We start from the raw sequence: 56,856 nt of genomic DNA, 5'->3' as shown, positions 1-56,856 counted from the left end.
GACGCCAGCCAAACCCAGAGCCAGCGCCGGATCTGGCCCCTGGCCCTGGGTTTCCTGAATGAAGTGCGGGTGATTGTGGCCTGGTGTGAGTTGCGCGGCGCGTATCGCACCTTTCGTACCGACCGCGTGGCGAGCGCGCAAGCCCATGGCGAGCGTTATCCGGGGCGGCGCAGTGACTGGCTGCGCGGCTGGCGCAAGCTGATGGAGCAGAATGAGTCCGGGCCGTTTACTCCTGACAAAAACTGACACAACCCTGGCTTAGCATGGCATGACAAATCATCAAGAAAGGAGCTGTGCCATGTCTATTCCTGAGTTGGCACCGGCCATCGTGGCCTACCTCGAAGCCGCCAATGCCCGTGACACCTCGGCGGTCGCCCGCTGTTTTGCCGATGACGCCAATGTGTTCGACGAGGGGCAGCATCAAGTTGGCACTGCTGCCATCGCGCGCTGGATGGAAGACACCGCGCGCCGTTACCAGCCAAGGGTCGAAGTGCTCAAGGTGCAACACCGTACGGGCAAGGTATTGGTTAGCAACGTGGTATCCGGCAATTTTCCCGGCAGCCCCTTGGAGCTGCGCTACACCTTTCGCTTGAACGAACAGGGCAAGATTTCGCGGCTGGATATTTCCCTGTAGGTCATACTGGCGGGCATGACTTTCGACTCGCCCCTTGCGGCCTACCAACACGCCATCGCTCAACAGGGCTTCGTGGCCGACGACGCCCAGAGCCGTGCGGTGGACGCCCTGCAAACCTGCCATGAAGCCTTGCACCAAGGCCGTACGCCGATCACAGGCGTTTACCTGTGGGGGCCGGTGGGCCGTGGCAAGACCTGGCTGATGGATCAGTTCTACCAAAGCCTGCGGGTGCCGGCGCGTCGTCAGCATTTTCACCACTTCATGGGCTGGGTGCATCAACGCCTGTTTCACCTGACCGGCACGCAGGATCCTTTGCAGGCGCTTGCTCGGGAATTGAGCCGGGAAGTGCGGGTGCTGTGCTTTGACGAACTGTTCGTCAATGACATCGGTGACGCGATTATCCTGGGGCGCCTGTTTCAGGTGATGTTCGAGGAAGGCGTGGTGATGGTCTGCACCTCCAACCAACCGCCCGACCAGCTGTATGCCGATGGTTTTAACCGCGAGCGGTTCTTGCCGGGAATTGCGGCCATACAACAGCACCTGCAGGTGGTCGCGGTGGATGGGGGAGAGGATCACCGGTTGCATCCGGGGGTGGGCCTTCAACGCTATTGGGTCAATCAGCCCGAGGCGCTGGCCAGCGTGTTCACGCAATTGGCCGAAGGCCAGCCGACCTGCAGTGGGCCGGTTGCTGTGGGGCATCGCTCCATCGTTGCGGTGCAATCGAGCGACACTGTGCTGTGGTGCCGTTATGCCGATCTGTGCGAGCAACCCTTGGCCGCCATGGATTTCATGCTGATCTGCGATCGTTTCAAGGCGATCCTGCTGGGCGAAGTGCCAAACCTTAGCGCGCAAAAACGACCTGGTCGGATCGCCCGTGGTACCGAAGATGGTGCGCAGCGAGTGGTCGCAGGTGATCGCGAATTGCCCGAGCTGTCGGTGCACGATGACAGCGTGCGGCGGTTTATCGCCTTGGTGGACGAGTGCTACGACCGTAAAGTGCCGCTGTACATTGAGGCGCAGGTACCGCTCGAACAGCTCTATACCGAGGGTTACCTGGAGTTTCCCTTCCGTCGTACCTTGAGCCGCCTGCAAGAAATGCAATTGCAGCGTTTTGCCTGAGGCCTGTGCGAAGAAACCTGCGGAGCGGGCAGTGCCGACCTTTTTAGGGCGATAACCTTGGCGTTTTCAAACGTCTATTTGTAGTTTATCTCCTTCAGTTAACGGCGCTTCCACGCTTACAATCATGCCTCTCAAAGGGAGCCGAATCCCTTGTTGCCGTTATCGAGGAAGGAAATGGACACCCCTGACATCCTGGTGCTGCAAGCCAGCTACACCAATGCCGTGCATGCCGAAGCCATCGCTTTGGTGCTCAACCATTACGCCGAGGACCCCATGGGGGGAGGGCACAGCCTGGACCCGGATTTGCTGGCGCAGTTGCCGGCAGAATTGGCCAAGCGTGCGCACGCGTTCAGCGTATTGGCATTTGTGAACGGAGAGCCGGCCGGGCTGGTGAATTGTTTTGAAGGGTTCTCGACCTTCGCCTGCCGCCCATTGGTCAACGTGCATGACGTGGTGGTGATGGATCAATTTCGTGGCTTGGGCTTGAGTCAGAAAATGCTGCAAAAGGTCGAGGAAATCGCCCGTCAACGCGGCTGCTGCAAGATCACCCTGGAAGTGCTCGAGGGTAATGAAGTGGCGAAGTCGGCTTATCGCAAGTTTGGGTTTGATGGCGCCAAGTTTGATCCGGCTTATGGTGCGATGTTGTTTTGGAATAAGCCTTTATAAACTATTGGGTTTAACCAGAAATAAAAAAAGGCGCCACTGAGTGGCGCCAAATTAACCCTTGTCAACGGAGCGGAATGACAAAGGTGTTAACGTTGCCTTAACTTTTTGGTTGCGCTGTATCATTCGCGTTTGGCTGCTTTACATCGCTGGAGGCTGTTTGTTCGGCTGTGCCGTTCGCCTTGTCCTGCATGAACTTGAAGTTGGCATAAAACTCTTTGGAGCGCTCTGCGCCGCCCTCGGCGAAGGCGGCAGCGGAGGTCAGGGTCATCAGGCCAGCAAGCATCAGAGTTGAGAGTTTCATCGTCGGTAGTCCCATAAGTGTGATCGGTGTCTGTTCTCTTAGATCAGACTCGTGGGGCCGATTATGTGCAGGGTCGATTAAGCGAAGCTTAACTGGACAGCCTCCAACCTTAACGATTTCGTTAAGGTTGGAGTGCGCGCGGAAAGTATTTTAAAGCTTCCAATCCAGTGCAAGCGTTACAGTACGCGGGTCGCCCCAATAAACGCCGTTATAAAAGCCGACGCGCTCGTAATATTTTTTATCAAATAGATTGTTGACGTTGATAGACGCCGAAACCTGCTCGTCAAACTGGTAGCGCGACATCAGGTTGACCACGGTGTAGGCCTGTTGCGTGATTTTCGCGCGTTCGGTCACCAGCCTGTTAGCGATGCGTTGCCCTGTAGGCCGGTTGCTGAATTCGTAGATATCGCTCTGCCAGTTGACCGCGCCGCCCACCGTCAGGTTGCGCCATGCTCCTGGCAACCGGTAGGCGCTGGAAACCTTCACCAGGTTGAGCGGCTGCCCGGTGTTGTTGCGCTTGTCCGTGCCATTCACCGAGTGGGTGTAGGTGTAGCCTGCCGTCAGGTTCCAGTCCGGCATTACTTCGCCGGCAACCTCCAGTTCAAAGCCGTTGACCTTGTTCCCCTTGCCGCCGGACTTGTAGTACTCCTCACCGGTGGTTGGGTTGGGTGGCACCGAATAATCCCGTTCGGCAACGTTGTCCTGCTTGCTCCAGAAATACGCGGCCGCGACGTTTAGGCGCTCATTCAACAGACTCCCCTTGAGCCCGACCTCATAGTTGCTACCTACCACCGGTTCCAGGTATTTGTTGCTGACGTCCTTGAGGCTCTGCGGCTTGAAAATGTCGGTGTAGCTCGCGTAAACGGTGTATTCCGGAGTGATGTCGTAAAGCAAGCCGGCATAGGGCGTCCACATATCGTTGTGGGTCTGGCGGGTCTTGTTGGCCCTGAGTAGCTGATCATTGCTATCGTATTCGGGCGCCGCGCTTTCCAGTTCCCAGCTGCCATAGCGGCTGCCGAGTACCGCATGCAGGCGGTCGGTGAGGCTCAGGCGCGTAGCCAGGTAGCCGGCTTTCTGTTGCTTGCTGCTGTGCTCGCCCTTGAGGCCGGTGACGGTGTCGCCGAACTTGCCGATCCCGCCCATGTATTTCCAGTCTTCGATCGTGTAGTAGCCGTCAGGAATGTTGCTGCGCATCACCGGGGACACGTCGCGTTGTGTCGCCTCTCCATACCCCATCATCAGTGCATGTTCGCGGCCCAACAGGGCGTAGCTGCCGGCGAGGTTGAGGTCGACCGCTTCCATTCTCGAGGTGCCTCGCATGTGGCTGGCCCAGGCGGTCATGCCGCTGCGGTCGTCATTGGGGAAACCCGCGCCGCCGTAGTACACCTTGCCATCCGTGTCGCTTTGGCGATGGGTATAGGCGGCTTTCAAATGCCAGTCACCGCCGAGCCGATGATCGAGGGTGGCGAAGGTGGTCTTGTCCGTGAGTGGCCAGGAACTCCAGTGCGCCGCCATGTTGGTGGAGCGAGACAGCCCGGCCTTGCCACCCTGGCTGTTCCAGTAGGGGACGGTGCCCCAGGAGGTGCCTTGGACCTGCTTGTTCTGGTAATCAAAGCCTACGGCCAAGACCGTATCGTCTGAGAGGTCGCCTTCAAGGATGCCGTAGCCGACCGCCCGTTGTAGCCCGTAGTTGTCGCGGAACGATTGGGCGTCGCGGTAGGCCAGTACTGTCCGCCCGCGCAGCTTGCCGTCAAATGCCAACGGGCCGCCCACGTCCACGTAGCTGTAGTAGTTGTCATAGCTGCCGGCCTTGACCCCGGTTTGCGCCTGCCATTGGGCCGTCGGGCGTTTGCGCACCATATTGACCGTGGCGGAAGGGTCTCCGGCGCCGGTGGTCAAGCCCGTGGCGCCCCGCACCACTTCGATGTGGTCATAGATGATGGTGTCGGAATCGGACTTCATGTAGCCAAACGTGTTGAGCATCCCGTCAATCTGGAAGTTGCTGATGCCATAGCCGCGCGATGAATAGGACACACGGTCCGAGTCATTGTGCTGGACGTTGACCCCCGTGGTCTGGCGCAACACCTCGGTCAAGGTATTGAGATTGAAATCATCCATCTGCTGGCGCGTGATCACCGAGATCGATTGCGGGGTTTCCTTGACGGACAGGTTGAGGCGGGTGGCGGTACTCATCGAACCAGTGGTGTAGGCCCCGGTGTGTTCGGTGGTGGCGCCCAGGCCTTCGGCAGTGATGCGGGTGGCGTCCAGCTCCAGGGCTTTGTTTTCGGGGTCGGTTTCAGCCAACAGAGCAGGGCTGGTGGCCACACTGAAGAGGCCGAGGGTGAGGGTCATGGAACGGGTGAAAGGCGCGAACATCGCGGAAGACTCCTTGTCGTCTTTGCGGCCTTTCCGGTCGGGAAAGGCCATGGTTCAAAGACGAAAGGAGGGGAGGAACTTTAGGCTTAAACGAGAATGATTGTTATCTTTCTGTTACAGCGCCGGTTTTTCCTGAAGCACAACGTCGGTGGGACTGACTTTTTTGGGCTTGATCAGGCTGAAGTCGATCAGTGGTTTCTGCTGACGCAGGTAGGGGTTGCCGATCATTTGTGGGCGGGCCGTGAAGCTGTCGCTCACCAGGCTTTTCGTGCGGTCCAGCTCTTTGAAGCTCAGCCCGGCAAGGTCTGCCCAGGTGTGAATCAACTGCGAACTGCTGTAGGGCCGCTGTAAATCGCCGGCGAAGCTCCAGTCGTGGGTTTCCCGCCATTTTGGCGAGGCATACGCCATGAAGGGAATGGTGTACATCGGCGCCGTCGGCTTGGCTTCGTTTCGCCCCAGGGTGGCGTGGCCCGCCGAGTCGAACACGTCTTCGCCGTGGTCCGACAGGTACAGCAGGAAGCCATTGGGGTCAGTCTTGGCGTAGTCCTTGATCAGGCTCGACACCACGAAGTCGTTGTACAGCACCGCATTGTCGTAGCTGTTGTAGGTGGCCAACTGATCGTCGGTCACACCTGCCGGTACGCCCTGGCGGTCGGTGAATTTGTCGAAGGTCGGCGGGTAGCGGTATTGGTAGCTCATGTGGGTGCCCAGCAAGTGGACCACGATGAATTTACGTTCCGCAGGGTCTGCCAACGCCTTGGAAAACGGTGCCAGCACGTCGCCGTCGTATTGACGGGCGTTCTGGTTGCGGTTGTTGTTCAGGTACACCTGTTCGTCGGCCTGTTCGGAAAAGGTCGTGAGCATGGTGTTGCGCTTGGTCATGGTCTGCTGGTTGGTGATCCAGTAGGTCTTGTAGCCTGCCTGTTTCATCACGCTGACAATCGACGGCGTCTTGAGGTACAGGTCCGGGTTTTCTTCGTCGGCGAAGGTCAATACCTGTTGCAACGCCTCGATGGTGTAGGGGCGCGGGGTGATGACGTTGTCGAACACCGCCAGTTGGTCGCGCAGTTTGTCCAATTCCGGCGTGGTGTTGCGCGGGTAGCCGTAGAGGCTCATGCGCTGGCGGTTGGTCGACTCACCGATGACCAGCACCAACGTGGACGGCTGGCCGGCCATGGTGTCCTTCAGGTTGGTGAGCGGTGGAATCTGGCTGGCGCTGTCGAGCATGCCTTGCATGTTGTCCAACTGCTCGGTGTAGCGGCGGTAGGCGACGATCATCTGCCACGGCACGGCGGGTTCGATGCGTGATTCAAAGCGGTCGATGGCATCGTCGACGGTGTCGCTGCGGGCAATCTGCTTGACCAGCGGGTCACCGACGATGCCCACCAGGATTGCCGTCGCCGCTATCAATGCCTGGCCGCGTGGCAGGTACACCGGCCTTACCCGAGTCCATAGGAAAATGGCGACGGCGGTGTGGGCAATGAACGCCAGTACGATCCACCAGGCAAAATACTGAGTTGCGTATTCGCCCGCTTCAGAGATGTTCGATTCGAACATGATGAAGATGACGCTTTGGGAAAACTCCTGCTGGTAGATGAAGAAGTATCCCAGGCTGGCCATGGAACAGGCCCACAGCACCACACCGATCAAGGCGGCAAGCAAGCGCGTACGGCGAGGGAATATCAGCAGCGGCGCCAACCAAATCGCACTCATGAAGAAGGCCTGGCGGAAACCACTGAAACCGGAGGTGCCACTGAGCTGAATCAGCAGTTGGGTAATACCCGAGAAGTACCAGAAAAACAGAAATAGCCAGCCAAGACCGGCCCAATCAAAGCCTTTCGCAGACTTCGTGCTGCGTTCGAACATCGCCATCCAGCGCTCCAACCCGATATTTTTTCAGTCGACGCGCAGGACTGCGCGCAACAGAGGCCACCCTTGCATGGGGTGGCCCTTCGGGCGGGAGTATTGGGAAGGGCGTGTGAAAACTTTGTGAGATTTTCGTAGGCGTAATCTTACAAAGCGATGACAGGAGTTAGCACAGCAATGGCTGGGCGCCGGAAGGCTGTTCCAACTGGGCTTGGATGATATGCGAGCGCAGGCGCAAGACTTCTTGCTGCAGCTGTTCGCGTTCGTCTTTCAACTGGCGCAACTCATCGCGTCGGATGGTGACGTAGAGGGTCTGTGGCGGACGATTCATCTGTGCAGTGCTCATTGCTTACCTCGCAAATAGCCGGTGTGTCGCGGTGTGCCAGAACGCTTGAGTCGAGGTTCTCGGCAGCAGTCAGGACAATTCTGAATTCTTTTTACGGGCAATGGAACTTTTTTATTTTTGATGGTCGTGTGACTTTTTGTGTCGTGATGGTGAAATGGTGGCAGCTTTTTTCCATGAAACTACATCGATATCCGCCTGACTAACCCTCATTGGCCTCATTGCGCTATAAACTATGCACACATTTTTTTAGTAGTTAGGAGCATCAGCACATGCAACTGGGGATTATCGGACTAGGCCGCATGGGCGGGAATATTGCACGGCGCCTGATGCTCAATGGGCATACCACCGTTGTTTACGACCGTAACGAAGCCTTTGTAAAAGGCCTGAGCGAAGAGGGCGCCACCGGCGTTGCCGACCTCAAGGCACTGGTGGCCGGGCTGCAAAAGCCACGCACCGTTTGGGTGATGCTGCCTGCCGGCGCACCCACTGAAGACACCATCAATGAATTGAGCACGCTGTTGGAAGACGGTGACGCAATCATCGACGGCGGCAACACCAACTATAAGGACGACGTTCGCCGCGCCAAGGCGCTGGCGGAAAAAGGCCTGCACTATGTTGACGTCGGCACCTCCGGCGGCGTCTGGGGCCTGGAACGTGGCTACTGCATGATGATCGGTGGCGACGCCGAGACCGTGCAACGCCTCGATCCGATCTTCAACAGCCTGGCCCCAGGCCTGGGTAATATCCCGCGCACCAAAGACCGCAAAGACAGCGCTGACCCGCGCGCCGAGCAGGGCTACATCCATGCCGGCCCTGCGGGCTCCGGGCACTTCGTCAAGATGATCCACAACGGCATCGAGTACGGAATGATGCAGGCGTTTGCCGAAGGCTTTGACATCCTCAAGACCAAGAACTCGGAAAACCTGCCGGAAGACCAGCGCTTCGACCTGAACGTGGCTGACATCGCTGAAGTCTGGCGCCGTGGCAGTGTGGTTTCGTCCTGGCTGCTGGACCTGACCGCCGACGCCCTGGCCACCGACCCGAAACTCGACGGTTACTCCGGCTCCGTGGCCGACAGTGGCGAAGGCCGCTGGACCATCGAAGCCGCCATGGAACAAGCCGTGCCGGTGCCGGTGCTGTCCACTTCGTTGTTCGCACGTTTCCGTTCGCGTCAGCAGAGCACTTACGGTGACAAAATGCTGTCTGCCATGCGCTTCGGCTTTGGCGGCCACGTGGAGACTTCCAAAAAATGACCGCCAACGGCAAGAAACCCAAGGCCGAACCTGCTCCGCCCACCACACTGTTTCTGTTTGGTGCCCACGGTGATCTTGTCAAGCGCCTGCTCATGCCGGCGCTGTACAACCTCAGCCGCGATGGGCTGCTGGGCGATGGCCTGCGCATCGTTGGCGTTGATCACAACGCCATCAGCGACGCCGATTTCGCCAAGAAACTCGAAGACTTCATTCGCACCGAAGCGGCGAGCAAGGTCAGGGGTAATGGCGAAAACGCCCTGGACCCTGAGCTGTGGGCGCAACTGGCCAAGGGCATCAGCTACGTCGAGGGTGATTTCCTCGACGACAGCACCTACGCCGACATCGGCAAGAAGATCGCTGACAGCGGCACCGGCAACGCGGTGTTTTACCTGGCCACCGCACCGCGCTTCTTCAGTGACGTGGTGCAGCGCCTGGGCAGTGCCGGCTTGCTGACGGAAACTGACGACAGCTTCCGTCGCGTGGTGATCGAGAAGCCCTTCGGCTCCGACCTGGCCACCGCCGAAGCACTGAACGCCAGCCTGCTCAAGGTGATGAGCGAGAAGCAGATCTATCGCATCGACCATTACCTGGGCAAGGAAACGGTGCAGAACATCCTGATCAGCCGCTTCTCCAACGTGCTGTTCGAAGCGTTCTGGAACAACCATTACATCGACCACGTGCAAATCACCGCTGCCGAAACCGTCGGCGTTGAAACCCGTGGCAACTTCTTCGAGAAGACCGGCACCCTGCGCGACATGGTGCCCAACCACCTCTTCCAGTTGCTGGCGATGGTGGCCATGGAACCGCCCGCGGCCTTTGGCGCCGACGCCGTGCGCGGTGAAAAAGCCAAGGTGATCGGTGCGGTACGTCCTTGGTCCTTGGAAGATGCTCGGGCCAACTCGGTACGCGGTCAGTACACCGCCGGAGAGATTGGCGGCAAACAACTGCCGGGTTACCGCGAAGAAGCCAACGTTGCCCCGGATAGCAGCACCGAGACGTTTGTCGCCCTCAAGGTGATGATCGACAACTGGCGTTGGGTCGGCGTGCCGTTTTACCTGCGCACCGGCAAGCGCATGAGTGTGCGTGACACCGAGATCGTCATCTGCTTCAAGCCTGCCCCTTACGCGCAATTTCGCGATACCGAAGTGGATGAGCTAAAGCCCACCTACCTGAAAATCCAGATCCAGCCCAATGAAGGCATGTGGTTCGACCTGCTGGCGAAAAAGCCTGGGCCGACCCTGGAAATGGCCAACATCCAGCTGGGCTTTGACTATAAGGACTTCTTCGAAATGCAGCCGTCGACCGGGTACGAAACCCTGATCTACGACTGCATGACCGGCGACCAGACCTTGTTCCAGCGCGCGGACAACATCGAGAACGGCTGGCGTGCGGTGCAGCCATTTCTCGATGCGTGGAAGGAAGACGACGGGATCCAGGCCTACAAGGCTGGTGAAGACGGCCCGGCCGCCGCCGATGCACTGCTCGCCCGTGATGGTCGCACCTGGCATAGCCTCGGATGAGTGATGCCGCGATCCATCCCATCCGTTTTATCCTGAGTGACGTGGACGGCACCTTGCTGCATCCCGATCACAGTCTCAGCCAACGCACCGCCGATGCGGTACGGGCCTTGCGTGACAGCGGGGTGTTTTTCAGCCTGGCCAGCGGGCGCCCGCCCAAGGCCATGCTGCATCTGATCGAAACCTTCGGCATTGATGTGCCCGTGGCTGGTTTTAACGGCGGCACGCTGATCAACCCGGATGGCAGCATCCTGGTTGCCCACCATCTGCCGGCGGAGGCGGCGCTGGTGACCCTGGCGCTGTTCTCGGCGGAGCCGGATGTGGAAGTCTGGGTGTTTGCCGATGGCGACTGGCTGCGCCGCGACCCGCCAGGGCCGATGGTGCAGCGCGAGGCCGATGGCCTGGGCTACGGGCCGATTGTGGTAGAGAGTTTTGAGCCCTACCTGGACCGCGTGGATAAAATCGTCGCGGCCAGCAACAACACGCAATTGCTGGTGGAACTGGAGGCGCAGTTGCAGCCCAAGGTGCAAGGGCTGGCTCAGGTGTCGCGTTCACAGCCGGTGTACCTGGACGTGACGGCGATGCTGGCCAACAAAGGCGAGGCCTTGAAGACCTTGGCGGCGCACCTTGGTGTTTCCATGGAGCAAACAGCGGCTATCGGTGATGGCGGCAATGACCCGGCCATGTTTCAGGTCGCCGGGTTGTCAATTGCCATGGGCCAGGCGGAAGAAGCCGTCAAGCGCCAAGCCAACGTAGTCACTGGCAGTAATGTCGATGACGGCGCGGCAGAAGCAATCGAGCGGTTTATTCTGGCCACTCAATAAGCGTTACGCGTTCTAACACTGAACTTGCGCCTCTCTAAACAGATAAGCGCAAGTTGCCGTGCTGGATTACTTCGGCATTGCCCAGGATTGCAACTGATAGCCACTTTTATCAAGTTCGGCGCGGGCCTGCAACAGCAGGTCTTCCAGTTGTGCCGGGTCGGTATAAGCGCTCGAAGACAGTTGTTTGCTGCCGATACGGTTGTTGGTGCGGTCGATGACGCTCAGGCTGAGGGCGCCATTGCCGTCATGCCAGGCCACGCACTGAAAGGGCTGGAAGGCACGGTCTGCGATCAAAAGAGCTTCGTTGATGCGGAGCGGGGCGTTCATGTGGGGTTCTCTCTCATTGCCCATTCAAGTGAGTGCCGGCGGTTGGGCTGACCGTGCGGCGGGTTACTTGTACTGATGCACGATGGCGGGGTACGGGTCACATGTTAGAGCAACTATTTTCAACTTTTAGTGATTAACATCATGTAAGCGGCTGTTTTGAAAGCTGAATGAAAGTTTCGGTGTGGCCTGACTTTTTTGCCTGAACACACGGAAGTAGCTTTTTGCCGCGACTTATAGCGAAACGGTACAAGGTAGGCGTCAAGACCTTGCTAGTGTTAGCGCCAGGCGTCACAAACCGTTGTTTCTAAATAACTTTAATAATTTTGACGCCAAGGAATAGTCATGGTTGTTACACCTGTGCAGCGCCGCTTGCTCGTGGTCGACCCCTGTGACGACTGCCATGGGCTATTGCCCGGTTTGCGCACCGCCGGGTGGGAGGTGGACAGCTGCACGTTGGAGGGCGTTGGCGATCGGTCCTGCGATGTCGGCCTGCTGCGGCTGCAGCCCTATCACCTGGAGCGTCCGGAAGCGGTCAAGGAGCTGATTGGCCGCAGCGGTACGGAGTGGATCGCCGTACTCAGCCAGGACGTATTGCGCCTGCAAAACGTGGGTGACTTCGTCTGTGAATGGTTCTTCGATTTTCATACCTTGCCGTTCGATGTCGCTCGCGTGCAGGTTACGCTAGGGCGCGCCTTTGGCATGGCACGTCTGCGCGGCAAGGGCCATATGCCAGTGGACGAACCTGAGCATGAGTTGCTGGGTGACAGTCGACCGGTCCGCGAACTGCGCAAGTTATTGTCCAAGCTTGCACCCACCGAATCTCCGGTGCTGATCCGTGGCGACAGCGGCACAGGCAAAGAACTGGTGGCCAAGACCCTGCACCGCCAATCCCAGCGCCACGCCAAGCCGTTTGTGGCGATCAACTGCGGGGCGATTCCTGAACATTTGATCCAATCCGAATTGTTCGGTCATGAGAAGGGCGCGTTTACCGGCGCCCATCAGCGCAAGGTCGGGCGTATCGAAGCGGCCAACGGCGGCACGTTGTTCCTCGATGAAATCGGTGATTTACCGATGGAGTTGCAGGCCAACCTGCTGCGGTTTCTGCAAGAAAAACAGATTGAGCGCGTCGGCGGCAGCCAGCCGATTCCCGTGGATGTGCGGGTATTGGCGGCTACTCACGTCGACCTGGAGGCAGCGGTAGAGAAGGGCACCTTTCGCGAAGATCTGTACTACCGCCTCAATGTCCTGCAAGTGGTCACGGCGCCGTTGCGTGATCGCCATGGCGACGTCGCGATGCTGGCCAACCACTTTTCCCGCTTTTACAGTCAGGAAACCGGCCGTCGTCCGCGTAGCTTCAGTGACGATGCATTAGTGGCAATGGGCGAACACGCTTGGCCAGGCAACGTCCGCGAGCTGGCCAACCGAGTCCGGCGCGGCCTGGTACTGGCCGAAGGGCGCCAGATCGAAGCCGTTGATCTGGGATTACACGGCCAACAGGCAATTTCGCCGCCTATGGCTACACTGGAAGACTACAAGCACCGCGCCGAACGCCAGGCGCTGTGCGACGTGCTCAACCGGCACAGCGATAACCTGAGTGTGGCAGCCCGTGTACTGGGGGTTTCCCGACCCACGTTCTACCGGTTGCTGCACAAACACCAGATCCGCTAGGGCGGGTAAACCGAAAAGCCCCGCAACGACCCTTATCGTTGCGGGGCTTTTCCTTGTGTGGCGATCAGAAGTAGTACGGGAATTTCAGGCTGAACGTAAAGTCCGGCGCATCATCTGTCATCCCGATCGCCAGGTTCGGCACGATCGTCAGGTTATCCGACGCCGCAATCGTCATGCCCACGTTGAAGTAACCGGCATTGGCATCACTGGACACCACCGACTGCCAGTCCCCGCCATTGGGCTTGAGCTTGCTTTTACGCTGGATCAGGTCGGACACCGAGAACGACATACTCATCTTCTCGTTCAGTGCAAAGGCAACACCGACACCCAGTTGAAAGCTGTCGCCCAGGCTGACCTTACCGCCGACTTTCTGGTTGACGTCACTGCTGATGTCATCAAACGACTCTTCGAAGTTGTGGGTGTAGGAGAACGAGCCAAACAGCACGGCCGGATCGAAAGTCTTGACCAGCGAGATTCCCGGCGTGATCGACCAGACACCGTTACCGGTCGGCAGGTTTTCCGGTACATACAGGTTGTCGTTGGCGGTTGAGCGTACCAACTTGATGCCGAACGGTTCTTTACCCGTAGGCGCCTTGACGCGCAGCGACACCACCGCATCCGGCAGGGTGGGGGTTTCATCCAGGAATTTGTACGCCACACCGAAGTTGACGTCGCCGATGGTCGGGTCGCGGCTCACCGACTCTTCGGAGGTGGCGTTGGCATTGTTGCCCGCACCGCCGGACTGGTAGGTCGATTCGCGGTACACCACCGGCACGTTTACATCGAACTGCCAGCGGTTATCGAGGTTGTAGCGACCGGTCAGGTCCAGCGTCCAGTTGTCCGCCTTGATCCTGTCCAGGTTGATATTGCCGAGGAAGATCGAGTCCAGTGCCAGGAAACCGTTGAGCGTGAGCTGGCGTGCATCGTAGCGCGCGTAGGTAATACCGGTTTCAAAGCTGAACTTGCCGTTGCCAAAGAAGCCGCTGGCTTCGTTGTAGAGGTTGCTCACGCTTTGCGCGGGTGCCGAATCGTCCTTGAGTGACTGCCCATAAGAACTGCCACCGCCACCGGCCCCGCCGGATGCGGCCGCAGCGCCTGTGCCTGCCACGGTCGCGCCGCCACTGGCTTTCTGGAAGTCTGCCGGGGATTTGGCCAAGCGTTTGGGCGCGGGCGTCGCCGGTTGGTCCTCGACTTGGCGAACCCGTTGTTCCAATACTGCCAAGGCTTTTTGCTGCACTTCGTACCGCTGCTTGAGTTCCAGAAGTTCCTGTTTGAGGGTCTCGATATCGGCATCTGGCGCGGCATACAGAACGGATGCGGGCAAGAGCGTACTTAAACAGACCACCGCACGTAGCGATAACGATCGATGCATGAAATAAGCCGTCCTTTTCTAATGCGTAAGTGTCGAGGGTCAGCGTAGTTCAATAACCGAGAGTGCGTAGGCCTTTGAGTTGGTCCAGATTGCAGTTCAGCGCCGGGTTGTTCAGGCCGTTGTTCATCACCACATTAAGCTGGGTCATGTTGGAGACGAAGTTTCTATCGCCGGTCAGCACGGTGCCTTGCAGCACTTGGCCGCCGCCGATTTGCTGGAGGCTATTGCCTTGGTTGTGGTTGCCCTGGATCGCCATCTGCAAGCCGCCATTGTTGGCTGACACACTCACACGACCTGCTGCGCTGTCACCGGTGACGGTGCCGCCGGCGACCAGTACCTGGCCGGATTGCACGATGTTGGACGGGGCGAAGCCGTTCTCGGTGACGTTGATCCCGACATTGTTGTACGCGGTGTTGCCGTCGCCGGCTGCGCGCACGCTTTGGGTCACGCCTGTGCCGGTGCCCAGGCCGGCGCCGCCGCTGACGTTACCGGTGCCTGCATTCGAATTGGTGCCCGTACCGGTAGAGCCGGTAGTCTGTACGTAGAATTGTGGCGTGATGGTGGAGGAATCGACTTGCATGCTGGCCTTGCCAGTAATGGTGTCGCCTACGGCATTGGTCCAGGTGCTGCTCATGACAATACCGAAGCTGATAATCCGCCCTGGCATCACATAACGACCGCGCAGCTCGGCCATTTCCGAGTCCTTGAGTTCGATCGGTTTGAACCCCGACGAAGCATAAGCGGGCATTGAGGCTGCCAGACACAAGACCGTCAGCCAACGGGAAGTGTTCATCTTCTGCTCCTGGAGCGTCCTGCCCCTTATTGCGCTTCTTAGAAGAAGTCGCTCTGGATGAAACCGAAGTCCATCAGCTCGGCATCGCCTACGGGCCTGAACTCATTCAACTGGTTCTTGGCGGTCAGTGGCGTGGGCGGGTCGAGCAAGGCGTTGGCCTTGTCGTAACCTTCACCCAGCACGGCGAAGACGATGCCATTCCAACCTTTGACGAAGTCATCGTGCGAATAGCGCTTGTGGCCCAGCACCGGGTCGCCGATATAGACCCAGTCCTTGTCCGCGCGCTGCAACACCACGAAGTGCTTGTAGCCCCGGATTTCCAGCAGCACCACCACAGGGATCTTCACGGTCACCAGGGTGTCTGGCCCGATCTTGTAGCCCCGGGCACGCATGCCGATGCTTTCGAGGTAGCGCTTCATGTCCAGCATGGAGAAACCCTGGGTACGTACCAGGTCCTGGTCTGCGTTGACCAGCATGCCTTTGATGATGTGGTCTTCGTCTACGTCGAGCCAATAGCCCTGGCGCAGGATGGTGGCGAGTGCCGCAGCACCGCAGCTGAAATCGGTTTTCTGTTCCACCAGGTTGGCGAACTTGCGTTCACGGATACTCTCGACCTTCTTGTAGATGACTGCACCGCCAGGCATGGCGGAGATCGCCATGGTGCCTGCCCAGGTCGGGCCGGTGAGCAGCATCAAGAGGGTGAGGGTCGCGAGGCGCATGATCGAATGACCTGTTGGACACTGGAATAAAAAAGGGCCTTGTTGCCAAGGCCCCGTTGGATCAGAAGCGCACGCCGCTGCTGCAGACGCTGCAACCTTGGCCTACAGAGAGGCTGTTGCTGGCTTGGTTGCCGGCACCGGATTGCAGATTCACACCGATGTTGCCGGAGTTGTTGTTGATCGAGTTGTCGGCACTGGCGTTGTTCGAAACGTATTGAGGTTTGCCGCCATGATGGCCGTACCCGGTGGCAGCGGTATTGAGGTAGTTGTTGGCGAGCGAGTTCTGCTCGGTGTTGGCCGCCGCTGCGATGTTTTTACCATCAGCCGTGGTGATTGCCAGGTTGTTTTTGCCTTGGTTGCCTTGACCGGCCTGGCCGTTGTAACCCACGTTGCCGGAGTTACGGTTAACGGAGTTATCCAGGGAAGCGTTGTTTTGCGTGCCTTTGTTGACGAAGTTGTTCAGGCCGCTGTTCTGGTTCACATCAACGACGGCGAACACGGTAGCAAAGTCGCCTTTGGCGCTGGAGATGGCGCCAGAGTTGTCGGCCTGGTTACCACTGCCGGCTTGAATGTTGACGCCGGTGTTACCGCTGTTGTAGGTGACCGAACCATCGGCAGAGGCGTTGTTTTCAGTTTTGGTGTCGTCATACTTGTTGCCGATGCTGTTTTGTACATCGGTAACCACGGATGCAACCACACCAGTTGGTTGAGGCGCAGGGTGCCAGCCACCTGCTTGAGCAGCAGCAGCCATGAGTGCGGCGAGAGCGAAAACCATTGGTTTCAGAGCCATTTGAGGTTTCATGGTGTTTCTCCTTGCTTCTAATTAGTTGGTTAAGTGTTGGTACGGTCTAACTCGTGCTACCAAGCGGTTACTTGATAGTGATGCCCAGGGTGTTAGCCACTCGGTTCCCCACCCCGGCACTCTGGTTCACCTGAATCACTCCTCGGCTGCCTGTGAAGGCCTGGTCGCTTGTCACGACCTGGCGGCTGCCAGTGGTGGGGGTGAGCCCTGAGTCGGTTGCCAGCGTCGTCGTGTTCTGTTGCAACAGGACGCTGTCGTCGATGCTTTGCGGACCAGGGTTGACGCTGATCCGCACCGCATTGACTAATTGGTTATTGGCCCCGGCGGACTGGTTGATACCCAACATGCCGTTGCCATTGCTGAAAGAAGTGCCCTCGATCGCCGCCTTGGCGTTCAGGGAAGGGTCGACCTTGCCGTCCATTCTCTGGATATTGCCGGTGGTCGCCTGACCACCCAGCGCGACGGCGCGGTTGTTGGCGGTTTGCTGCTGGTTGCCTGCGGCCTGGTTGATCATCAGGTTGCCGCGGTAGTCTTTACCGCTGTTATTGATCACGGCGGTGTTGTCGGCCATGGCCGAAGCGCTGGTGAGCAGGGCCAGAAGGAGCAGAGAACGGTTCATTGTTTGCCCCCCATCATGCTGCCGATGTTGTTCAACGGCGCCAGGCCACGCTGGATCGAATCGCTGATCTGCCCCCCCATGCTGCCACTGCCCCCGGAGCGGCTGGCGGCTGCGCCGGCGCCCAACGTGGACATGCCGTTTTGGGTGGCACTCAAGCCGGAGAGGTTGCCGTTGGGCTGGATGGCGCGGGTGATGCTCAAGCCACTGCTGACGGCGCCGAAGTCTCGGTCACTCAGTTCGCCCGATAGGGCGCCGAGGATGTCTCGGCTTGGATTGGCATTGGCGGTCTGGGGGTAAGGATCTGGACCAAAGGAAGACCGACCGTACATATGTCCCTGTACATCGCGCCCGGTGACGATTACGCCGTCACCCGCATGGCTCGGAACCACGATGCTGGCGCTGAGTACACAGCTGATCAGCAGTACGTTCATCGAACCTTGAGTGAGTGTATTCACGGCGGCATTCCTTATTCTTCGCGCTGACCCTAAACAGCGCTGTAAGGGATAGAGCAGAAGCCGTGCCGCTTTTTATTTTGTGTGGTTATTCAATGGGTTGAAGATATTGATGGGCAAAGTGATAGCAGCGCTGTTTCAGGAATGAAACAACGCCCCGGCCATTCACAGCTACCCAGCCACTGCGCAAACGCTTCACTGGGTTGTATCAGCGCTGTAACACCATCCATGGCAAAACGATGAATCCGCAGTGCACGGGCGGTTCAGGGCAAGGGCGTGTTAAAAAAACGGACACTTCAGGCATGACAAAGCCCACAGCTGTGGGCAGAGGTTCAGCCTTTAGGCGTTTTACGCGGGATGGCGTTGAGTACGGGGTTGCCGTCCTGGTTCTGGGTCAGGTAGACCGGCAAAACCTTGGGCAGGGAGGCAATGAGGTGGTTGACCTCACTGATGTTGTAGATGCCACCGATGCGGATCGTCCCGGTGTTGGCGTCGGCCAGCATCACCGGTTTGGTGAGGTAGCGGTTGATCAGCGGCAACGCGTCGGCCAACGCCAGGTTGTCGAGGATCAGCTTGCCCTGGCGCCAGGCCAGCGCGGTGTCATTCGGGCTGATCGTCCGCACGCGGGGCGTGGCATCACCCTGTTGGTAACTGGCCTGCATGCCGGGCGTCAGCGGCACACTGCCGTGGACCTGGTCGCTGGCAATCTGCACCGAGCCTTCCAGCAACATCACGCGTACCTGGTCTTCGTATTTCCAGACGTTGAACTGAGTGCCCGTCACCCGAACCTGGCCTGCCCCAGCGTGCACGATAAAGGGATGGGCACTGTCATGGCTGACTTTGAAAAACGCTTCACCTTTTTTAAGGGTGACCCGGCGCTGGTCCTTGTAGTTGCTGTAGACCAACTCGGTGCCCAGGTTGAGTTCCACCTGGCTGCCATCACCCAGGGTGACCTGGCGCAAACCATTGGCAGCCTCGAAGCGCTCGTAGGAACTGGGCAGCCAACCGGCTTCCCAACCCGTAAAGGCTGCCAGGGGCAGGGCGACCAGGCAGATCGCCGCGGCCACGGCGTAGGTGCGCAAGCGGTTGCGCGGTTTGAACGGCACCACCACCGGCGTGGGTTCGTTGCGGGGGAGGTGGTCGGCAACGTCCCAGATCTCCAGCATCGCCGCGTATTCAAAGGCATGCAGCGGGTGGGAGTCGTGCCACTGTTCAAAAGCCTGACGCTCACTCGTCGTGCAATCGCCCGCGTGCAGGCGCATGCACCAATGCGCGGCGGCGTCGGTGATGGCGTCATATTCGGCTTCTGAAAGGGACTTTTCGCTCATTAACTCATCCTGATTTCGCACATTCTAACCTCCCAGGGTGGACGGCGAGAACAGCCATCATGGCGATTGCACATCAATTGGAACTTATTCTCGTTTGGAAATACCTAAACGATTCAGGACATTCCCACAATGGAGAACGAAAATGCTGAAGAAAACCTTACTCGCCCTGTGTGCAACTTCCGCACTGCTCAGTGCCGGTGCCGCCCTGGCTGATAAACCGGGGGCAGGCTGGATTACCATCGAGAAGGCGATTGAAGTCGCCAAGACCAAGGCCGGTTATGTCGAGGTGTATGCCGCCGAGGCCGATGACAATGGCTATTGGGAAGTCAAAGGGCGCAAGTCCGACGGCACGGTGTATGAAGCGCGTATCGATGGTGCGTCGGGCAACATCCTGCGCGACCAGAAAGACTGATACCCCCTCGGGGGCCTGTTCAGGCCCCCGGATCCAACTGCCTTCCCAGGTGCGTAATCAGAAGGGTCACCGAGTCCGCATTACCCAGGATGATGTCTATTCGGCGGTCTACGTCGCTCATGAAGATTTGCCGGGCAGCGTCCAGTGTCTTGGTGCCGGTCAGATGCAATATCTTGTCGCGTACCTTGGTCGATCCCCTCTGGCCAAAGTCCTCCCAGTGCCCCGTCACGTTTTCGCAGGTTCTAAACAGCGTGCTTTCAGGTGTGAGTACGGACAGCGCGGTGCTTTGCAGATTGGACAGTGACGTGTGCATGCGCAGGCCATCTGCACTGCCACGACGAATCAGGTCAGGAAAGGGTCGCATGGAATCCAGGTAGGCGAAGTCTTCAGTCCTCGCCGCCAAGTGGCTCAACTCATGAATCAGGGTGGCCGCACGCGCGTGGTCATCAAGGTCGAACGGTGCGTTAAGGTGGTTTTCATAGACATCCATGCCCGTTATGAAGAAGGGGGTCAGCAAATAGATTTTTCGCTGTGCATCCTCAGGGATCACAAAAGCGACCGAGTCATCGTCGGGCCAACGAGAAGTGCCATAGACGAATCGTTCAGAGTCCAGCGCGAGCAGGTCTTGCTGGGTCAGCGCCTCCATAATTTGCGTGACTCGATCCCGTATTCTTGCGACTTGGCTCGGGTTTAAAGTGACGACGCCGAACATCTCACCGAGGAAGCGACCGACTCTTGAGTTGGGGTCGCGTTGCTGTGCAAATAACGTCAAGTTGCGCTGACATGTATTGGTGTAATACAGCGCGACGTTGAGCGCTCTGTCGATGGCGAGCCCCATCTCCCAGCTCAGCCCGCGAATGGCTGGCAGACCTGCCGCTTCAATATTGATGGAATCGCGCTCTGTTCTGCGGGTGACCACCAAACCTCTAAAACGCGACAGAGTTGGCCCGAAGCGGGGCTCCCGCTCGGACAGGTCCAGTACCCATTGGCCCTGTGCGTTGCGTTCGACAAACGGGCCCAGCTCCCTGGCAAGGCTTATGCGCCACCCCGCACCGCTTCTTGCTACGGGGTAAACGCGACCTGCCACAGCGACATAATTGCGGTTATTGATCGGTTGGGTATACACGTGGCTGCGTGAATCCAATTGCAGGTCGGTCAGCGCCACTGTCACATCCTCGAACCGCCGTAGTTGTGCGCGCACCGGGTGGGTCATGTCCAACGTGTCCACCGTCGTGGCTGGCACGGGGCCTTGCGGGGCGGGGGCGCCGGGCGATACAGGTACGGTGTCCGAGGGGAGCAAGGCGTCGAGTTCCTTGCGCAATGAGGCCATAGTCGCTACACCCTGGATAAATTTGCGCAGGCCTGTACCAAAGTGCTGCTCTTGCAGGTCTTCGGCGCTGGCTTCGAAGAGCTTGAAACTACGCCATACCACCAAGGGGAATTTGAGTTTGCCGCCAATAAATTGCAGTGCCATGGGCACGCCTTTGCGCAGCAGGCTGGTAATGCCATCCCACAGGTGCTTGCCACCCTCCTTGAACTGGCAGGAAAGCATGTCCAGCAGTTGCTCGGCATTGTCGTGGAATAGCTGGCGCAGCAGGTTACCTTTGATGGGGTTAGAGGCCAGTTTGACCGGCTCTGGTTGTTTGTCCTCCAGATTCGTTGGTTGTTTGAAGCGATTGCTAAACGTCGCCTGATCGGGGTCGCCTAACTGACGAATGATCCACTCCTGCAGCGGACCCGCGGCGTTGATGTCGTCGAGCAGTTTTTCCTCGGTGCCGTACTCCTTTAAGACGCTGATGGGGGCATAAGGCGCATAGAGCACCAGCGGGCCTGTGGCGTTGGCTTTTGGGCCGATTAAATAAACACCACGCACCTTCGCCGGCGTCGCCCCAGGGGTGGCAATCAGTTCCATGGGGCGGATCATCGCCGTGGCGCCGATAACGGCATCCCGGGCAACGGCGTCCGGCATGTCGAAAATTTGCTGGATAAAGCCCCAGGACGATGGGCTCAGACGCTCTTCTAGGTATTCCTCATGGGCATGGCGCAGCGCTTGCCAGGGGAGTTGATGGCAAAAAAGTTTGCGGCGCTGGCGGGCATCGTCGGTGTCGGCGGTGAGGTGGTCAGTGAGCAGGTCGCGGTAGGTTTTGCCGATGTCCAGTTGACGCACCAGTTGCACAATCGCATTGCCATCCAGCGAGGCAGGCAGGGCCTCGGTGCCGCGTGCTTTAGGTGTGAGGTTGTCGGGTTGCAGGTCGGGCAAATGGCGCTGGGCAAAATCGACCAGGCTTTGGGTGTGCCCGTTAAGCACCACCCGTGCGGGGATCAGGATGTTTTCCGGGTCCAGCGCATCGTCGGGGAAGCGCGCCTGGAGCAAGGCGCGCAAGCGTTCGGCGACGTGCTCACCCAAGGTCGGCAGGCTGTGCAGGTAATCCTGATTGTCGGGGGCACTCAAGCGATATTGCTCAAGGAGCTCGGCATGCAGCAACTGATCCGCGGCCGACGCCGTGCCCAACCAGGCGGGCAGGCCCTGTTGTTGGACCATGGCGGTCGCAATGGCCTTGGCCCTGCCGATATTGGATGGCGCCATCCTGCCCATTTCATCGTCCAGGCGGTCCTGCAGTTGTTTGGGCCCCAGCGACATGGCAAGCCAGTAATCGAGGGCGTCGAGATGGTGAGCGAGGTGGCTCTGTTGGCGGTTGTGTAGAAAATGTTCGTCGATACGCTGTAGTGGCCCCAGGAGATATTCTTGATGAGGCTGGCGAAAGCTGATGGACAGGTTCATCAGCAGTGCGGTGCGACGAGTGGAATTTTTCAGGCGCTGTTCGAGTGCCTTGCGCAGGGTAATCAGCGAAGTGAAAGGCTCATAGCCGTATTGGGGCGTCCACAAAACCACCTTGCCTGAAAGATGTGGGTCGAGGCCACCGCGTTCGGTCAGCACAAAGCAGTTGGCCAGTGGATGAAGTTCTTTGCCTTCGTTGAGAGTCACCGTCAACGAGAAGGCGTCCGGTAAAAAGCCTTGCAACCCATGGCGCTTGTCGCGCGTCATGCTGTCAGGGCGCAACACTGTATCCAAGATCGCGTAATGATCCGGGCTCAACGTGTGATTAAGCAGGCGCAACTCGGCCTCGCTGCGCAGTCCGTGCATCAGGGCCTTGATCATCTCGTCGCCGTTATTTTTCAGGAACCGCTTGGGCAGTGTACGGACATCGCGCTCCACGAAAGAGGCCGCGACTTGCTTGATTACGACATTGAACACGTGACTATTGATGCTATTCCAGTTCATGGCGGCGCCACCTTCGCGGGCGCCGTATAAGCCGATGCGAGGCGTGCTGCCTATATCCCCAGCAGCATTTGCCAGGTATTGGATGAAATGCTCCAGCATGTTCACCGATGACGACGGCAGGCGTTCCTCCCTGTCCTGTGCTTCGCTGGGGTAGGTATTGATGTAGACATTGCTGGCATCCAGGTCCAGGTAGCGCTTTTTCATTTCCTCGTTCAGGGCTTTTGTCGCAAGGCTGCGCAAGGTGGGGTGCTTGGCGCGTTGATTGAGCAGCGCGTCTTCATCCGTTTTCAGCGCCTGCAATTGCAGTTTGGCGCGCTCTGCCTGCACCGTAGACGGTCGGCCATCGCCGCTGCTGACCGGGTGCAGGCTCCAACGCCCTTGGGTATCCAGCTCCAGCAGGCGGCTGTCGAGCATATGGCGTATGTCCAGGGAACAGTCGAGCAAGGCAGTCAGGTTCACCGCGCCATCACTGCGGCGGAACAGCGTGAGTGCGTGCTCCAGGTTACTCATTTGCTTGTCGTAAATACCCTTCGCCATCTCCCCGAACACACTGCCCTCTGCGGGTTGCCCATAGACCTGTACGCCGCGCATGGCGAGGTACGCGCTGCGCTCTTCCAGGGACAGGAAGTTCAGCAGCTCGTCCTGGTGCCCGGCGGCCTTGAGCATGCTCAACAGGGTGTCGTTCAGGTCATCGACGTCCTTGAGCACTTGCAACCCGCGGGACTGGGTGTACAGGTAGGCGTGTTCGTCACTCATCAGCAGGGTAGCGGCGAGCTCCACATAGTGCTGGTAGGGCGCGTAGATGTTGACCTTCTCGATATGCAAGGTACTGCGCCAGGTGCTACGGGCTGCGCGGTCGGGAAGTAAGACCGCGAGCAGGTCGCGTGCTTCTCCTGAAGAAAGGGCGTTGCTTTCACTCTGGCGCTTGAACAGCAGGTCCACACGGAACTTGTCGCTCATCACTTGCGCGAAGAACTCCATGCGGGACTGTTCCGGGTGAGACTTCTCGTTCTCCATGGGGGCGTACCACCATGCTTCCAACAAAAAGCCCAGGATCTTGGTGAGGATTGCAGCGCCATGCTGCACCAGACTTTCCCAGCGTTCCACGTCTTGCTTGCGTTGGATGGGGGTAAAACTGCGAGTGTCATACTTGGGGTTGACGAAGGTGCGTCTGCGGTCAGTTGGCCATGCTGACTTGGCATAATACTGCAGCAGGGTTTCAGCCAAGGTGGCTGAGCCCATCCAGCGAGGTAGGTCGTTTGTGCTGTCATCCGCTGACGCCATGAAACTGTCGACCCGCGTGTCTTTCAGCGTCAGGCCTTCAAACTGCGAGATTCCTGCGCCAATAGTTTCGAGCACCGCTTCGAGCCACTCGGGCAACGTGGGCAGGGTGCGCAGCGCTTCATGCATGCGTTGCAGATCTTGCGCCTGATTGGCCATGATGGTTTTTTGCTGATCCTGAAACACCCAATGCTCAACCGTGGCGGTGGTGAGGGTAAACGTGCTCTGCGGGGTGAACGCATTGCGCTGTTTTATGGGTAAAAATCTAATTAAATCAATATATAAAAACGGATTTTTCAAGCGTTGTATTAACTCAGAAAGGCAGGCGTCCCGATGGTCGAATACCTCGATACCGCCGTACGGGGTGTACAGCACGGCCTTTTTCTCATCAGGGGTGGGACTCATCATGAACACGCCGGCGAGTGCAATCGAAGACATGCCTGGCGTTTCCAATATCAGCGTTTCTACGGTCATCGGTTCATCGCGGTCATGGCGCGCGCTATGGTTGGCGATGTAAACCGTGCCGAGCCAGTTGATGTCTTTGAGCGTCAAACCCAATGCTCGCTCGCGGTCGGTGGGTTGCTTACGGGTGATTGGACGCAGGTACTCATCAAAAAAATACGGCGGCGTTACATGGGTCATGGCTGGCTCTCTATCTGGGTCGGGGGCGCGATCAGTGGTGAGCAGCACGTTAAGGGGCGACGGCGCGATGTCGGCGGTAGATAACTGCCGCAAGAGCCCCTCGCGCAAAGTCGATTGACAGCAGGCCGCGGGCGCGTTGTTTAATCACAGGCTTGAGTCACCCGTCTTGTTGCCCCTTCCAATCATAATTCGGAGCTTCAGATGTCTACGCCGTCCAAGGTCGTTGAAGGTTCCAGTGTCTCCCTAGGCTTCAGTGCGCTGGTGGCGTTGCTGCAGCAGGTGTTAGAACGCCATGGCACTTCACCTGAAGTGGCCGCGATCCTCGCCAGTAACTGCGCCAGCGCCGAGCGCGATGGCGCCCACAGCCATGGCATTTTTCGTATTCCTGGTTATATCAGCACCCTGGCCAGTGGCTGGGTAAATGGCCGCGCGGTGCCCCAGGTCACGGATGTGGCGAGTGGGTTTGTGCGGGTGGATGCCGGCAACGGCTTCGCCCAGCCGGCCCTGGAGGCTGCCAGGCCCCTACTGGTGGAAAAAGCCCGCAGTGCCGGAATTGCCTTGCTGGCCATTCACAATTCCCATCACTTTGCGGCCCTGTGGCCGGATGTCGAACCTTTCGCCGAGCAAGGCTTGGTGGCGCTGAGCGTGGTCAACAGCATGACCTGCGTGGTGCCCCACGGTGCTGACCGTCCGTTGTTTGGCACCAACCCCATTGCCTTCGCCGCGCCGCGCGCCGATGGCTTGCCGATTGTGTTCGACCTGGCCACCAGTGCCATCGCCCATGGCGATGTGCAGATTGCCGCGCGCAAAGGCGAGCGTTTGCCGCCGGGCATGGGCGTCGACGGGCTGGGCCAGCCGACCCAGGACCCCAAGGCCATCCTTGAAGGCGGCGCGTTGTTGCCGTTTGGCGGGCACAAGGGCTCTGCGCTGTCGATGATGGTCGAACTGCTGGCTGCGGCGTTGACCGGTGGCAATTTCTCGTTTGAGTTCAACTGGTCCGATCACCCTGGCGCACGCACGCCGTGGACCGGCCAACTGTTGATCGTGATCGACCCCAGCAAGACCGCCGGGCAAAGCTTTGCCGAGCGCAGCCAGGAACTGGTGCGACAGATGCATGCGGCGGGTCTGCGGCGCTTGCCGGGGGATCGGCGGCACCGTACGCGGGCTAAGTCAGAGCAGGAAGGGATCTTGCTGGACGCGCAGGAGTTGCAAAACCTGCGCGCCTTGGCGACGGGCTGAAAAGGGCTGCGCCCGTGGCGCAGCCCTGTTGACTCAGTTACGACGGCCCAACAGCAGGCCGACCACCAGGCCAAAGCCTGCGGAGATGGCAACGGTCTGCCACGGGTGACCACCGATGTAGGTTTCGGTGGCATCCACCACCGGTTTGCTGCGCTCGCGCACATTGGACACCGAGTCCAGGGCCTGTTTGAGCTTGATGGCGACCTGTTCGCGCAGGGTCTCGCCTTCTTCGCCTACCAGAGATGCGCTGCTTTTAAGCAGTTTGTCTGATTCTTCGATCAACGCCGTCAGTTCACTGAAGGCTTGATCCTTGATTTGATCTTCGACGGCTTGGGCGGCAGATTTGCGGGCCATTGTGTGACTCCTTGCAGGTGAATGTGACAGTGAACAATGGAGTGTCGGGCGACGGCAAAAGTTGCAGTTTTTTTGCCGTTGCCCGGTCTTGAGCAAAATCCGAATCAAGAAATTTCGACCTACAGTGTAAGATGTCGCCTATTTGTGCAGCAGGTAAATCAACATGAGCTTCAATCTCGCCAACAAGACCCTCGCCGAACGCGCCGAGCTGGAAGATGAAAAGTCCCGGCTCTACGACCTGTGGCAAACCAACCTGGGCAAGGCCAAGGGCGAGGCGGCACGTTTGTTCGGTGAACGCGCCAAGCGCAAAGGCAAGTGGGCCGAGTGGGTGCGTGCGGAGCTGGACGGCATGTCGCCGCCGGAGTTTTCCAACATGGTGCGCAGCGAAGTCAACAAGTTGATGGCGGCCGCTAAGTAACGCTCGCGACAATCGCTTCACGCACTTTCAGCAGCAGCGGATCGAGCTGCGCCTGGGTGCGCCAGCCCAACTCCACCGGGTAACGCGGCAGCGCCAGTGGGCAAGCCAGTACCCGCAAGCCGGTCATCGCGCCGATGGCCTCGGCGGCGTGACCGGGAATGGTCGCCACCGCCTGGCTGCCCTTGAGCAGAAAAGGCAGCGCAGCAAAGTGGCTGGTGGACGCACACACCTGGCGGCTCAGCCCTTGCGCCGCCAAACCCTCGTCAGTGATCCCGATAAACCCGCCGGACGACACCAGCACATGCTCGCGTGCGACGAACTCGTCCAGGCTGATGCTGGCCTGGTCCGAATCCATGAGGCAACGGTAGTCGCCTTCTCCCAGCACGTGGCGGCTCAGTCGGCCGTGGGCAAAACCACCGGCTGTGATTGCCAGGTCCAGGCTGCGGTCGAGCAGGGCGCCTGCGACGATCTGGCTGTGGGTCTGACGGAAGATCACCCGCAGCTTCGGTGCCCGTCGTGCAATTTCTTCGATGAGACGCCGCCCGTAGGCGATCTCGAAATCATCCGACAGCCCCAGCACTACGGAGCGCCCCTGATAGTGCTGATTGTTCGGGTCGACCATGGCCAGGCTCTGCCGACAGCGATCCATTGCCTCACTGATCAGCGGTTTCAATTGGTTGGCCCGCAAGGTCGGCGCCAGTCCACGCCCGGTGCGCACGAACAATTGATCGCCATACACCTCGCGCAAGCGCCGCAAGCCTGCGCTGATGGCCGATTGCGTCACGCCCAGGCGCAAGGCCGCGCGGCTGGCGCTGGACTCGTCATGCAGGGCCTCGAAGGTTTTCAGCAGGTTGAGATCGACCTGGGCGATATTGATCTGGCTCATATCATTCAGCACTGAAGTGGGCTTTATTCATGATCGAGGCTGGCGGGAGAATGGGCAACCCCTGACTTTGGAGTGATCGTGATGCCTGTTTCTACCGTGGCTGCGTTGCAAATCGGTTCCTTGCCTGGCGGCAAGGCTGAAACCCTGGTGCAAATACTGGGCTATGAAGACGAAATCGCCCGTAGCGCTGCGCAATTGGTGGTCATGCCGGAGGCGTTGCTCGGTGGCTATCCCAAGGGCGAAGGGTTCGGCACGCAATTGGGTTACCGCCTGCCGGAAGGGCGTGAAGCCTTTGCCCGCTATTTTGCCAATGCTATCGATGTGCCAGGCCCCGAAACGCAGGCGCTGGCCGGGTTGTCGGCGCGCACCGGCGCCAGCCTGGTTCTGGGTGTGATCGAGCGCAGCGGTAGCACGCTGTACTGCACCGTGCTGTATTTCGAACCGACGGTTGGGCTGGTGGCCAAGCACCGCAAATTGATGCCCACCGGCACCGAACGGCTGATCTGGGGCAAGGGCGACGGCTCGACCCTGCCGGTGATCGATACGGCTGTGGGACGTGTCGGCGGCGCCGTGTGCTGGGAAAACATGATGCCGTTGCTGCGCACGGCGATGTACGCCAAGGGCGTGGAGGTGTGGTGCGCGCCGACGGTTGATGAGCGCGAGATGTGGCAGGTGAGCATGCGCCATGTGGCCCATGAAGGGCGCTGTTTTGTGGTGAGTGCGTGCCAGGTGCAGGCGTCGCCCGAGGCGTTGGGCATCGAGGTTGCCAACTGGCCGGCTGAGCGACCGTTGATCGCAGGGGGCAGTGTGATCGTCGGCCCCATGGGCGACATTCTGGCAGGGCCGTTGCTGGGCGAGGCGGGGTTGTTGACCGCGCAGATCAACACGGATGATTTGGTGCGCGCGCGTTATGACTATGACGTAGTCGGCCACTATGCCCGGCCGGATGTATTCGAGTTGGTGGTGGATGAGCGCGCCAAACCGGGCGTGCGCTATATCACCGACTAAAACACTACTGTGGCAAGCCCGCTCGCCACAACCACAGGTCAGCAACGTTAGTTGCATGGCGTTTACCAGGTAGCGGTATTCGGCAGGTCCAGTGTGCCACGGTCGACAAAACGCATCGTGCCAAACAGCCCACCGGCCAGCTTGCCCCGCAGCACATAGGGCAGATTGTTCAAACTCTGGGTCTGGCTCAGGCCCAGGGTCTGGCGCAACACCGAAAACGCCGAAACACTCACCGGCACCATCAGAACGGTCTCGGAAAAGCGAGGGATGGAGCCGCTTTGATCACTCACCCCCGATGCCAGCGGGCGGCCATTGACCTCCAGGTCCAGGGCGACGCCGTTGTAGTCGATCGCCGTTTCATTGGGGTTCTGTACCCGCAGTTTCACGGCGAAACGCACTTCCAGGTCCTGGCTTTGCAGGGGCTCGATGCCCACCACGTTGATGTTTACCGGGTCGCGGTTGGGGAACAGCGCGCAGGCGCTCAGGGTCAGCAGCAACAGCGATAGAACCATGAGCTTGCGCATATAACAGTGCTCCTATTTCGTGACGTCCGGGTCCTGCATCACTTTGAGGGTCGAGGACTCCGGATCAAATTCATCTTCTTCCAGCTCTATGAACTCTTCCGGCAGGAAAATGTTCAGCAGGATTGCACAGAAAGCCCCCACGGTGATCGGCGACTCGAAGATGTTGTGCAGCGCCTTGGGCAGGTCGCGCAGCACTTCCGGCACGGCGGCCACGCCCAGCCCCATGCCCAGGGAGATCGCCACGATCAGCACGTTGCGTCGATGCAGGCCGGCTTCGGCGAGGATCTTGATGCCCGCCACTGCCACGGTGCCGAACATGATCAGGGTCGCGCCGCCCAGTACCGGCTTGGGCATCAGTTGCAACACCGCGCCGATCATCGGGAACAGCCCCAGCAACACCAGCAGGCCGGCGATGAAGTACGCCACGTAGCGGCTGGCCACGCCGGTCAACTGGATCACGCCGTTGTTCTGGGCGAAAGTCACCATCGGCAAGCTGTTGAAGGTGGCTGCCATCGCCGAGTTGAGGCCGTCGGCCAACAGGCCCGACTTGATGCGCTTGATATACAGCGGGCCCTTGACCGGCTGCTGCGAAATCATCGAGTTGGCGGTCAAGTCACCGGCCGCTTCCAACGGCGAAATCAGGAAGATCACCGCCACCGGGATAAACGCCACCCAGTCGAACGAAAACCCGTACTTGAACGGCACCGGCACGCTGATCAACGGCACGTGCGGCAACGCCGCCATGTCTACGCGGCCGATCATCCAGGCCACCACAAAGCCCAGGGTCAAGCCGATGACGATGGAGCCCAGGCGCAGGAACGGGTTGCTGAAGCGGTTGAGGACGACGATGGTCAGCAGCACCAAGGCCGCCAGGCCCATGTTGGCGGCCGCGCCGAGGTCCTGGGCGCCATAGCCGCCGGCCATGTCGGTGACCGCGACCTTGATCAGTGACAAGCCCATCAGGGTAATGATGGTGCCGGTGACCACCGGGGTGATCAGCATGCGCAGCTTGCCGATGAACTGGCTCAGCACCACCTCGATAAACGCGGCGAAAAAGCAGATACCAAAGATCGTCGAGAGAATCTCATCGGTGCCGCCGCCACGCGCCTTGACCATGAAACCCGCGCTGAGGATCACGCTGATAAACGAAAAACTGGTGCCCTGCAGGCACAACAGCCCGGAACCGATCGGGCCGAACTTGCGTGCCTGCACAAAGGTGCCGAGCCCCGACACAAACAGCGCCATGCTCACCAGATACGGCACTTCGCTTTCCAGGCCCAGCACGCCGCCGACGATCAGCGTGGGCGTGATGATCCCGACAAAACTCGCCAGCACATGCTGCAGCGCGGCAAAAATCGCGGCGGTGAAGTGGGGGCGGTCTTCCAGGCCGTAGATCAGGTCGGATTTATAGCGCGGGCGGGGGGCTTGAGCGTCAGACAAAATACGGGCTCGGGTCAGAAAATGGAGGCGCAGGATGCCAGAAACTGCCGGTCGTCAGAAGTGTAAAAAAATATTTATGGAGGACCTGTGGGAAACCCCAGGCCCTGCCGATATCGAGGATAGGCCCACATACCAACGATAACAGTGGTGACCAAAGGTCAGAACGGCGCGTTGACGCCGACTGATCGTTTCGCGGCAGGGACGCTCGCAAACACTACTTCTGAGAGCTCCCCCTATGTCCCTCCGTCAACTGAATATCGCCCCACGAGCGTTTCTCGGTTTCGCGTTCATTGCATTGTTAGTGATTCTATTGGGGGTGTTTGCGGTCAACCGTATGACGCAGATCCGGCAGTCTTCGGTGGACATGAGTGCCAACCAGGTGCCCAGCGTGACGTCGCTGGGCGTTATCACGGAAAACGTACTGCGCCTGCGTATCCTGTCGTTCCGTGTGTTGATCAACCGTGAGCCTGCCAGCCTGCAAGAAGCCGAAACGCGCATGGGCGTGCTCGCCGACAAGGTCAAGACGGCCCAGGCCACCTACGCTGCGCTGCCGGCCGGCCCGGAGGAGACTGCGCTTTACAAGACGTTTGTGGTCACCCTGGATAACTACTTCAAGGCCCAGGCCGACATGCTGGCACTGTCCAGGCAGGGCAACCTGGATGGCATGCGTGCCTTGATCAACACGCGCATCAAGGACGGCACTGACCAGATGGGCGAGCAGTTGAATAAGCTCATCGCCATCAACGCGGCGGATGCCAAGACCGCCGACGCTGAAGCCGGGCAAAGTTACGACGGCGCCATCACGGGCGTGATTGCGGTCTCTGTCGCTGCCGCGCTGCTGACCGTGCTGTTGGCGTGGTTGTTGACGCGCAGCATCGTCACGCCGCTGCGCAAAGCCGTAGAAGTCGCAGAAACCATCGCCGGTGGCAACCTGAGCAAAACCATCGAAGACGACGGCAAGGACGAACCCGCCCGCCTGCTCGGCGCCCTGGCCGCGATGCAGGCCAACCTGCGCCAGACCATCCAGCACATCGCCGGCTCCGCGACGCAGCTTGCTTCGGCGGCGGAAGAGTTAAGCGCGGTCACCGAAGAAGCCTCCAAAGGCTTGCAACAACAGAACAACGAAATCGACCAGGCCGCCACGGCGGTCAACGAGATGACGGCGGCGGTGGAAGAAGTGGCGCGCAACGCGGTCTCCACCTCTGAGGCCTCGACCCAGTCCAACCAGGCCGCCCGTGAAGGCCGCGACCGTGTGGTGGAAACCGTCGGTGCGATCCAGACCATGACCCAGGACGTACAAAACACCGCCGCGATGATCGAAGGCCTGGCCACCCAAGGCCGCGATATCGGCAAAGTGCTGGACGTGATCCGCGCGATTGCCGAGCAGACCAACCTGCTGGCGCTCAACGCCGCCATCGAGGCGGCGCGTGCCGGTGAAGCCGGGCGTGGCTTTGCGGTGGTGGCCGATGAGGTGCGTGCGCTGGCCCATCGCACCGCGCAGTCGACCCAGGAGATCGAGAAAATGGTCGCCGGCATCCAGAACGGCACCGGTGAAGCCGTGCAGTCGATGCAGCAGAGCAACCAGCGCACCCAGGACACCCTGGAAATGGCCCGCGCCGCCGGGGTAGCCCTGGAGCAGATCACCCAATCCATCAGCCTGATCAACGAACGCAACCTCGTCATCGCCAGCGCCTCGGAAGAACAGGCCCAAGTCTCCCGCGAAGTGGACCGCAACCTCGTCAACATCCGCGACCTGGCGACCCAGTCGGCGGCGGGTGCCAACCAGACCAGCGCGGCCAGCCATGAACTGTCGCGCCTGGCGGTGGATTTGAATGGGATGGTGGCGCGGTTCGTTATCTGAATGCGTCAGGAACCTGCACTTTGTGGTGAGCGGGCTTGCCCCGCGCGAGGCAAGCTCGCTCACCACAGTAGAATCAGTGTTTCCAGGCGGCCGCATTCACCAAGTTTTTTGGTCGCTCACCCGCCAACGCCTGCAACAGATTATCCACCGCACATTTGGCCATGGCCTCCCGCGTCTCATGGGTGGCCGAACCGATATGCGGCGTCGCCACCACGTTGTTCAAACGCAACAACGGCGAGCCATGATCCAGCGGCTCCTTCTCAAACACATCCAACCCCGCCGCCCGAATGGTGCGTTGTTGCAGCGCTTCTACCAGCGCTGCTTCATCCACCACTTTGCCCCGAGAAATGTTGATGAAGATCGTCTCCGGCCCCATCAGCGCGAACTGTTCGGCGCCAATCAATTTCTCGGTTTCAGCGGTGAGCGGCAAGGTCAGGCAAACAAAGTCGGCCTGTTGCAGCAAGTCGTTCAGGCTGCGGAATTGCGCACCAAAACGCGCTTCCACTGCCGGCTTGGGCGAATGGCTGTGATAGATCACCGGCATGCCAAAGCCAAAATGCCCACGCTGGGCCAGCGCTTCGCCAATGCGGCCCATGCCGATGATGCCCAGGGTCTTGCCATGCACGTCGCTGCCGAAATGCGCCGGGCCGATGTTTTTGTTCCACTGGCCGGCACGCACCATGTCGGCCAGTTCCACCACACGCCGGGCGGTGGCGAGGATGAGTGCAAAACCGGTGTCGGCGGTGGTTTCAGTGAGTACGTCGGGGGTGTTGCTGAGCAGGATACCGCGCGTGGTCAGGTAGTCGATGTCATAGTTGTCGACGCCGACCGACACGCTGGCCACGGCTTGCAGGTGTGGCGCCAAGTCGAGCAGCGTGGCGTCCAGGCGCAGGCTGGCGCCCAGCAGGCCGTGGGCGCCGGGCAGGGCGTCGCGCAGCTTGGCCAGGCCGGTGTCGTCGAGTGCTTCGATCAGCGTGACATCGGCCTGTTCATGCAGACGGGCCATCAGCGGCGCAGAGAGTTTCTTGTACAACACGACAGACTTTTTCATGCGGTCTTTACCTTCAAGTCCAGGTGGGGCACCGGCGTGCGATCACTTGCGCCGGGCTTGAGAAAAATCGTCAGCACCACCGACAGCAGCAACGCGCCGCTCATCAGCAAGTACGAAGCGCCGGGCGAACCGGTGCTGCTATTGAGGTAGCCCACCAGGTACGAGCCGCCGAATGAACCCAGGGCGCCCATGCTATTTATCAGCGCCATGGCACCCCCGGCGACGTTGGCCGGCAGGATCTCCGGGACAATCGCAAAAAACGGACCGTAGGGCGCGTACATGCAGGCCCCGGCGATCACCAGCAAGGTGTAGGACCACCAGAAGTGTTCGGCACCGAGCATGTAGGACGCATAGAAAGCAATCGAGGCAATCAGCAACGGCGGCCATACGAAACGTTTGCGCTTTTGCAGCTTGTCCGAGCCCCACGACACCACCAGCATGCCAATCACCGCCGCCAGGTAGGGCAGCGCCGACAACCAGCCGGCCTCGACCATGTCCATCTGCAAGCCTTGCTTGAGGATCGACGGCAGCCACAGCACAAAGCCGTACACGCCGATGCTCCAGCAAAAGAATTGCAGAGCCAGGATGATCACCTTGGGTGAGCGGAAGGCTTCGGCGTAGTTCTTCACCGCCTTGATCCCGACTTGCTCGGCGGCCAGCGCGGTTTCCAGATCCTGTTTCTCAGTGTCGCTCAGCCACTTGGCATCTTTTGGACGCTCATCGGCCAGCTTCCACCAGATAAACGCCCACAGCACCGCCGGCAGGCCTTCGATGATAAACATCCAGCGCCAGCTGAAATGCTGCACCAGATAGCCCGACACCACCGACATCCACAGCATGGTCACCGGGTTGCCGAGGATCAGGAAGGTATTGGCGCGCGAGCGTTCGGCACGGGTGAACCAGTGGCACAGGTACACCAGCATCGCCGGCATCACGGCGGCTTCGACCACGCCGAGCATGAAGCGGATCACGATCAGCATGTAGGCGTTGGACACCACGCCGGTCAGGGTGGCGAGGCCGCCCCACAGGATCAGGCTGACGAAAATCAGCTTCTTGACGCTGCGCTTTTGCGCGTAGATCGCCCCCGGCACCTGGAAGAAAAAGTAACCGAGGAAAAACAGCGCGCCCAGCAATGACGACATGCCGGGGGTGATCATCAGGTCTTCGGCCATCCCGGAGGCGGCGGCGAAGCCGTAGTTGGCGCGGTCCAGGTACGCCAGGCTGTAGGTAATAAAAACGATGGGCATGATGTACCACCAACGGCGGGTGGCGAGTTTCACGGTGTCCATGGGGTTGCTCCTGAGCTTGTTGTAGTTGTGGCAACAGGTAGTGGGTTAGGCAACGGATCGAATGGGTAACTCTGAGCGGGCGGGCAGGCCTTCCATATCGCCACGGCTTTGCACGGCACGGCTGCCGATCCAGTTGCCGCGCTGTACCGCCTCGGGAAAGCTGAGGTTTTCCAGCAAGGCGCTGATCATGCCCACGGCAAAACCGTCACCGGCTCCGACCGTGTCCACGACTTTGTCCACGCGCACGGCGGCGACAAAGCCCTGGTCCATGTGGGTGCGGTAGTAGGCGCCGTCCGGGCCGAGCTTGATGGCCACGGCTTCGGCGCCCTGGTCCAGATAGAACGCGGCAATATCGGCCGGGTCATCGAAACCGGTGAGCAGACGGCCTTCGCCCAGGCCCGGCAAGACCCAGTCGGCCAGACCGGCAAGGGCGTTGATTTCGCGGATCATCGTCTGTTGGTTGGCCCACAACGACGGGCGCAGGTTGGGGTCGAACGACACGCTGCGCCCGCCCTTGCGCATCTGCGTCATCAGCTCGACGGATAACTCGCGTGTCGCCTCGGACAATGCGGGCGGAATCCCGGTGGCATGCAGATGGCGGGCTTGCAGCAAGGCAGGACTGATGGCCGCGATGGACAGGTGACTGGCCGCCGAGCCCTTGCGGAAGTACTCCACCTGGGGATCATCACCGGCTTCTTCGCGGGACTTGAATTGAAAACCGGTGGGGTGCAGCGGGTCGACCGCCACATGCTGGCAATCCAGGCCTTCCTGGCTCAGCGTGTCGACCACAAAACGTCCGAGGGAATCGTTGCCCACCCGACTCAACCACGCCACGTTGAAGCCCAGGCGCGACAAGCCGATGGCGACATTGCTGTCGGCGCCCGCGATGCGTTTATGGAAATGAGCCACCTGGGCCAAGTCGCCGGTTTGCTCGGCGACGAACATCGCCATGGTTTCACCAAACGAGAGGATATCGATCTCAGACATGAGCATGCTCCACACGAGGTTGGCCCAGCAGGGCGAGGGCGGCGACCTGCTGGGCGGTGATTGCGACCAGGTCATCGCCTTGCAGCGGAAATTCCACGGCCCGGCTAATACCTGGAGTCATGTGCTTGAGCAGTTGTTCCCACAAATGCAGGTCGGTGGCGCCAGGCGGCAGGGCGACCAGCTTGCCGTCGGCGCGCCGGGCCACGGCCTTGCAGTGCAGGTAATCCACATGCCGGCCCAGCAGGCGTGCGGCGGTGAGGGCGGATTGGTCCTGCCACTGCCAGTTGCCGATATCGAAGGTCATCTTGACCGGCAGGCCCAGGCGTTCCACTCCGGTGAAGAAACGCTGCATGGGTTCGATGCGGCCGCCGTGCAGGGTCTGGTCGTTCTCTACCAGCAGCTGAACCGCGTGGCGGTTGAGCAGGGCATGCAGGCTTTCCAGGTCGTTGGTGTCGGTGAAGTAGCCGAGGGAGACTTTCAGCCAACGAGAGCCAAACGCCTGCGCCCGATCCAGAGTGGCCGCAAGTTCGGCATTCGCTTGGGCGCGGCCGGCGACCCACAGTTCCAGGGGCGATGAGAACACTGATTCCAGGCCCTGTCGCGCCGCAGCCTCGGCCAGCACAATGGGCTGTTCGTCAGTCAAAAGCTCTTCGCGCCATTCGATGCGCTGTGCGCCGGCGGCGGCGAGGACCTCGACAAAACTCAATTGGCCTTGCTGGCGTACCAAGTCGGCGCCGTAGCTGGAAAGGCTGATGGAGACGGGGTATTTATGCATTGTTGTTTACCTCTGAAACCGGTTTCATTTTTAAGCGAAAATCAAACAATGGATTGTGTTGAGCCGCGGATAATCAGTTGGGGCAAGAAATCCAGGGTACGCGTCGGCTCGGTGTCGCCGCGCAAGCGCTTGAGCAGGCAGTCGAACGCCGAGGCGCCAATGGCGTCGGTGGGTTGGGCGAGGGCGGTGATGCCGCCGCCCACCAAGGGATACCAATCCAGGTCATCCAGGGCGATCAGGCCTACGTCATCGAATAAGTTGCAGCCAAGGTTCTTGAGCGCACGCGTACAGGCCAGTGCCGCAACGCCGTTGGCACAGAACAGCGCCTTGGGGCCAGGTTTTGCGAGAAAGGTTTGCAGGTGTTGTTGCAGCGCGTCATCCAGTTCCAGCACGGCACCGGTCAATTTCGGGCGGTTGGCGATCTCAGCCTTGAAGCTCTCCAGGCGTTCCAGGCGCGAACTGGTGCCATCGGTGGCTTCGCTCACCAGCAGCACATCGCGATAACCCTGTTGCTCCAGATGTTCCACCGCCATGCGCACGGCTGCGGGGTTATCCAACCCCACCAGATCGCTGTGCAGCGGCTCGACTTTGCGGTCCACCAGCACCAGGGGCATTTCCCGTTGCAGTTCCAGCAGTTGGTCGAGGTGATGGCCGAGGGTGTTCACGATCAGCCCTTCGATGTTGTACGAACGCAGGGCCGCCAGATGCTGGCGCTCTTGTTCGTCATCGCGGTCGGTGTTGCACACCACCAGGCTGTAGCCGTGTTGGCGGCAGGCGGTTTCGACACCGTGCATCACCGCAATGGAATAGGGGTTGCGGATGTCGGCCACCAGCATGCCGATGAGCCGCGTGCGGCCACGCTTGAGACCACGGGCCATCTGGTTGGGGCGGTAGCCGAGTTGTTCGATGGCTTGCTCGATGCGTAAGGCGATGGCATCGGAGAGCAGGGCGCGGTCGTCGCCGATAAAACGCGATACGCTGGCCTTGGAGACACCCGCGCGCTCGGCGACGTCGAGCATGGTGACGCGGCTGCGCTGGGCGGCGGAAAATGGGGTCATGAGACTAGCCTTTCTTATTGGAATAGACGACTGGCGCATTATCTGAAACCGGTTTCAGAAGACACCATGCAGCCTTAATCGTCAAGGAAAAACCGTAAAAGTCTCCCGTCCAATGGATCGTAGAACGACCAACGGCATACCTTACCTGTGAATTCTGACAGTTTCGGATGCATCAAATTGAGTATTTAATTTCTTCAATAGTCGACCAGTAGTTCCGTCGTTGCTGGTTCTTTCTCGTTGCAGCGTTGAGGAAGTTGTTATGCCAAGCACCTCTAGTTCAGGCACCGGCACTGGGGCATCTTCTTTGAATGCGAAGGGTGTTCTGTCACTTGCTCCAATGGATATCACCGGCGTGGACCCCTTAGACCCAACGGGTCTACTAAAAAGAAATGTGTTGCTTGCAGACCTGGAAGTGAAAATTCCCATGTGGGGGCCGGGGCCTGTGCCGCTGGATAGCCCGCATACCCTTGACCTCATTTTGATGCAAGGGACAGCTATTGTTCACACGGAATCAAAGACTGTTACTGCTCCACCGCCACCGTTTCCGACTGAGCATGTTCTGAAAATTAACACTCTTATAATGCAATCCTTGTCGGGCACGGTTCAGCTCTATTACGTTGTCACAGACTCATTTGGTGGGCGCACCGAACTAGACCCCAAAAGAACACTTACGATCGACCAGAGCAATCCGGAGTTGCTGGACCCTGCCCATCATCTCGAATTTGTGGTGCCGCCATCACCTGCGGTGGATGAAACGTACCTGCTGAATAACGATCCGGTCGCACTTCACCTTCTCCCTTATACAGGTCGCAGCGACGGCGATGATATTCACCTCTACTTGTCCAATGCTGCAAACCCTCCGGTTGCCGGGCCGGATTATATTTATAAGTTGGTGTTGAGTAGCGATCCATTGATCGTATATTTGCCGGCGGACAAATTCCGTGGGTTGATCAATGGTGCCGCGTATATCTTTTACCGGATTTTCGACAAGGCCGGTAATTTCAGTGTGCGCAGTGCCGGCCTTCCATTTCAGTTGGCGCTGATTCCATTGCCCGGGCCACGGCCACTGCCAGAAATCTATCCGCCTGAACGTTACAGTGATTCGCTGATCAAGCGTGATGACGCCCGCGCCGGTATTTTTGTCAGGATTAATGCATATACCGCCTGGGCGCCAGGGGATAAGGTTCGCGTTTACTGGAAAGACCGTCCCGCACCGCTCCAGACTATTTCTGGCTTCCCCACCGACGTGAGGATTGACTGGCCGGTGCTACGTGGACCGTTGATGGACCCACTGGCCCCCGAAACAGTGCCGGTGCGCTACGAGATTATTCGCGGCAGCCTGCCGCCATTTCCATCCTTCGCGATACCTGTGAATGTCAACTTGACGGTCGCCGGGCAAGACCACGCCAACGCCCCAGCCTTGCTCAACCTGGATCTGCCGCTGGCGGAGGTGTGGGGGTTTGTCTCCAATACCAAAAACGTGGTCAACCATGATGACAATCCGGCAGGTGCTCGTGCGCGTGTATTGCTTTATCAGGATCCCCAGCCTGGTCAGATCTTGGGCTTTTATTGGAACGGGACTGGGCCTGTGGCCTCCTATACCGTCCAGTCCGGTGATGTAGCAGGCCAGCTGGTATTTTCTACGGTAATCCCCTGGGCCGTGATGGAAGGCTTCATACATCCGGCACTGCCGGTGTATTACACCACCAGTAACGGAGTGAATGACCAACAGTCTGATAATACATTCGTGAATGTGAACACTGGCACGCTGATTCAATTTCCAGCGCCTGTTCTAAAACATACCTTGGTGGGCGGTGCGGGTAACTTGTCTTGTTGTTCCAAGCCTGAAGTGTTTTTTGGCGTCCATTGGCATGTCACCGCTGATCCGCTCTTTGAATTGAATGACGTGATCAGGTTTTTCTGGGAGGGTTATGACAGTTATAACTGGGTGCCGCCGGTGATTGATGAATCAAGATTTGCTGAAAATGGCGTTTTCAATAACGGCAATGACCTGGCCAACGGATTGAACTTTGTTGTTGCTCCCTACGAAGAAAAAGTTGTTCCTATGAGAGACTTTGGCAGCGCGAAAGCCTGGTACCAAGTCAGGCGCGGTGGTGTACTGATAGGTGAGTCTTCGCCTAGAAGAATTCATGTTGATCTAAACTATAGCGCGCCAGGTTATTGCAAGGCGGGCGATGTAATCTCATGTTCAACTACGGGGGTGGCAACACTGCTGTCGAGTAAATGATGGATTTCGGTTTTCGGCAGCAGTTATTGTTGTCGGTGGCCGAAGTTTTCAGGACGCCGTTATAAAGATTAAACCTCAGCAATGTATCGTTGTGCGTTCGCGCACGCTTTGAAACTACTGTGCTACCTGAGTAACACCGGAGATCAACATGAAAAAGAATACGTTGGACACTATTCGATGCTTTGAGAATTCACGCAGGGCCAATCCCGGAATTTCCGCTCTTCCTGACGGAGTACTAGAGGATCAGGTCCCAGGCTTTCCCGGCTTGCTGACACGCGCAGCATCATTGAGCGAAAACACAAAACTCATTGTTCCCCGGCCCGACGACTTCAGTACGGACCCACTTGAACCTGACTTTTTCAGTCTGTGGATCAAGCCAAATGATGCAGCCGACTTCGGTGATCCTTATTTGACCCAAAGCGTGTCTTCACTTCCGGCAACCGGGCTCGAAGTGAATATCGCGCGTGCTCGGCGTGCCCCTGGTATTCACCAGATCAAATATTCGTTTTTCGTTTTCAAAGTGGGTAACACCACCGAGTCTCTACCCCAGTTATTGATTGCTGACCTTGAAGGGCCCTATGAGGCTTATGTTGGAACCATTCCTGCACCTATTCCACCCACGGATCTGCCTGCTTCCGTGGGGGCTGATTACTTCATGGGCAAGCCGAATGAATCTGCAATTTTTACCATTCCTGACTATGTTCCTTATGGCAAAGCCCCCGGTGATCGGGCACTGTTCTTTTTCGCCAATTCGGATGATCCCTACCTGCCCGTTGTAGGTAACCCTGACCCGTATTGGCCAATTCCCGCCGATCGCACTTTCCCCCTGCCGCTATCGGTCGTTCAAGGGGCTCCGGATGGCGTCCACAGCTTGCGGTATCTGATCGTCGATGCGGCCGGCAATCCGATGTACAAACAGTCGGGTGCCTTCAACTTTGACGTAAGCCTGTTTCCCAAACCCAGCAATTTCAAAGCTCCCACCATCGATTTGGCTGTCCCCGGTGATGGGTTGACCGACCGTGATGATGTAGCGGCACTCAGTGGCATGGTCGTGCGTGTCCCTGTTTACGACAACGTGTTGCGCGCGTCCGATAGTTTGCTTGTCAAACTCACTACCAGCCTGGGTTCTTACGATGTGCCTGAGTTTCCAGTGAGCAGTGCCACATTCCCGATCCGAGTTCCGGTAGATTATCTAGCGCTGGTAGCGCTCTACGGTGCAACAGTAGGGCTGTTGCCACTGACGGTTTCTTATTCGGTCAAGCGCCGCACGGTTTCCTATCCAGCAGTCTTGACTGCGACGACCGATTTGGATCTGTTTGTTGTAGGGCCTACACCGGGTGGTCCAGACCCGATCAATGACAAACTGAATCCAGTTCGGGTGATCGGTAAAGACTTCTTGGGCGTAGAGGGATCTGACAATGAACTGACTCCCGACCATGCCACTCGCCCTGCTATTGCGCGCATTAAGCTTTGGAGTGATCCACCCACCCCCGACGCTCGAGCCTTTACGATCAGGCTCTATTATGACGGGCTTTTTGTACCTCCCGCCCTGCCTGTTCCCAGTGGCGTCGCGGATCAAGAAATTGACATGGTCATCCCCTGGGCCGCGATCGTCGCCGGAAAAAACGGCACCAAACTGGCGTATTACACCATCGAATCGGCGGGCACCACCAATAAACAGCAATCACCCCTTACGCCTGTGAACGTGACCGCGAACTTTGTCTCGCTGGATAAACCGGTAGTGCAAAACCTTACGGCGAACGTCTTCATCAACTGCGACAGCTTCGTACCCAAAGGGCCTCCACCCGGTAATCTGGTGGTGTTTATCCCGCCAAGCACTGAGTTTGCATTGAATATGGTGGTGACGTTGCACTGGCAGGGTTATAGCGATGATGCCGCTACTGCGGGTATGGAGGTGCCCGCTGCGGTGGGTACTGCAACTCACACAATCACGCAACAGTCCGACATCAACTTGGGGTTCACGATGAACCTCGGGCCCTATGCAACGATCTTCAAGACCATCCAACCGACGTTTGCGACAAGGCTTGCAGGTTCAGCAAAACTCTACTACAGCATCCCGCAGGCAGGTGGAGCGCCCCTGAACTCCAATGATGCGATCCAGCGTGTACGCGGCCAGAAATCCGGGGCGTCTGGCACTAACGGGACCTTCTGCGATGGTGGCGCCGTACCCGGCCCATAGTGAGTGTTGAGCGGCTAGGCCAAAGAGCGATTAATTCGCTCTTTGGCTTTTTTATGGAAAAAAAACCCTTCCCATGTAGGCGACAGGAGAGTTCTCCTGAAGCAAAACGCCTATAGATGCAACTACTTAGGATAAGTCCTACATATACCGGTAATCACTCTGGATACCTTGGCACCGCTCGATTGGCAGGCTCCCACGCACTTTGGAACCAGCCAGATTCTTGCGTAAAGGAACGCCAACCCAGAGGTACATCAAATGTCATCTGTATTCAATTTCAAACCATCACCTTTAAGTCTCGCGTTGAAAGCCAACGCTGTCACGTTGCTGATGCTCATGGCACACGCGGCGGATGCCCGAAGCATCACCGCCCCCGACGATTTCGTGCTGCCTGGCTCTCCCTCGGACCGCTACGAGTTGCAACCAGGTTCCGGATTTACCGTCAAAGGTGCAGTCACCAAGGATATTCGCGCCCAGTCCGCGACCTTGGTGGTTGAACCGGGCAGTTCTACCCTGGACATCACGGGGTTCAACTCCGATATTCGTATAGACGGTTCTGATGTGATTGCGCGCAGCACGGCGCCTGCCGCTGTGCATGCCAACGACAGCAAGGTATTGATCACCAACAGTAACATTATCAACAACAACGGCACCGGGCTGATCGCCGCCCGTACCGACGGCAGCACAGTGGGTTCTTCCGTGAAGGTCGTCGATAGCACGATCACCGGCACCCAACGCGGCGCCACGGCCAGCGCCTATAGCGTGCTGGACTTGATCGGTACAAAGGTCGAAGCAACCGGTGCCAGTGGTTTGGGGCTGGCTCTCTATAGCGGTCAGGCCAATGCCACCAACAGTCAGATTGTGGGTGGCAAAAATGGCGTGCTGATGGGCATCGATGGCAGCTCTGGCGTGCTGGGCAGTACGCTGGTGCTGGACGGCTCCAGCGTTGAAGGCAAGAACGGTGCTGCGATTGTCACCCGCGAGGGAACCCACGCGGATATCCAGGTCCGCAACGGTTCGAGCCTGCTTGGTAGCAACGGTAATCTGCTCGAAGTGACCAATGGCTCCACCGCCAATTTCAATGTCGACCACAGTGCGTTGTTCGGCGACATCGTGGTCGAAGAGGGCAGCACCGCCAAAGCGCAGCTCAACAATGGCGCCTGGCTGACCGGCCAGTTGAAAAACGTCGCCGAGCTGAGTGTGAATGACGCCTCCCATTGGGTACTGGTGGGCGACAGCAATGTCGAGGCCCTGAAAATGGGCGGCGGCGCCGTGCATTTTGGCGGGCCGGATGAGTTCTACCAGTTGGACGTGAAGAGCCTGGAAGGCAACGGTACGTTCATCATGAACACCGATTTCCTGACCCATCAGACCGACTTCCTCAACGTGGCAGGCAAGGCTGAAGGCAACCATAGCCTGATGCTGGCCGCCAGCGGTTCGAACCTGGCCGACGGCGAGCCGATCAAAGTGGTCCACACCGAAGGCGGGGATGCGCAGTTCAGCCTGGCCAGCGGCACCGTAGATGTAGGCGCGTACGCCTACGGTCTGCAGAAGGACGGCACCGACTGGTTCCTCGACCCCAACCGTAAGGGCACCAGTACCAGCGCCCATTCGGTACTGGCCCTGTTCAACAGCGCGCCCACCGTGCTGTACGGCGAGATGAGCATCCTGCGTACGCGCATGGGTGAACTGCGCTTCAGTGAAGGCGCGGGCAACGGGATGTGGATGCGCAGCTACGGCAACAAATTCGACGTGGCGGCGAACAAGAACGGTGCGGGCTACACGCAAAACCAGAAGGGCTTCACCATCGGTGCCGATGCGCCACTGTCCGGCGGTGACGGCCAGTGGATCGCGGGTGTGATGGCCGGTCACAGTGCCTCCGACCTCAGCCTGACCCGTGGCAGCAGCGGCGAAGTGAAGAGTTACTACGTGGGTGGTTACGCCACCTGGCTGGACGCCGAAAGCGGGCTGTACTTCGACGGTGTGGCCAAGCTCAACCGCTTGCACACGGAAAACGACGTGACCATGAGCGACGGCAAGAAAGCCAAGGGCAACTACGCGCAAAATGCCGTGGGCGCCTCGGCGGAGTTCGGTCGGCATATCAAGCTGGACAACGACTTTTACGTGGAACCCTACGGCCAGTTGTCGGCAACCATCACTCAGGCGCAAAGCTACGAGTTGACCAACGGCCTGCAGGCCAAGGGCGATCGTTCCAGCTCCGTGGTGGGCAAGCTCGGCGTGACCGCCGGCAAGAACATTCAGCTGGAAAGCGGCGGTGTGTTGCAGCCTTACTTGCGTACCGCTGTGGCCCATGAGTTCGATCAGAGCAACAAGGTGTTCATCAACGACCAGACCTTCAACAACGACCTGTCGGGCTCGCGCATCGAGCTGGCGGCCGGTTTGGCGATGTCGGTTTCGGAGAACGTCAAGTTGCACGCTGACGTCGAAACCAGCCAGGGCAAGAAGATCGATCAGCCGTGGGGTGTCAACTTCGGGGTGCGTTACGACTTCTAACGTTGTCGTTGAGTTGAACAGGGGGAAGCCAAGGCTTCCCCTTTTTTTTGCGTTCAGATCAGCACACTCAGCCAGGTCGAACCCAGCAGAAGCAGGGCCATGCACCGGTTGAAGTGCTGCATGGCGTTTGGCGAGCGCAGAAGCCGGCTCGACCCCGCACCCAACACCGCCCAGGCCCCGAGGCACGGCAGTGCTATCAGGAAAAACACCAGGGACAGCACCAGCACCTGGCTCTGGCGTTCTGCACCGTGACCCGCGAATACACTGACCACGGCCAGCGCCATCATCCAGGTCTTGGGATTGATGAATTGCAAGCCGGCGGCGCCGCGCAAGCCCAGTCGCTTGTGTGTTGACTGCACTTCTACGGCCGCTGCGGGCGCGCTGAAAATCTGCCACGCGAGATAGCTCAACCAGGCCACACCGGCCCATTGCATGGCACTCTGTACCCTGGGCAACTGCACCAGTGACTGGCCGATGCCCGAGCCCACCAGCAGCACAATGCCCGCCGCGCCCATGCAAGCCCCCAGAATGATCGGCAACGCGGCCTTGAAGCCGTAGCGTGCGCTGTTGCTGAACACCAGGATATTGGTGGGGCCTGGGGTGATGGATGCGACAAAGGCAAACAGGATAAATGGCAGCATGGCGGGTGACTCCGAACAATCAATCGATGGAGTCGATCTTCACAAGCCCGCGGGTGGCCTGTCTGGAAGATTTGAGCAGCGCTTGCGGTACGCCGCAGGCGTCAACCCATAGGCGCGCACGAACCAGCGGCCCATGTGGCTCTGGTCGGCAAAACCCAGGGCAATCGCCACATCTGCCGGTTGTTCGCCCTTGGCCAGCAAATGCCGGGCGCGGGCCAGGCGCAGTTGCACCAGATAGGCGTGGGGCGGCAGGCCAAACGCGCTCTTGAACGCACGGGTCAGGCGGAAGCGGTCGACGCCACACGCAAGCGCCAGTTCGTCCATGCCCACATCAAACTGCAAATGAGCGTGCAGGTATTCCCGTGCCTTGTGTGCCACCAAGGGCAATCGCGGGTCGTCGCGGTAGCGGGTGCGCCAGTAGAGTTGGCCGGTGAGGCGCTCCAGCAACTGGTCCATGGCGCGCTGGCGCACGATGCGCAGTTCGCCGCTGTGCAGGGTCTGGAAGGCTTGGCTGGTGGCCAGGGCCAGGCGTGGGTCGCTGGTCAAGGTGCTGGCGAAACTCAACTGGCTGTCCAGCGGCGCCTCTTCGAACACCGCACTGACTTCCCGCGCCAACCAGTGCGGGTCGAGGTAGAGCATGTGGTAGGTGAAACCGTCTGCGGTGGGCGCGTCACCGTCATGCAGTTCACCGGGCTCCACCAGAAACACCTGGCCCGGTACGCTATTGTGGCGCGTGCGGCGGCAGTTGAATTGCTGCACGCCTTGTTCGGTGACGCCGATCAGGTAGCTGTCGTGCCAGTGAGGGTCGTAGGCGTGGCCTTCAAAATGCGCGCGCAGGGTCTCGATGCCAGTGTCGGCGTCCTGGGACAGGTCGATCCAGTTGTGCGCGGCCATAAAACACCGAGGCGGGCTTAGTGAAGCTATTAGCGCCCAGCGCGTGCCGGGCGTCTAGAAGGTTTGTGCAGCGTCAACCGAACAGCCCGGCGGCGATATTGATTGAGAACCCCAGGATGGCGGTGTTGAACAGAAAGCCGATCAATGATTGCCCCAGCACCACTTTGCGCATGCCACGGGTGGCGACGCCCACGTCGGAGGTCTGCACCGCCACGCCGATGGTGAAGGAAAAGTACAGGAAGTCCCAGTAATTGGGGGTGGTCAGGCCCTCGGCAAAGCGCAACGCCGGTTCCTTGCCGTCCCAGGTGTAATACAAACGAGCGTAGTGCACGCTGAAAATCACCCCGATCAGCAGCCAAGAACCGATCACGGTCAGCCCGGTGAAACCGTAGTGCAGCAGGCGTTCCGAGGTCGCCAGGTCTTTGCTGCCCACCAGTTCGAAGGTGATGGTCGCCAAACTGGCAATCGCGGCGATGCATACCGTGAACAGCACCAGGCCGGCGTTTTCATCTTCGACCTCGGCGATGCGTTTGACGTCTTCGGCCTTGGCGCGGCGGGTCAGCCACAGCATCAGCACCAGGTAGGTCCAGACGCCGGCGTTCCAGCCAATGAGGATTTTGCTGACGAGGGTGTCGGCCGGCACCAGGATGCCCACGGCAATCCCGAACACGGCGGCGGCGGAAAGGCGGGGGTGGGTGCGGGCTAGAAACGACATAGGTGCTCACAACGCAGGCGGTTGTGAGCACCATAGCATCACTCGGTCTTGTGGCGCTTGCGCACCAGCTTCATGACCACCACGAAGAACACCGGCACAAACACCACCGCCAGGGTTGCGGTGATCATCCCGCCGATCACCCCCGTACCAATCGCCTGCTGGCTGGCCGAGCTGGCACCGGTGGCAATCGCCAGGGGCACCACGCCAAGGATGAACGCCAGGGACGTCATGATGATCGGCCGCAGGCGCAAGCGCGCGGCTTTCAAGGTGGCGGTGACCAGGTCTTCGCCCTGGTCATACAGGTCTTTGGCGAACTCGATGATCAGGATCGCGTTCTTCGCCGAGAGGCCGATGATGGTGATCAGGCCGACCTTGAAGAACACATCGTTGGGCATGCCGCGCAAGCTCACCGCGATGACCGCGCCGAGTACACCGAGCGGCACTACCAGCAACACCGAGGTCGGGATCGACCAGCTTTCGTACAACGCCGCCAGGCACAGGAACACGATCAGCAGCGACAAGCCCAGCAGCAAGGGCGCCTGGGAACCGGACAAGCGTTCCTGCAACGACAAACCGGTCCATTCCTGGCCCAAACCGGCCGGCAACTGGCTGACCAGACGCTGGATCTCGTCCATTGCCTCACCGGTGCTGTGCCCCGGGGCCGCTTCGCCGGAAATCGCGATAGCCGGGTAGCCGTTGTAGCGGGTCAGCTGCGTCGGGCCCTGGGTCCATTTGGCTTCGACAAACGACGACAGCGGCACCATCTTGCCCGCATTGTTACGCACGTTGATTTTCATCAAGTCCGCCACCTGGCTGCGCTGGTCGCCTTCGGCCTGCACCACCACCCGCTGCATGCGGCCCTGGTTGGGGAAGTCGTTGATGTAGGCCGAACCGATGGCCGAGGACAGCACATTGCCCACGTCCGCAAAAGACACGCCCAACGCGTTGGCCTGCTTGCGGTCCACTTCCAGCTGCACTTGCGGGGCTTCGGCCAGGGCACTTTCGCGCACGTTGGCCAGGATCGGGCTTTTCTCGGCGGCGGCCAGCAATTCGGTACGCGCCGCCATCAGCGCGGCATGGCCGACGCCACCGCGGTCTTGCAGGCGGAACTCGAAACCACTGGAGGTGCCCAGGCCATCCACCGGCGGCGGCAGCACCGCGTAGGCAATTGCATCCTTAAGCTCGCTGAAGGCCATGTTGGCGCGGTCGGCAATCGACGACGCCGAATCATCACTGCTGCGCTCGGACCAATCCTTGAGCGTGGTAAACGCCAGCGCGGCGTTCTGCCCGGAACCGGAGAAGCTGAAGCCCATGATCATGGTGGTGTCGCCCACCCCAGGCTCCTCGGCGTTGTGCGCTTCGATCTGCTCGGCCACCTGCACCGTGCGGTTCTTGCTCGCGCCGGGTGGCAACTGGATGTCGGTGATGGTGTAGCCCTGGTCTTCCACCGGCAGGAAGGAGGAGGGCAGGCGGCTGAACATCCAGCCCAGGCCTACCAGCAACACCAGGTAGATCAGCAGGTAGCGGCCGCTGCGCTTGAGGGCGTAGGCCACCCAGCCTTCATAGCGGTCGGTGAGGCTTTCAAAGCGTTGGTTGAACCAGCCGAAGAAACCGCCCTTGGCATGGTGCTCGCCCTTGGCGATCGGCTTGAGCAAGGTGGCGCACAGAGCCGGGGTCAAGGTCAGGGCGAGGAATGCCGAGAACAGGATCGAGGTCGCCATCGACAACGAGAACTGTTGGTAGATCACCCCCACCGAACCGGCCATGAACGCCATCGGCAGGAACACCGCGACCAGCACCAGGGTAATGCCGATGATGGCCCCGGTGATCTGGCCCATGGCCTTTTTCGTCGCCTCCTTGGGCGACAAGCCCTCGGTCGCCATGATGCGCTCGACGTTCTCCACCACCACAATGGCGTCGTCCACCAGAATGCCGATGGCCAGCACCATGCCGAACATGGTCAGTACGTTGATCGAGAAGCCCAGCAGTAACATGGTGGCGAAGGTGCCCATCAGGGCAATCGGCACCACCAGCGTCGGGATCAAGGTGTAGCGCACGTTCTGCAGGAACAGGAACATCACCGCAAACACCAGCGCCATCGCTTCGAGCAGGGTGTAGACCACCTTGGTGATCGAGACCTTGACGAACGGCGAGGTGTCGTACGGGATCTTGTATTCCACATTGGCCGGGAAGTAGCGCGACAGCTCGTCCATCTTCGCCCGCACCAGCGTCGCGGTGTTCAGCGCGTTGGCGCCCGGCGACAGCTGCACGCTGACGGCGGTGGACGGCTTGCCGTTCAGGCGGGTGGAGAACTGGTATTCCTGGCTGCCGACTTCAACCCGCGCCACGTCGCCGATGCGTACGGTGGAACCGTCCGGGTTGGCCTTGAGCACGATGTCGGCAAACTCGGCAGGCGTCGAAAGCTGGCCCTTGACCAGGATCGCGGCGGTGATTTCCTGGGTGTTGGTGCCCGGCAGATCACCGATGCTCCCGGCCGAAACCTGGGCGTTCTGCGCGCTGATCGCGGCGCTCACGTCGGCCGGCGTCAGGTTGAAACCGATCAGTTTCTGCGGGTCGATCCAGATGCGCATGGCGCGCTCGGCGCCATACAGCTGGGCCTTGCCCACACCGTCGAGGCGCTTGAGTTCGTTCATCACGTTGCGGGCCAGGTAATCACTGAGCGCTACGTCATCGAGCTTGCCGTCGTTGGAGGTGAGGGTCACCAGCAGCAGGAAGCCGGCGGAGACCTTCTCCACCTGCAAGCCTTGCTGGGTCACCGCCTGGGGCAGGCGCGGCTCCACCGCTTTGAGGCGGTTCTGCACGTCCACCTGGGCCATTTCCGGGTTGGTGCCCGGCTGGAAGGTGGCGGTGATGGTGGCCGAACCGAGGCTGCTCTGGGACTCGAAATACAGCAAGTGATCGGCGCCGTTGAGCTCCTGCTCGATCAGGCTCACCACGCTTTCATCCAGGGTCTGCGCCGACGCACCGGGGTACACCGCGTAGATCTCGACTTTCGGCGGCGCGACGTTGGGGTACTGCGCCACCGGCAACTGTGGGATCGCCAGCAAGCCGGCCAGCAGGATAAACAGGGCGACCACCCAGGCGAAGATCGGGCGGTCAATAAAGAACTGCGGCATGGCGGGTTATTCCTTTACGAGCGGGCTGTCGTCCACTTCAACTTTTTCACCGGGGCGCGCGTGTTGCAGGCCTTCGACGATGATGCGGTCACCGGGCTTGAGGCCGCTGCTGACGATCCAGCGATCATTGATCACCGCGCCCAGCTCTACCGGCTGCTGGCTCACGGTCTGCTCGGCGTCCAGCAGCAGCACCATCGGGATACCGGCGCTGTCGCGGGTGATGGCGCGTTGCGGCACGCTGATGCCTTGTTTGTCGACGGCCTGTTCCAGGCGCACGCGCACAAAGCTGCCGGGCAGCAGGTCGAGGTCCGGGTTGGGGAACTCGCTGCGCAGGATGATTTGCCCGGTGCCAGGGTCGACACTGATCTCGGCGAACAGCAACTTGCCCGGCAACGGGTAGAGGCTGCCGTCGTCCTCGATCAGCGTCGCCTTGGCCTGGTCCTGGCCGACCTGCTTCAAGCTGCCGGCGCGGAAGGCGCGACGCAGGTCGTTCAGCTCGCGGGTGGACTGCGTCAGGTCAGCGTGGATCGGGTCCAGTTGCTGGATGAGCGCCAGCGGCGTGGCCTCGTTCTGCCCCACCAACGCGCCTTCGGTGACCAGCGCACGGCCGATGCGCCCTGAAATCGGCGCGGTCACGGTGGCGTAGCCCAGGTTCAAGCGGGCGCGTTCGACGGCGGCTTTGTTGGCGGCGACTTCGGCGGCGGTCTGGCGCACGGCGGCGCGGGCGTTGTCGTAGTCCTGGCCGCTGATGGCATTGCCTTCCACCAATTGGCTGTAGCGCTGCTCCTGCAGGCGCGCCTTGAAGGCATCGGCCTCGGCCTTGCTCAGGTTGGCCTGGGCGCTGTCGAGGTCGGCCTTGAACGGCGCGGGATCGATGCGAAACAGCACGTCGCCCTGTTTCACGTCATGGCCTTCCTTGAACACCCGTTGTATGACCACACCGGCGACCCGTGCGCGCACTTCGGCGATACGCGGCGCGGCAATGCGGCCGCTGAGTTCGCTGGTGATGGCCAAGGGTTTGGCTTCAAGGGTTTCGACGCGCACTTTGGCCAGGGGCATCTGCGGTGCTTCGGCGGCGGAGTCGCCACACGCGCTCAGGGCCAGGGTGAGGGCCAGCAGGCAAAATGGCGCAAACAGATTCTTCGACATGCTCTTATCCCAATATTGACTGGCGCATCCTAAAGTCACCTGCGCCTTGGTGCTGTGAAGCTGTGTAGCTCGTCTGTGAAGAAATGTAAGGTGCGGCGCGCGGGGCGCCGGGGGCGTATATCCTTGCACAATCCTGCAACACACCAACAAACCGCATTATTTGGAAACACCATGCCCAACATCCTCCTGGTGGAAGACGACGCCGCACTCTCCGAGCTGATTGCCAGCTACCTGGAACGCAATGGCTACCACGTCAGCGTGCTCAGCCGTGGCGACCACGTCCGTGAACGCGCGCGCCTGAACCCGCCGGACCTGGTGATCCTCGACCTGATGTTGCCCGGCCTAGATGGCCTGCAAGTCTGCCGGCTGTTGCGCGCCGACTCGGCGGGGCTGCCGATCCTGATGCTCACTGCCCGTGATGACAGCCACGACCAGGTGTTGGGCCTGGAAATGGGCGCCGACGACTACGTGACCAAGCCCTGCGAGCCGCGTGTATTGCTGGCGCGGGTACGCACCTTGTTACGGCGCAGCAGTTTGTCCGAACCCCAGGTGGCCAATGATCAGATCATCATGGGCAACCTGTGCATCGACCTGTCGGAGCGCACCGTGACCTGGCGCGAGCAGCCGGTGGAGTTGTCCAGCGGCGAATATAACCTGTTGGTGGTGCTGGCGCGGCATGCGGGAGAGGTATTGAGTCGCGACCAGATCCTGCAACGCCTGCGCGGCATCGAGTTCAATGGCACCGACCGTTCGGTGGACGTGGCCATCTCCAAGCTGCGCCGCAAGTTCGACGACAACGCCGGCGAAGCGCGCAAGATCAAGACGGTGTGGGGCAAGGGTTACCTGTTCAGTCGTTCCGAGTGGGAATGCTGAGCCATGTTTCGAGTACTGCTGCGGCTTTACCTGATCACCATCGTCACCTACAGCATGGCGATCTACCTGATCCCCTCGCTGGTGATCCAGCTGTTCGAACACCGCTACATGAACTACAACATCGAGCAGACCCGCGGCCAGCAGAAGCTGATCGTCAAGCAATACCTGCGGGCGCCGGTGGAGCGCTGGTCACAGGTGACCGAGCAACTGGGCCGCGACTTTGCGCCGCTGAAAGTGCAATTGCTGCTGCGCCAGGACGCCAGCTACACCCCGGCGGAAGAACAACTGCTGGAGCAGGGCAAGTCCGTCGTGCGCCTGGGGGAGTGGGGCTGGATGACCGAAATCAGCTCGCCGATCAACGAGCAGTTCGTGGTCAAGCTGACCATACCGCCCGACCCACTGGACATGAACGTGCTGTACTGGGCGATCAATGTGTTGATCGTCGCCGCATTGCTGGCCTGCCTGCTGATGTGGCTGCGCCCCCACTGGCGCGACCTGGAGCGCCTGAAAAGCACGGCCGCCCAATTGGGCCGGGGCAATCTGAGCGAGCGCACCCACATTCCCCCAAGCTCCAACATCGGCAGCCTGGCCACGGTGTTCGACACCATGGCCGACGACATCGAACACCTGCTCAACCAACAGCGCGACCTGCTCAATGCGGTTTCCCACGAACTGCGTACGCCGCTCACGCGCCTGGATTTCGGCCTGGCCCTGGCGTTGTCAGAAGACCTGCCCGAAGCCAGCCGCGAGCGCCTGCAAAGTCTGGTCGCGCATATCCGCGAGCTGGATGAGCTGGTGCTGGAGTTGCTGTCCTACAGCCGCCTGCAAAACCCGGCGCAACTGCCGGAGCGGGTCGAGGTGGTCCTCGATGAGTTCATCGACAGCGTACTGGGCAGCGTCGATGACGAACTGGAAAACCCCGAGATCGTCATCGATGTGGCGCTCGACTGCGCTGTGGAGCGCTTCAGCCTCGACCCGCGTCTGACCGCCCGCGCCTTGCAGAACCTGTTGCGCAATGCCACGCGTTACTGCGACAAGCGCATCCAGGTCGGTGTGAAGGTGTGCGCCGAGGGCTGTGAAATCTGGGTGGACGACGACGGTATCGGCATCCCTGTGGACCAGCGCGAGCGCATCTTCGAGCCGTTCTACCGCCTGGACCGCAGCCGCGACCGCGCCACCGGCGGTTTTGGGCTGGGCCTGGCCATCAGCCGACGCGCCCTGGAAGCCCAGGGCGGCAGCTTGACGGCGTTGGCTTCGCCGCTGGGCGGTGCACGGTTTCGCGTGTGGTTGCCCACCGTCGCCTGATCAGAGCACCTTGACCGCGCGGCCGATTGCCTGGATCGGCCCAGTGGGTTTGCCGGTCGGCGAACCGCGCGGGTCTTCCAGGGTCAGCTCGAACAGCTGGTTCTGGGTGAGCGGCGGCAGCTTGTCCAACGGCACCGAGAGCGTCTGCCCGGGCTTGACCAGGCCCAGGGACACCGGCCCCTGCCAGCCGTCGCCTTTGGTCCAGAACTGCAGGGCCTTGTCGGACGGTACTTCCATCACCCCCAAGGGAATCAACTGAATCTGCTGGTCATTGCGCGCCTGGATCACCCAGCCCGGTGCCTGGCTTTGCGGCGCCACCAGCACCACCACAAAGGTCGGGTCGGCAGTGGGCGGCCGGGTCAGTAGCAACCCGGCCAGCACCAGCGTGGTCAAAAACCCCGCACCGGCCAGGCCGCGCCATACGGCCAGCAGGTCCCACCAGTGCGTGCGGGCGCTGGCAATGTTGCGTTCGATACGCCGCCACAGCTCGGATGAGGGCGGCACCGGCTCCGCCAAGGCGGTCAGCGGCAACAGGCGCTGCTCCCAGGCGTCCACCGCAGCGCGCAGTTCGGCGTCGTGCTTCAGGCGTTGTTCGACGTCGGCGCGTTGTTCGCCGGGCAGGGTGCCCAGCACGTATTCGCTGGCCAGTTCGTCCAGTGGGTTGCTCATGCCATGCACTCCCGCAGCGCGGCGAGGCTACGTTTGATCCAGGCCTTGACGGTCCCCAGCGGGGTGTCGAGTTTCTGGGCGATTTCGCTGTGGGAATAACCGTCGACATAAGCATGCAGGATGCACGTGCGACGGGCCGGGTCGAGTTGCTCCAGGCAGGTGTGAACTTGCCCGGAGCGTGCGCTGAATTCAAAGGTTTCGGGTGCAGCGACTTGTTCGTGCTCGTCGCCCAACGGGATTTCGCGGTAATGGTTACGTACGATATTGAGCGCCAGGTGCCGGGTCACGCTGAACACCCAGCCACGGGCCGAGCCGCGACTGGGGTCAAAACTGCCGGCACCGCGCCAGATCTTGATAAACGCATCATGCACGATGTCTTCGGCCAGGGATTTGTCCCTGGCGATGCGCATCGCCACGCCGAGCAAATGGCTGCTTTCCTGCTCATACAGCTGGCGTAAGGCGCGTTGATCGCCGCGGGCGCAGGCCTGCAGACAGGCTTCGTAATCAAACACGGATGGCTACCCCCCAATGATCGGCATGGGGGGCAGCGTAGCCGACTTTACTCAGTTGGCCGCCCAGAAGATGTAATCCGCCTGGTACTTCACCACTTCCTGCTTGCCTTTGTTGGCCGCCGTGCACTCGCTGCTCGGCGCTACGCCACCCTTGAGGGCCACGCGCTGGATGTAGCTCACGCCGCTCATCGCGCCCTTGCCTTCGGCGGGGTTGGCCTTGACCAGTTGATACGGCAGGTTGCCCGCGCCCGACGGCGCCACGGCCAATTGGGTGCCGGTGACTTTCGAACCATCCTTGGCCTGCCAGGTGGCCGGTGGGCCGAAGTAGGTGCCGACTTGCTTGCCGCTGCGGTCATTCAACACCGCCTTGGGCCCGACGAAGGTCCACTCGGTCTGGCCGGCGGCGTTGGCCTTGTCGCGGCATTCGTAGGTGATTTCGCCGACGCCGGTGGTTTCCATCGCCACCTTATGGCCGTCCGGCACCTTGATACTGTCCGGCAAGCCGGTCTGGGCGAAGGCTGCGGGGGCGGCGGCGAGCAGGGCAGTGAGGCAGAACAGTGTTTTAGCGTTCATGGGTACTTCTCCATTTCAGTCAAACAGCGGGGGTTCTGAAAGGACTACCCAGGGCCTGCGCGATTGGATGCAGCGATTAGAAAATAAAAGTGAGAGGGCGCACACTGTGCCCCCGCTTTACCCGAGGAGAGATTGGCAATGACTGGTGTTCACACGTCTGCTCAACGAGGTTTCTCGACCCAGGCCGTCACCTACGCCCAAGGCCGGCCGGACTATCCTAGACAACTCACGGGCTGGCTCGCCGACACACTGCACATTGACACGCATGCCAGTGTGATTGACCTGGGCGCCGGCACTGGCAAATTCACCCGCTTGCTCAGCACCCTGGCGCCGACCTTGATTGCCGTCGAGCCGGTGGCGGCGATGGGCGCGCAGTTGACCAAGCTGCTGCCGGATGTGCGCCTGGTCAATGGCACGGCTGAATCCATCCCACTGCCGACTGCCAGCGCCGACGCGGTGGTGTGCGCCCAGGCATTTCACTGGTTTTCCACCGAGGCCGCGCTGGCGGAAATCCATCGCGTGCTCAAGCCCGAGGGTCGACTGTGCCTGGTGTGGAATGTGCGGGATGAGTCGGTGGATTGGGTCGCCGCCATCACCGCCATCATTACCCCGTACGAGGGCGACACGCCGCGTTTTCATACGGGACGTTGGCGTGAGGCCTTCACTGGCGAGTATTTTTCCGAGCCTGAAATGACCTGTTTTCCCTACAGCCATGTGGGCAGCCCTCAGGAGGTGATCATGGACCGCTTCCTCTCTGTGAGCTTTATCGCCGCACTGCCGGATGCGGCCAAGGCGGTCGTGACCGCGCAACTCCAGGTGTTGATTGACACGCATCCGGCATTGAAGGGGCGTGACACGGTTGCCTTTCCGTATCAGACCCAGGCGTATGTCTGTCATCGACTGAGTTAAAAGGCATAAAGTCAGATCATATTGATATAAGTCGTTATAAGAAAAATCGCTATCCTGCGGCCAGAAATTTATAAGGCCGCAGGTAGCTGGAATGGATGTGGGTAATTTTGGTTTTGTGGTAGCTGGCCTGATCGTTGGTTTTATCGTGGGGATGACCGGCGTGGGCGGGGGCTCTTTGATGACCCCGATCCTGTTGTGGTTTGGTATCAATCCGGCTACCGCCGTGGGCACTGACCTGTTGTATGCCGCCATTACCAAGTCGGGTGGGGTGTTGGTACACAGCAAGAACAAGAATATCGATTGGACCATTACTGGCTGGTTGACCCTGGGCAGCGTGCCCGCGGTGCTGTTGACCTTGTGGTTTCTGGCCAGTTTGCATACTGACCCTAGCGTGATGAATGCGGTGATCAAGCAGGCGCTTGGGGTGGTGTTGCTGTTGACGGCTTTGGCGATTCTGTTCAAGAAGAGCCTGTTGGCGTTTGCCCAGCGGCATGCGGGTGATAGCTATCACATGAGCCCGCGTAATTTGAATGTGTTGACGGTGGTGACCGGCGCGATCCTCGGGACCATGGTGGCGCTGACGTCCATCGGCGCTGGGGCCTTGGGTACGGTGGCGTTGTTTATTTTGTATCCGTTTCTGGCGACTCGGCGGTTGGTGGGGACTGAGATTGCGCATGCTGTGCCGTTGACCCTGGTGGCGGGGTTGGGGCATGCGAGCATGGGGAATATGGATTGGCATTTGTTGGGGTTTTTGTTGATGGGGTCGTTGCCGGGGATCTATGTGGGTAGCCATATGACGGGCAAGTTGCCGGATGCGGTTTTGCGGCCTTGCTTGGCGGTTATGTTGATGGCCATTGGTTATAAGTTGGCGTTTTGATTTGGGGGCATATCCTTTATTTAGGTAACGGCCGCTTATGGTTCCGCTCTTACAGCGGGTCACTTTTGGAAGGACCCAAAAGTAACCAAAAGGTCCTCGCCCCAACACTCGGCACCTCGCCTAGGCTCGGTGTGCCCTCACTCCGGCTTGAAT

50 protein-coding genes (1 of these 50 only partly in view) are annotated in these 56,856 nt (G+C 59.7%); 20 read left to right on the top strand and 30 right to left on the bottom strand.

The annotated features are described in order from the left end of the window. The 4 genes from ACP7EW_RS30295 to ACP7EW_RS30280 all read left to right on the top strand — a co-directional run. Positions 1–246, top strand: partial view of a helix-turn-helix transcriptional regulator gene (locus tag ACP7EW_RS30295; RefSeq protein WP_426221746.1) — the end only. Its footprint begins 471 nt before the window's first position; only the last 246 of its 717 coding nucleotides appear in the window; the start codon falls outside the window, past its left edge; the stop codon is at positions 244–246. A gap of 52 nt (positions 247–298) precedes the next feature. After that, positions 299–634, top strand: coding sequence for a nuclear transport factor 2 family protein (locus ACP7EW_RS30290; RefSeq protein WP_033897454.1), 336 nt, complete (start codon positions 299–301; stop codon positions 632–634). A 15-nt stretch (positions 635–649) separates the two neighbouring features. Beyond that, entirely contained in the window at positions 650–1,753 is a 1,104-nt protein-coding gene (zapE, locus tag ACP7EW_RS30285; protein WP_426221745.1) for a cell division protein ZapE, read from the top strand. 174 nt (positions 1,754–1,927) lie between these two features. Further along, entirely contained in the window at positions 1,928–2,419 is a 492-nt protein-coding gene (locus ACP7EW_RS30280) for a GNAT family N-acetyltransferase (RefSeq protein WP_033897456.1), read from the top strand. Between the two features lie 97 nt (positions 2,420–2,516). Here ACP7EW_RS30280 and ACP7EW_RS30275 read toward each other — a convergent pair whose 3' ends face one another. From ACP7EW_RS30275 to ACP7EW_RS30260, 4 genes are all read right to left on the bottom strand, one after another. Further along, positions 2,517–2,720, bottom strand: a complete 204-nt coding sequence (locus ACP7EW_RS30275) for a hypothetical protein (protein WP_033897457.1) — start codon at positions 2,718–2,720, stop codon at positions 2,517–2,519. Positions 2,721–2,870: 150 nt separating this feature from the next. Then, positions 2,871–5,096: a TonB-dependent siderophore receptor gene (locus ACP7EW_RS30270; protein ID WP_426221744.1), complete on the bottom strand. Its 2,226-nt coding sequence runs from the start codon at positions 5,094–5,096 to the stop codon at positions 2,871–2,873. Positions 5,097–5,210: 114 nt separating this feature from the next. Continuing rightward, complete coding sequence (locus ACP7EW_RS30265; protein WP_426221743.1) at positions 5,211–6,968, bottom strand: phosphoethanolamine transferase CptA; 1,758 nt, start codon at positions 6,966–6,968, stop codon at positions 5,211–5,213. Positions 6,969–7,128: 160 nt separating this feature from the next. Continuing rightward, positions 7,129–7,308 (bottom strand): DUF6026 family protein, encoded by a 180-nt coding sequence (locus ACP7EW_RS30260; protein WP_426221742.1) that lies wholly within the window; start codon positions 7,306–7,308, stop codon positions 7,129–7,131. Between the two features lie 269 nt (positions 7,309–7,577). On the opposite strand from ACP7EW_RS30260, the gene gnd reads away from it, so the two are divergent. From gnd to ACP7EW_RS30245, 3 genes are read left to right on the top strand one after another with little or no spacing between them, the layout of a single operon-like run. Beyond that, positions 7,578–8,561, top strand: coding sequence for a phosphogluconate dehydrogenase (NAD(+)-dependent, decarboxylating) (gene gnd, locus ACP7EW_RS30255; protein ID WP_033897459.1), 984 nt, complete (start codon positions 7,578–7,580; stop codon positions 8,559–8,561). Further along, on the top strand, positions 8,558–10,081 hold the full coding sequence (gene zwf / locus ACP7EW_RS30250) for a glucose-6-phosphate dehydrogenase (RefSeq protein WP_033897460.1): 1,524 nt from the start codon (positions 8,558–8,560) through the stop codon (positions 10,079–10,081). The genes gnd and zwf overlap by 4 nt, the downstream gene beginning before the upstream one ends. Further along, on the top strand, positions 10,078–10,902 hold the full coding sequence (locus ACP7EW_RS30245; RefSeq protein ID WP_426221741.1) for an HAD family hydrolase: 825 nt from the start codon (positions 10,078–10,080) through the stop codon (positions 10,900–10,902). The genes zwf and ACP7EW_RS30245 overlap by 4 nt, the downstream gene beginning before the upstream one ends. A 66-nt stretch (positions 10,903–10,968) precedes the next feature. Here the strand turns inward: ACP7EW_RS30245 and ACP7EW_RS30240 are convergent, their stop codons facing one another. Next, positions 10,969–11,229: a hypothetical protein gene (locus tag ACP7EW_RS30240; protein ID WP_033897462.1), complete on the bottom strand. Its 261-nt coding sequence runs from the start codon at positions 11,227–11,229 to the stop codon at positions 10,969–10,971. Positions 11,230–11,571: 342 nt separating this feature from the next. Here ACP7EW_RS30240 and ACP7EW_RS30235 point away from each other — a divergent pair, with 342 nt between their 5' ends. Beyond that, positions 11,572–12,897 (top strand): sigma 54-interacting transcriptional regulator, encoded by a 1,326-nt coding sequence (locus ACP7EW_RS30235; protein WP_426221740.1) that lies wholly within the window; start codon positions 11,572–11,574, stop codon positions 12,895–12,897. Positions 12,898–12,961: 64 nt separating this feature from the next. Here ACP7EW_RS30235 and ACP7EW_RS30230 read toward each other — a convergent pair whose 3' ends face one another. From ACP7EW_RS30230 to ACP7EW_RS30200, 7 genes are all read right to left on the bottom strand, one after another. After that, the gene (locus tag ACP7EW_RS30230) at positions 12,962–14,269 is read right to left on the bottom strand and encodes a transporter (protein ID WP_038845303.1); all 1,308 of its coding nucleotides are present in this window, start codon (positions 14,267–14,269) and stop codon (positions 12,962–12,964) included. 49 nt (positions 14,270–14,318) lie between these two features. Further along, positions 14,319–15,062, bottom strand: coding sequence for a hypothetical protein (locus ACP7EW_RS30225; RefSeq protein ID WP_426221739.1), 744 nt, complete (start codon positions 15,060–15,062; stop codon positions 14,319–14,321). Between the two features lie 38 nt (positions 15,063–15,100). Further along, positions 15,101–15,781 carry a C39 family peptidase gene (locus ACP7EW_RS30220; protein WP_177114218.1) on the bottom strand — a complete coding sequence of 227 codons (681 nt, stop codon included), beginning with the start codon at positions 15,779–15,781 and terminating at the stop codon, positions 15,101–15,103. Positions 15,782–15,842: 61 nt separating this feature from the next. Next, positions 15,843–16,583, bottom strand: coding sequence for a hypothetical protein (locus ACP7EW_RS30215; protein ID WP_426130213.1), 741 nt, complete (start codon positions 16,581–16,583; stop codon positions 15,843–15,845). Positions 16,584–16,650: 67 nt separating this feature from the next. After that, positions 16,651–17,202, bottom strand: a complete 552-nt coding sequence (locus ACP7EW_RS30210; protein ID WP_426221738.1) for an adhesin — start codon at positions 17,200–17,202, stop codon at positions 16,651–16,653. After that, positions 17,199–17,657, bottom strand: a complete 459-nt coding sequence (locus ACP7EW_RS30205) for a hypothetical protein (RefSeq protein WP_426130217.1) — start codon at positions 17,655–17,657, stop codon at positions 17,199–17,201. Before ACP7EW_RS30205 ends, ACP7EW_RS30210 begins: the two co-directional genes overlap by 4 nt. A 329-nt stretch (positions 17,658–17,986) precedes the next feature. Further along, positions 17,987–18,982, bottom strand: coding sequence for a FecR family protein (locus tag ACP7EW_RS30200; RefSeq protein WP_426221737.1), 996 nt, complete (start codon positions 18,980–18,982; stop codon positions 17,987–17,989). 142 nt (positions 18,983–19,124) lie between these two features. On the opposite strand from ACP7EW_RS30200, the gene ACP7EW_RS30195 reads away from it, so the two are divergent. Continuing rightward, a complete protein-coding gene (locus tag ACP7EW_RS30195) occupies positions 19,125–19,394 on the top strand; it encodes a PepSY domain-containing protein (RefSeq protein WP_269133922.1) in 270 nt (89 codons plus the stop codon). A gap of 19 nt (positions 19,395–19,413) precedes the next feature. Here the strand turns inward: ACP7EW_RS30195 and ACP7EW_RS30190 are convergent, their stop codons facing one another. After that, positions 19,414–24,600, bottom strand: coding sequence for a dermonecrotic toxin domain-containing protein (locus tag ACP7EW_RS30190; protein ID WP_426221736.1), 5,187 nt, complete (start codon positions 24,598–24,600; stop codon positions 19,414–19,416). A gap of 201 nt (positions 24,601–24,801) precedes the next feature. On the opposite strand from ACP7EW_RS30190, the gene ACP7EW_RS30185 reads away from it, so the two are divergent. After that, a complete protein-coding gene (locus tag ACP7EW_RS30185; protein WP_426221735.1) occupies positions 24,802–25,839 on the top strand; it encodes an Ldh family oxidoreductase in 1,038 nt (345 codons plus the stop codon). A 33-nt stretch (positions 25,840–25,872) separates the two neighbouring features. Here the strand turns inward: ACP7EW_RS30185 and ACP7EW_RS30180 are convergent, their stop codons facing one another. After that, on the bottom strand, positions 25,873–26,193 hold the full coding sequence (locus ACP7EW_RS30180) for a DUF883 family protein (protein ID WP_003217958.1): 321 nt from the start codon (positions 26,191–26,193) through the stop codon (positions 25,873–25,875). A 163-nt stretch (positions 26,194–26,356) separates the two neighbouring features. Here ACP7EW_RS30180 and ACP7EW_RS30175 point away from each other — a divergent pair, with 163 nt between their 5' ends. After that, the gene (locus ACP7EW_RS30175) at positions 26,357–26,611 is read left to right on the top strand and encodes a hypothetical protein (protein ID WP_003190904.1); all 255 of its coding nucleotides are present in this window, start codon (positions 26,357–26,359) and stop codon (positions 26,609–26,611) included. On the opposite strand, the gene ACP7EW_RS30170 is transcribed toward ACP7EW_RS30175, so the two are convergent. After that, entirely contained in the window at positions 26,604–27,497 is an 894-nt protein-coding gene (locus ACP7EW_RS30170; protein ID WP_426221734.1) for a LysR substrate-binding domain-containing protein, read from the bottom strand. The genes ACP7EW_RS30175 and ACP7EW_RS30170 overlap by 8 nt on opposite strands. Before the next feature lie 81 nt (positions 27,498–27,578). Here ACP7EW_RS30170 and ACP7EW_RS30165 point away from each other — a divergent pair, with 81 nt between their 5' ends. Continuing rightward, complete coding sequence (locus tag ACP7EW_RS30165; protein WP_426221733.1) at positions 27,579–28,505, top strand: carbon-nitrogen hydrolase family protein; 927 nt, start codon at positions 27,579–27,581, stop codon at positions 28,503–28,505. Positions 28,506–28,567: 62 nt separating this feature from the next. Here ACP7EW_RS30165 and ACP7EW_RS30160 read toward each other — a convergent pair whose 3' ends face one another. Next, positions 28,568–29,029: an LEA type 2 family protein gene (locus ACP7EW_RS30160; RefSeq protein WP_033900377.1), complete on the bottom strand. Its 462-nt coding sequence runs from the start codon at positions 29,027–29,029 to the stop codon at positions 28,568–28,570. A gap of 12 nt (positions 29,030–29,041) precedes the next feature. Continuing rightward, positions 29,042–30,469: a nucleobase:cation symporter-2 family protein gene (locus tag ACP7EW_RS30155; protein WP_033900378.1), complete on the bottom strand. Its 1,428-nt coding sequence runs from the start codon at positions 30,467–30,469 to the stop codon at positions 29,042–29,044. 235 nt (positions 30,470–30,704) lie between these two features. Here ACP7EW_RS30155 and ACP7EW_RS30150 point away from each other — a divergent pair, with 235 nt between their 5' ends. Beyond that, on the top strand, positions 30,705–32,330 hold the full coding sequence (locus tag ACP7EW_RS30150) for a methyl-accepting chemotaxis protein (protein ID WP_426221732.1): 1,626 nt from the start codon (positions 30,705–30,707) through the stop codon (positions 32,328–32,330). A gap of 73 nt (positions 32,331–32,403) precedes the next feature. Here the strand turns inward: ACP7EW_RS30150 and ACP7EW_RS30145 are convergent, their stop codons facing one another. Genes ACP7EW_RS30145 through ACP7EW_RS30125 form a run of 5 tightly spaced genes read right to left on the bottom strand, consistent with a single transcriptional unit; the run spans position 32,404 to position 37,490 of the window. Beyond that, entirely contained in the window at positions 32,404–33,381 is a 978-nt protein-coding gene (locus tag ACP7EW_RS30145; protein WP_426221731.1) for a 2-hydroxyacid dehydrogenase, read from the bottom strand. Then, positions 33,378–34,670: an MFS transporter gene (locus ACP7EW_RS30140; RefSeq protein WP_426130240.1), complete on the bottom strand. Its 1,293-nt coding sequence runs from the start codon at positions 34,668–34,670 to the stop codon at positions 33,378–33,380. Before ACP7EW_RS30140 ends, ACP7EW_RS30145 begins: the two co-directional genes overlap by 4 nt. Before the next feature lie 45 nt (positions 34,671–34,715). Next, positions 34,716–35,657: a sugar kinase gene (locus ACP7EW_RS30135; protein WP_426221730.1), complete on the bottom strand. Its 942-nt coding sequence runs from the start codon at positions 35,655–35,657 to the stop codon at positions 34,716–34,718. After that, on the bottom strand, positions 35,650–36,432 hold the full coding sequence (locus ACP7EW_RS30130; RefSeq protein WP_426221729.1) for a sugar phosphate isomerase/epimerase family protein: 783 nt from the start codon (positions 36,430–36,432) through the stop codon (positions 35,650–35,652). The genes ACP7EW_RS30135 and ACP7EW_RS30130 overlap by 8 nt, the downstream gene beginning before the upstream one ends. 41 nt (positions 36,433–36,473) lie before the next feature. After that, entirely contained in the window at positions 36,474–37,490 is a 1,017-nt protein-coding gene (locus tag ACP7EW_RS30125; protein ID WP_426221728.1) for a LacI family DNA-binding transcriptional regulator, read from the bottom strand. Positions 37,491–37,749: 259 nt separating this feature from the next. Between ACP7EW_RS30125 and ACP7EW_RS30120 the strand changes: the two genes are divergently transcribed. From ACP7EW_RS30120 to ACP7EW_RS30110, 3 genes are all read left to right on the top strand, one after another. Next, complete coding sequence (locus ACP7EW_RS30120; RefSeq protein ID WP_426221727.1) at positions 37,750–39,738, top strand: hypothetical protein; 1,989 nt, start codon at positions 37,750–37,752, stop codon at positions 39,736–39,738. A gap of 148 nt (positions 39,739–39,886) precedes the next feature. Further along, a complete protein-coding gene (locus tag ACP7EW_RS30115) occupies positions 39,887–41,938 on the top strand; it encodes a hypothetical protein (protein WP_426221726.1) in 2,052 nt (683 codons plus the stop codon). Between the two features lie 255 nt (positions 41,939–42,193). Further along, positions 42,194–44,449, top strand: a complete 2,256-nt coding sequence (locus ACP7EW_RS30110) for an autotransporter outer membrane beta-barrel domain-containing protein (RefSeq protein ID WP_426221725.1) — start codon at positions 42,194–42,196, stop codon at positions 44,447–44,449. Positions 44,450–44,502: 53 nt separating this feature from the next. Here the strand turns inward: ACP7EW_RS30110 and ACP7EW_RS30105 are convergent, their stop codons facing one another. The 5 genes from ACP7EW_RS30105 to ACP7EW_RS30085 all read right to left on the bottom strand — a co-directional run bounded on the left by ACP7EW_RS30105 (position 44,503) and on the right by ACP7EW_RS30085 (position 50,985). Next, entirely contained in the window at positions 44,503–45,090 is a 588-nt protein-coding gene (locus ACP7EW_RS30105; RefSeq protein WP_426221724.1) for a LysE family translocator, read from the bottom strand. Between the two features lie 39 nt (positions 45,091–45,129). After that, positions 45,130–45,984, bottom strand: coding sequence for an AraC family ligand binding domain-containing protein (locus ACP7EW_RS30100; protein ID WP_426221723.1), 855 nt, complete (start codon positions 45,982–45,984; stop codon positions 45,130–45,132). Positions 45,985–46,057: 73 nt separating this feature from the next. Continuing rightward, positions 46,058–46,699, bottom strand: coding sequence for a DUF1345 domain-containing protein (locus tag ACP7EW_RS30095; RefSeq protein WP_061436673.1), 642 nt, complete (start codon positions 46,697–46,699; stop codon positions 46,058–46,060). 38 nt (positions 46,700–46,737) lie between these two features. After that, positions 46,738–49,836, bottom strand: a complete 3,099-nt coding sequence (locus ACP7EW_RS30090; RefSeq protein WP_426221722.1) for a multidrug efflux RND transporter permease subunit — start codon at positions 49,834–49,836, stop codon at positions 46,738–46,740. A gap of 6 nt (positions 49,837–49,842) precedes the next feature. Continuing rightward, entirely contained in the window at positions 49,843–50,985 is a 1,143-nt protein-coding gene (locus ACP7EW_RS30085) for an efflux RND transporter periplasmic adaptor subunit (RefSeq protein ID WP_426221721.1), read from the bottom strand. Positions 50,986–51,156: 171 nt separating this feature from the next. On the opposite strand from ACP7EW_RS30085, the gene ACP7EW_RS30080 reads away from it, so the two are divergent. Both ACP7EW_RS30080 and ACP7EW_RS30075 read left to right on the top strand, forming a co-directional pair. Then, positions 51,157–51,858, top strand: a complete 702-nt coding sequence (locus tag ACP7EW_RS30080; RefSeq protein ID WP_010210801.1) for a response regulator transcription factor — start codon at positions 51,157–51,159, stop codon at positions 51,856–51,858. Positions 51,859–51,861: 3 nt separating this feature from the next. Continuing rightward, entirely contained in the window at positions 51,862–53,163 is a 1,302-nt protein-coding gene (locus tag ACP7EW_RS30075) for an ATP-binding protein (protein WP_426221720.1), read from the top strand. Here ACP7EW_RS30075 and ACP7EW_RS30070 read toward each other — a convergent pair whose 3' ends face one another. Genes ACP7EW_RS30070 through ACP7EW_RS30060 form a run of 3 tightly spaced genes read right to left on the bottom strand, consistent with a single transcriptional unit; the run spans position 53,164 to position 54,917 of the window. Then, the gene (locus ACP7EW_RS30070) at positions 53,164–53,832 is read right to left on the bottom strand and encodes an anti-sigma factor (protein WP_426221719.1); all 669 of its coding nucleotides are present in this window, start codon (positions 53,830–53,832) and stop codon (positions 53,164–53,166) included. Then, positions 53,829–54,344, bottom strand: coding sequence for a sigma-70 family RNA polymerase sigma factor (locus ACP7EW_RS30065; RefSeq protein ID WP_426221718.1), 516 nt, complete (start codon positions 54,342–54,344; stop codon positions 53,829–53,831). The genes ACP7EW_RS30070 and ACP7EW_RS30065 overlap by 4 nt, the downstream gene beginning before the upstream one ends. 51 nt (positions 54,345–54,395) lie before the next feature. Beyond that, positions 54,396–54,917 carry a DUF3455 domain-containing protein gene (locus ACP7EW_RS30060; RefSeq protein ID WP_038848534.1) on the bottom strand — a complete coding sequence of 174 codons (522 nt, stop codon included), beginning with the start codon at positions 54,915–54,917 and terminating at the stop codon, positions 54,396–54,398. Positions 54,918–55,055: 138 nt separating this feature from the next. Between ACP7EW_RS30060 and ACP7EW_RS30055 the strand changes: the two genes are divergently transcribed. After that, positions 55,056–55,826: a class I SAM-dependent methyltransferase gene (locus tag ACP7EW_RS30055; RefSeq protein ID WP_426221717.1), complete on the top strand. Its 771-nt coding sequence runs from the start codon at positions 55,056–55,058 to the stop codon at positions 55,824–55,826. A 91-nt stretch (positions 55,827–55,917) separates the two neighbouring features. Then, on the top strand, positions 55,918–56,703 hold the full coding sequence (locus ACP7EW_RS30050; RefSeq protein ID WP_061436680.1) for a sulfite exporter TauE/SafE family protein: 786 nt from the start codon (positions 55,918–55,920) through the stop codon (positions 56,701–56,703). The last annotated feature ends 153 nt before the right edge of the window (positions 56,704–56,856 follow it).

Source organism: Pseudomonas sp. DWRC2-2 (genome assembly GCF_049897885.1).
Taxonomy (GTDB): domain Bacteria; phylum Pseudomonadota; class Gammaproteobacteria; order Pseudomonadales; family Pseudomonadaceae; genus Aquipseudomonas; species Aquipseudomonas azotoformans_A.
The sequence above is the reverse complement of the archived record's forward strand: the minus strand, read 5'-3'. Positions and strand labels throughout refer to the sequence as shown.

Excerpts from the sequence above, each read along its gene's own strand:
- ACP7EW_RS30290 (WP_033897454.1), top strand. The coding sequence starts at position 299 with ATGTCTATTCCTGAGTTGGCACCGGCCATCGTGGCCTACCTCGAAGCC.
- zapE (WP_426221745.1), top strand. The coding sequence starts at position 650 with ATGACTTTCGACTCGCCCCTTGCGGCCTACCAACACGCCATCGCTCAA.
- ACP7EW_RS30280 (WP_033897456.1), top strand. The coding sequence starts at position 1,928 with ATGGACACCCCTGACATCCTGGTGCTGCAAGCCAGCTACACCAATGCC.
- ACP7EW_RS30275 (WP_033897457.1), bottom strand. The coding sequence starts at position 2,720 with ATGAAACTCTCAACTCTGATGCTTGCTGGCCTGATGACCCTGACCTCC.
- ACP7EW_RS30270 (WP_426221744.1), bottom strand. The coding sequence starts at position 5,096 with ATGTTCGCGCCTTTCACCCGTTCCATGACCCTCACCCTCGGCCTCTTC.
- ACP7EW_RS30265 (WP_426221743.1), bottom strand. The coding sequence starts at position 6,968 with ATGGCGATGTTCGAACGCAGCACGAAGTCTGCGAAAGGCTTTGATTGG.
- ACP7EW_RS30260 (WP_426221742.1), bottom strand. The coding sequence starts at position 7,308 with ATGAGCACTGCACAGATGAATCGTCCGCCACAGACCCTCTACGTCACC.
- gnd (WP_033897459.1), top strand. The coding sequence starts at position 7,578 with ATGCAACTGGGGATTATCGGACTAGGCCGCATGGGCGGGAATATTGCA.
- zwf (WP_033897460.1), top strand. The coding sequence starts at position 8,558 with ATGACCGCCAACGGCAAGAAACCCAAGGCCGAACCTGCTCCGCCCACC.
- ACP7EW_RS30245 (WP_426221741.1), top strand. The coding sequence starts at position 10,078 with ATGAGTGATGCCGCGATCCATCCCATCCGTTTTATCCTGAGTGACGTG.
- ACP7EW_RS30240 (WP_033897462.1), bottom strand. The coding sequence starts at position 11,229 with ATGAACGCCCCGCTCCGCATCAACGAAGCTCTTTTGATCGCAGACCGT.
- ACP7EW_RS30235 (WP_426221740.1), top strand. The coding sequence starts at position 11,572 with ATGGTTGTTACACCTGTGCAGCGCCGCTTGCTCGTGGTCGACCCCTGT.
- ACP7EW_RS30230 (WP_038845303.1), bottom strand. The coding sequence starts at position 14,269 with ATGCATCGATCGTTATCGCTACGTGCGGTGGTCTGTTTAAGTACGCTC.
- ACP7EW_RS30225 (WP_426221739.1), bottom strand. The coding sequence starts at position 15,062 with ATGAACACTTCCCGTTGGCTGACGGTCTTGTGTCTGGCAGCCTCAATG.
- ACP7EW_RS30220 (WP_177114218.1), bottom strand. The coding sequence starts at position 15,781 with ATGCGCCTCGCGACCCTCACCCTCTTGATGCTGCTCACCGGCCCGACC.
- ACP7EW_RS30215 (WP_426130213.1), bottom strand. The coding sequence starts at position 16,583 with ATGAAACCTCAAATGGCTCTGAAACCAATGGTTTTCGCTCTCGCCGCA.
- ACP7EW_RS30210 (WP_426221738.1), bottom strand. The coding sequence starts at position 17,202 with ATGAACCGTTCTCTGCTCCTTCTGGCCCTGCTCACCAGCGCTTCGGCC.
- ACP7EW_RS30200 (WP_426221737.1), bottom strand. The coding sequence starts at position 18,982 with ATGAGCGAAAAGTCCCTTTCAGAAGCCGAATATGACGCCATCACCGAC.
- ACP7EW_RS30195 (WP_269133922.1), top strand. The coding sequence starts at position 19,125 with ATGCTGAAGAAAACCTTACTCGCCCTGTGTGCAACTTCCGCACTGCTC.
- ACP7EW_RS30190 (WP_426221736.1), bottom strand. The coding sequence starts at position 24,600 with ATGACCCATGTAACGCCGCCGTATTTTTTTGATGAGTACCTGCGTCCA.
- ACP7EW_RS30185 (WP_426221735.1), top strand. The coding sequence starts at position 24,802 with ATGTCTACGCCGTCCAAGGTCGTTGAAGGTTCCAGTGTCTCCCTAGGC.
- ACP7EW_RS30180 (WP_003217958.1), bottom strand. The coding sequence starts at position 26,193 with ATGGCCCGCAAATCTGCCGCCCAAGCCGTCGAAGATCAAATCAAGGAT.
- ACP7EW_RS30175 (WP_003190904.1), top strand. The coding sequence starts at position 26,357 with ATGAGCTTCAATCTCGCCAACAAGACCCTCGCCGAACGCGCCGAGCTG.
- ACP7EW_RS30170 (WP_426221734.1), bottom strand. The coding sequence starts at position 27,497 with ATGAGCCAGATCAATATCGCCCAGGTCGATCTCAACCTGCTGAAAACC.
- ACP7EW_RS30165 (WP_426221733.1), top strand. The coding sequence starts at position 27,579 with ATGCCTGTTTCTACCGTGGCTGCGTTGCAAATCGGTTCCTTGCCTGGC.
- ACP7EW_RS30160 (WP_033900377.1), bottom strand. The coding sequence starts at position 29,029 with ATGCGCAAGCTCATGGTTCTATCGCTGTTGCTGCTGACCCTGAGCGCC.
- ACP7EW_RS30150 (WP_426221732.1), top strand. The coding sequence starts at position 30,705 with ATGTCCCTCCGTCAACTGAATATCGCCCCACGAGCGTTTCTCGGTTTC.
- ACP7EW_RS30145 (WP_426221731.1), bottom strand. The coding sequence starts at position 33,381 with ATGAAAAAGTCTGTCGTGTTGTACAAGAAACTCTCTGCGCCGCTGATG.
- ACP7EW_RS30140 (WP_426130240.1), bottom strand. The coding sequence starts at position 34,670 with ATGGACACCGTGAAACTCGCCACCCGCCGTTGGTGGTACATCATGCCC.
- ACP7EW_RS30135 (WP_426221730.1), bottom strand. The coding sequence starts at position 35,657 with ATGTCTGAGATCGATATCCTCTCGTTTGGTGAAACCATGGCGATGTTC.
- ACP7EW_RS30130 (WP_426221729.1), bottom strand. The coding sequence starts at position 36,432 with ATGCATAAATACCCCGTCTCCATCAGCCTTTCCAGCTACGGCGCCGAC.
- ACP7EW_RS30125 (WP_426221728.1), bottom strand. The coding sequence starts at position 37,490 with ATGACCCCATTTTCCGCCGCCCAGCGCAGCCGCGTCACCATGCTCGAC.
- ACP7EW_RS30120 (WP_426221727.1), top strand. The coding sequence starts at position 37,750 with ATGCCAAGCACCTCTAGTTCAGGCACCGGCACTGGGGCATCTTCTTTG.
- ACP7EW_RS30115 (WP_426221726.1), top strand. The coding sequence starts at position 39,887 with ATGAAAAAGAATACGTTGGACACTATTCGATGCTTTGAGAATTCACGC.
- ACP7EW_RS30110 (WP_426221725.1), top strand. The coding sequence starts at position 42,194 with ATGTCATCTGTATTCAATTTCAAACCATCACCTTTAAGTCTCGCGTTG.
- ACP7EW_RS30105 (WP_426221724.1), bottom strand. The coding sequence starts at position 45,090 with ATGCTGCCATTTATCCTGTTTGCCTTTGTCGCATCCATCACCCCAGGC.
- ACP7EW_RS30100 (WP_426221723.1), bottom strand. The coding sequence starts at position 45,984 with ATGGCCGCGCACAACTGGATCGACCTGTCCCAGGACGCCGACACTGGC.
- ACP7EW_RS30095 (WP_061436673.1), bottom strand. The coding sequence starts at position 46,699 with ATGTCGTTTCTAGCCCGCACCCACCCCCGCCTTTCCGCCGCCGCCGTG.
- ACP7EW_RS30090 (WP_426221722.1), bottom strand. The coding sequence starts at position 49,836 with ATGCCGCAGTTCTTTATTGACCGCCCGATCTTCGCCTGGGTGGTCGCC.
- ACP7EW_RS30085 (WP_426221721.1), bottom strand. The coding sequence starts at position 50,985 with ATGTCGAAGAATCTGTTTGCGCCATTTTGCCTGCTGGCCCTCACCCTG.
- ACP7EW_RS30080 (WP_010210801.1), top strand. The coding sequence starts at position 51,157 with ATGCCCAACATCCTCCTGGTGGAAGACGACGCCGCACTCTCCGAGCTG.
- ACP7EW_RS30075 (WP_426221720.1), top strand. The coding sequence starts at position 51,862 with ATGTTTCGAGTACTGCTGCGGCTTTACCTGATCACCATCGTCACCTAC.
- ACP7EW_RS30070 (WP_426221719.1), bottom strand. The coding sequence starts at position 53,832 with ATGAGCAACCCACTGGACGAACTGGCCAGCGAATACGTGCTGGGCACC.
- ACP7EW_RS30060 (WP_038848534.1), bottom strand. The coding sequence starts at position 54,917 with ATGAACGCTAAAACACTGTTCTGCCTCACTGCCCTGCTCGCCGCCGCC.
- ACP7EW_RS30055 (WP_426221717.1), top strand. The coding sequence starts at position 55,056 with ATGACTGGTGTTCACACGTCTGCTCAACGAGGTTTCTCGACCCAGGCC.
- ACP7EW_RS30050 (WP_061436680.1), top strand. The coding sequence starts at position 55,918 with ATGGATGTGGGTAATTTTGGTTTTGTGGTAGCTGGCCTGATCGTTGGT.